Source organism: Methylobacterium gnaphalii (genome assembly GCF_007992215.1).
Lineage (GTDB): Bacteria > Pseudomonadota > Alphaproteobacteria > Rhizobiales > Beijerinckiaceae > Methylobacterium > Methylobacterium gnaphalii.
Genome location: NZ_BJZV01000009.1, coordinates 111,739 through 168,517 on the forward strand (window position 1 = coordinate 111,739; position 56,779 = coordinate 168,517).

52 protein-coding genes and 1 pseudogene (1 of these 53 cut by a window edge) are annotated in these 56,779 nt (G+C 68.6%); 37 read left to right on the forward strand and 16 right to left on the reverse strand.

Annotated features, from left to right (window positions below; translation table 11 throughout):
- Positions 1–79 precede the first annotated feature (79 nt).
- On the reverse strand, positions 80–6,166 hold the full coding sequence (locus MGN01_RS10410) for an apolipoprotein A-IV repeat region-like domain-containing protein (RefSeq protein ID WP_147046538.1): 6,087 nt from the start codon (positions 6,164–6,166) through the stop codon (positions 80–82).
- Positions 6,167–6,452: 286 nt separating this feature from the next.
- Between MGN01_RS10410 and MGN01_RS10415 the strand changes: the two genes are divergently transcribed.
- Together MGN01_RS10415 and MGN01_RS10420 are read left to right on the forward strand one after the other, a co-directional pair.
- Complete coding sequence (locus MGN01_RS10415) at positions 6,453–6,776, forward strand: Hpt domain-containing protein (protein WP_147046539.1); 324 nt, start codon at positions 6,453–6,455, stop codon at positions 6,774–6,776.
- 179 nt (positions 6,777–6,955) lie between these two features.
- Entirely contained in the window at positions 6,956–7,276 is a 321-nt protein-coding gene (locus tag MGN01_RS10420; protein WP_147046540.1) for a 2Fe-2S iron-sulfur cluster-binding protein, read from the forward strand.
- A gap of 129 nt (positions 7,277–7,405) precedes the next feature.
- On the opposite strand, the gene MGN01_RS10425 is transcribed toward MGN01_RS10420, so the two are convergent.
- Complete coding sequence (locus MGN01_RS10425; RefSeq protein WP_147046541.1) at positions 7,406–8,581, reverse strand: vWA domain-containing protein; 1,176 nt, start codon at positions 8,579–8,581, stop codon at positions 7,406–7,408.
- Positions 8,582–8,852: 271 nt separating this feature from the next.
- Here MGN01_RS10425 and MGN01_RS10430 point away from each other — a divergent pair, with 271 nt between their 5' ends.
- On the forward strand, positions 8,853–9,257 hold the full coding sequence (locus tag MGN01_RS10430; RefSeq protein ID WP_238257846.1) for a hypothetical protein: 405 nt from the start codon (positions 8,853–8,855) through the stop codon (positions 9,255–9,257).
- 144 nt (positions 9,258–9,401) lie between these two features.
- Here MGN01_RS10430 and MGN01_RS10435 read toward each other — a convergent pair whose 3' ends face one another.
- Positions 9,402–11,297: a cation:proton antiporter domain-containing protein gene (locus MGN01_RS10435; RefSeq protein WP_147046542.1), complete on the reverse strand. Its 1,896-nt coding sequence runs from the start codon at positions 11,295–11,297 to the stop codon at positions 9,402–9,404.
- Positions 11,298–11,658: 361 nt separating this feature from the next.
- Here MGN01_RS10435 and MGN01_RS10440 point away from each other — a divergent pair, with 361 nt between their 5' ends.
- The 3 genes from MGN01_RS10440 (at position 11,659) to MGN01_RS10450 (ending at position 14,439) form a co-directional block, all read left to right on the forward strand.
- On the forward strand, positions 11,659–12,870 hold the full coding sequence (locus tag MGN01_RS10440; protein ID WP_147046543.1) for an ATPase: 1,212 nt from the start codon (positions 11,659–11,661) through the stop codon (positions 12,868–12,870).
- A complete protein-coding gene (locus MGN01_RS10445; protein ID WP_147046544.1) occupies positions 12,867–13,505 on the forward strand; it encodes a hypothetical protein in 639 nt (212 codons plus the stop codon). Before MGN01_RS10440 ends, MGN01_RS10445 begins: the two co-directional genes overlap by 4 nt.
- An 82-nt stretch (positions 13,506–13,587) precedes the next feature.
- Positions 13,588–14,439, forward strand: coding sequence for an AAA family ATPase (locus MGN01_RS10450; protein ID WP_147046545.1), 852 nt, complete (start codon positions 13,588–13,590; stop codon positions 14,437–14,439).
- Between the two features lie 69 nt (positions 14,440–14,508).
- Here MGN01_RS10450 and MGN01_RS10455 read toward each other — a convergent pair whose 3' ends face one another.
- Positions 14,509–15,072: a DUF308 domain-containing protein gene (locus tag MGN01_RS10455; protein ID WP_147046546.1), complete on the reverse strand. Its 564-nt coding sequence runs from the start codon at positions 15,070–15,072 to the stop codon at positions 14,509–14,511.
- A 166-nt stretch (positions 15,073–15,238) separates the two neighbouring features.
- Here MGN01_RS10455 and MGN01_RS10460 point away from each other — a divergent pair, with 166 nt between their 5' ends.
- The gene (locus MGN01_RS10460; RefSeq protein WP_147046547.1) at positions 15,239–16,144 is read left to right on the forward strand and encodes a helix-turn-helix transcriptional regulator; all 906 of its coding nucleotides are present in this window, start codon (positions 15,239–15,241) and stop codon (positions 16,142–16,144) included.
- 22 nt (positions 16,145–16,166) lie between these two features.
- Here the strand turns inward: MGN01_RS10460 and MGN01_RS10465 are convergent, their stop codons facing one another.
- Positions 16,167–17,096, reverse strand: a complete 930-nt coding sequence (locus MGN01_RS10465) for a class I fructose-bisphosphate aldolase (protein ID WP_147046548.1) — start codon at positions 17,094–17,096, stop codon at positions 16,167–16,169.
- A gap of 135 nt (positions 17,097–17,231) precedes the next feature.
- On the opposite strand from MGN01_RS10465, the gene MGN01_RS10470 reads away from it, so the two are divergent.
- Together MGN01_RS10470 and MGN01_RS10475 are read left to right on the forward strand one after the other, a co-directional pair.
- A complete protein-coding gene (locus MGN01_RS10470; RefSeq protein WP_147046549.1) occupies positions 17,232–18,212 on the forward strand; it encodes an aldo/keto reductase in 981 nt (326 codons plus the stop codon).
- 2 nt (positions 18,213–18,214) lie between these two features.
- Positions 18,215–18,739 carry a SixA phosphatase family protein gene (locus tag MGN01_RS10475; RefSeq protein WP_147046550.1) on the forward strand — a complete coding sequence of 175 codons (525 nt, stop codon included), beginning with the start codon at positions 18,215–18,217 and terminating at the stop codon, positions 18,737–18,739.
- A 259-nt stretch (positions 18,740–18,998) separates the two neighbouring features.
- On the opposite strand, the gene MGN01_RS10480 is transcribed toward MGN01_RS10475, so the two are convergent.
- Positions 18,999–19,307, reverse strand: coding sequence for a hypothetical protein (locus tag MGN01_RS10480; RefSeq protein ID WP_147046551.1), 309 nt, complete (start codon positions 19,305–19,307; stop codon positions 18,999–19,001).
- 165 nt (positions 19,308–19,472) lie between these two features.
- On the opposite strand from MGN01_RS10480, the gene MGN01_RS10485 reads away from it, so the two are divergent.
- The 5 genes from MGN01_RS10485 to MGN01_RS10505 all read left to right on the forward strand — a co-directional run bounded on the left by MGN01_RS10485 (position 19,473) and on the right by MGN01_RS10505 (position 24,684).
- On the forward strand, positions 19,473–20,744 hold the full coding sequence (locus MGN01_RS10485) for a hypothetical protein (RefSeq protein WP_147046552.1): 1,272 nt from the start codon (positions 19,473–19,475) through the stop codon (positions 20,742–20,744).
- A gap of 73 nt (positions 20,745–20,817) precedes the next feature.
- Positions 20,818–22,266, forward strand: coding sequence for a YcjX family GTP-binding protein (locus tag MGN01_RS10490; RefSeq protein ID WP_147046553.1), 1,449 nt, complete (start codon positions 20,818–20,820; stop codon positions 22,264–22,266).
- 97 nt (positions 22,267–22,363) lie between these two features.
- Positions 22,364–23,383, forward strand: coding sequence for a YcjF family protein (locus MGN01_RS10495; RefSeq protein ID WP_147046554.1), 1,020 nt, complete (start codon positions 22,364–22,366; stop codon positions 23,381–23,383).
- A 203-nt stretch (positions 23,384–23,586) separates the two neighbouring features.
- A complete protein-coding gene (locus MGN01_RS10500; RefSeq protein ID WP_147046555.1) occupies positions 23,587–23,790 on the forward strand; it encodes a hypothetical protein in 204 nt (67 codons plus the stop codon).
- A 228-nt stretch (positions 23,791–24,018) separates the two neighbouring features.
- Entirely contained in the window at positions 24,019–24,684 is a 666-nt protein-coding gene (locus MGN01_RS10505; protein WP_147046556.1) for a DUF2147 domain-containing protein, read from the forward strand.
- A gap of 62 nt (positions 24,685–24,746) precedes the next feature.
- On the opposite strand, the gene MGN01_RS10510 is transcribed toward MGN01_RS10505, so the two are convergent.
- On the reverse strand, positions 24,747–25,907 hold the full coding sequence (locus MGN01_RS10510; protein ID WP_147046557.1) for a zinc-binding metallopeptidase family protein: 1,161 nt from the start codon (positions 25,905–25,907) through the stop codon (positions 24,747–24,749).
- 106 nt (positions 25,908–26,013) lie between these two features.
- Positions 26,014–26,253, reverse strand: coding sequence for a hypothetical protein (locus MGN01_RS10515; protein WP_147046558.1), 240 nt, complete (start codon positions 26,251–26,253; stop codon positions 26,014–26,016).
- A 203-nt stretch (positions 26,254–26,456) separates the two neighbouring features.
- Here MGN01_RS10515 and MGN01_RS10520 point away from each other — a divergent pair, with 203 nt between their 5' ends.
- The 5 genes from MGN01_RS10520 (at position 26,457) to MGN01_RS10540 (ending at position 35,130) form a co-directional block, all read left to right on the forward strand.
- Entirely contained in the window at positions 26,457–29,723 is a 3,267-nt protein-coding gene (locus tag MGN01_RS10520; protein WP_147046559.1) for a transglutaminase family protein, read from the forward strand.
- Positions 29,720–32,242 carry a circularly permuted type 2 ATP-grasp protein gene (locus MGN01_RS10525; protein ID WP_147046560.1) on the forward strand — a complete coding sequence of 841 codons (2,523 nt, stop codon included), beginning with the start codon at positions 29,720–29,722 and terminating at the stop codon, positions 32,240–32,242. The genes MGN01_RS10520 and MGN01_RS10525 overlap by 4 nt, the downstream gene beginning before the upstream one ends.
- Entirely contained in the window at positions 32,239–33,150 is a 912-nt protein-coding gene (locus MGN01_RS10530; RefSeq protein ID WP_147046561.1) for a transglutaminase family protein, read from the forward strand. The genes MGN01_RS10525 and MGN01_RS10530 overlap by 4 nt, the downstream gene beginning before the upstream one ends.
- Positions 33,151–33,311: 161 nt before the next feature.
- Positions 33,312–33,575, forward strand: a complete 264-nt coding sequence (locus MGN01_RS10535; RefSeq protein ID WP_238257849.1) for an acyl carrier protein — start codon at positions 33,312–33,314, stop codon at positions 33,573–33,575.
- A 10-nt stretch (positions 33,576–33,585) separates the two neighbouring features.
- Entirely contained in the window at positions 33,586–35,130 is a 1,545-nt protein-coding gene (locus MGN01_RS10540; RefSeq protein WP_147046562.1) for an AMP-binding protein, read from the forward strand.
- Positions 35,131–35,137: 7 nt separating this feature from the next.
- On the opposite strand, the gene MGN01_RS10545 is transcribed toward MGN01_RS10540, so the two are convergent.
- A complete protein-coding gene (locus tag MGN01_RS10545; protein WP_147046563.1) occupies positions 35,138–35,317 on the reverse strand; it encodes a YegP family protein in 180 nt (59 codons plus the stop codon).
- A gap of 346 nt (positions 35,318–35,663) precedes the next feature.
- On the opposite strand from MGN01_RS10545, the gene MGN01_RS10550 reads away from it, so the two are divergent.
- Positions 35,664–35,909, forward strand: coding sequence for a hypothetical protein (locus tag MGN01_RS10550; RefSeq protein ID WP_147046564.1), 246 nt, complete (start codon positions 35,664–35,666; stop codon positions 35,907–35,909).
- On the opposite strand, the pseudogene MGN01_RS24130 reads toward MGN01_RS10550, so the two are convergent.
- A pseudogene (locus MGN01_RS24130) lies at positions 35,896–36,213 on the reverse strand (IS1 family transposase); the annotation flags it as partial. The gene MGN01_RS10550 and the pseudogene MGN01_RS24130 overlap by 14 nt on opposite strands.
- 187 nt (positions 36,214–36,400) lie before the next feature.
- Positions 36,401–37,000 carry an SGNH/GDSL hydrolase family protein gene (locus MGN01_RS10555; protein ID WP_147046565.1) on the reverse strand — a complete coding sequence of 200 codons (600 nt, stop codon included), beginning with the start codon at positions 36,998–37,000 and terminating at the stop codon, positions 36,401–36,403.
- 386 nt (positions 37,001–37,386) lie between these two features.
- On the opposite strand from MGN01_RS10555, the gene MGN01_RS10560 reads away from it, so the two are divergent.
- Both MGN01_RS10560 and MGN01_RS10565 read left to right on the forward strand, forming a co-directional pair.
- On the forward strand, positions 37,387–37,566 hold the full coding sequence (locus MGN01_RS10560) for a hypothetical protein (protein ID WP_147046566.1): 180 nt from the start codon (positions 37,387–37,389) through the stop codon (positions 37,564–37,566).
- Positions 37,567–37,670: 104 nt separating this feature from the next.
- Entirely contained in the window at positions 37,671–38,045 is a 375-nt protein-coding gene (locus tag MGN01_RS10565; RefSeq protein WP_147046567.1) for a DUF4440 domain-containing protein, read from the forward strand.
- Between the two features lie 8 nt (positions 38,046–38,053).
- On the opposite strand, the gene MGN01_RS10570 is transcribed toward MGN01_RS10565, so the two are convergent.
- Positions 38,054–38,362 (reverse strand): hypothetical protein, encoded by a 309-nt coding sequence (locus tag MGN01_RS10570; protein WP_147046568.1) that lies wholly within the window; start codon positions 38,360–38,362, stop codon positions 38,054–38,056.
- A gap of 37 nt (positions 38,363–38,399) precedes the next feature.
- Entirely contained in the window at positions 38,400–38,858 is a 459-nt protein-coding gene (gene mntR / locus MGN01_RS10575; protein ID WP_147046569.1) for a manganese-binding transcriptional regulator MntR, read from the reverse strand.
- A gap of 189 nt (positions 38,859–39,047) precedes the next feature.
- On the opposite strand from mntR, the gene MGN01_RS10580 reads away from it, so the two are divergent.
- The gene (locus tag MGN01_RS10580; protein WP_147046570.1) at positions 39,048–40,403 is read left to right on the forward strand and encodes an Nramp family divalent metal transporter; all 1,356 of its coding nucleotides are present in this window, start codon (positions 39,048–39,050) and stop codon (positions 40,401–40,403) included.
- 107 nt (positions 40,404–40,510) lie between these two features.
- Here the strand turns inward: MGN01_RS10580 and MGN01_RS10585 are convergent, their stop codons facing one another.
- The gene (locus tag MGN01_RS10585) at positions 40,511–41,404 is read right to left on the reverse strand and encodes a LysR family transcriptional regulator (protein WP_147046596.1); all 894 of its coding nucleotides are present in this window, start codon (positions 41,402–41,404) and stop codon (positions 40,511–40,513) included.
- Between the two features lie 190 nt (positions 41,405–41,594).
- Here MGN01_RS10585 and MGN01_RS10590 point away from each other — a divergent pair, with 190 nt between their 5' ends.
- The 6 genes from MGN01_RS10590 (at position 41,595) to MGN01_RS10615 (ending at position 47,413) form a co-directional block, all read left to right on the forward strand.
- Positions 41,595–42,920: an SLC13 family permease gene (locus MGN01_RS10590; protein ID WP_147046571.1), complete on the forward strand. Its 1,326-nt coding sequence runs from the start codon at positions 41,595–41,597 to the stop codon at positions 42,918–42,920.
- Positions 42,921–43,032: 112 nt separating this feature from the next.
- Positions 43,033–43,434, forward strand: a complete 402-nt coding sequence (sdhC, locus tag MGN01_RS10595; RefSeq protein ID WP_147046572.1) for a succinate dehydrogenase, cytochrome b556 subunit — start codon at positions 43,033–43,035, stop codon at positions 43,432–43,434.
- Positions 43,435–43,443: 9 nt separating this feature from the next.
- Positions 43,444–43,863, forward strand: a complete 420-nt coding sequence (gene sdhD / locus MGN01_RS10600) for a succinate dehydrogenase, hydrophobic membrane anchor protein (RefSeq protein WP_147046573.1) — start codon at positions 43,444–43,446, stop codon at positions 43,861–43,863.
- A gap of 25 nt (positions 43,864–43,888) precedes the next feature.
- Positions 43,889–45,709, forward strand: a complete 1,821-nt coding sequence (gene sdhA / locus MGN01_RS10605) for a succinate dehydrogenase flavoprotein subunit (protein ID WP_147046574.1) — start codon at positions 43,889–43,891, stop codon at positions 45,707–45,709.
- 66 nt (positions 45,710–45,775) lie between these two features.
- On the forward strand, positions 45,776–46,600 hold the full coding sequence (locus MGN01_RS10610) for a succinate dehydrogenase iron-sulfur subunit (RefSeq protein WP_147046575.1): 825 nt from the start codon (positions 45,776–45,778) through the stop codon (positions 46,598–46,600).
- 246 nt (positions 46,601–46,846) lie between these two features.
- Entirely contained in the window at positions 46,847–47,413 is a 567-nt protein-coding gene (locus MGN01_RS10615; RefSeq protein ID WP_147046576.1) for an AprI/Inh family metalloprotease inhibitor, read from the forward strand.
- A gap of 103 nt (positions 47,414–47,516) precedes the next feature.
- On the opposite strand, the gene MGN01_RS10620 is transcribed toward MGN01_RS10615, so the two are convergent.
- Positions 47,517–49,244, reverse strand: a complete 1,728-nt coding sequence (locus MGN01_RS10620) for an outer membrane beta-barrel protein (protein ID WP_306437189.1) — start codon at positions 49,242–49,244, stop codon at positions 47,517–47,519.
- Positions 49,245–49,605: 361 nt separating this feature from the next.
- Here MGN01_RS10620 and MGN01_RS10625 point away from each other — a divergent pair, with 361 nt between their 5' ends.
- The 3 genes from MGN01_RS10625 to MGN01_RS10635 all read left to right on the forward strand — a co-directional run bounded on the left by MGN01_RS10625 (position 49,606) and on the right by MGN01_RS10635 (position 52,997).
- Entirely contained in the window at positions 49,606–50,220 is a 615-nt protein-coding gene (locus MGN01_RS10625) for a sigma-70 family RNA polymerase sigma factor (RefSeq protein ID WP_147046597.1), read from the forward strand.
- A 47-nt stretch (positions 50,221–50,267) separates the two neighbouring features.
- Complete coding sequence (mutL, locus tag MGN01_RS10630) at positions 50,268–52,175, forward strand: DNA mismatch repair endonuclease MutL (protein WP_147046578.1); 1,908 nt, start codon at positions 50,268–50,270, stop codon at positions 52,173–52,175.
- Between the two features lie 312 nt (positions 52,176–52,487).
- On the forward strand, positions 52,488–52,997 hold the full coding sequence (locus tag MGN01_RS10635; protein ID WP_238258470.1) for a phasin family protein: 510 nt from the start codon (positions 52,488–52,490) through the stop codon (positions 52,995–52,997).
- A 74-nt stretch (positions 52,998–53,071) separates the two neighbouring features.
- Here MGN01_RS10635 and MGN01_RS23530 read toward each other — a convergent pair whose 3' ends face one another.
- Positions 53,072–53,230 (reverse strand): hypothetical protein, encoded by a 159-nt coding sequence (locus tag MGN01_RS23530; protein WP_170245928.1) that lies wholly within the window; start codon positions 53,228–53,230, stop codon positions 53,072–53,074.
- A gap of 116 nt (positions 53,231–53,346) precedes the next feature.
- Between MGN01_RS23530 and MGN01_RS10640 the strand changes: the two genes are divergently transcribed.
- The 5 genes from MGN01_RS10640 to MGN01_RS10660 form a co-directional block, all read left to right on the forward strand.
- The gene (locus tag MGN01_RS10640; protein ID WP_147046599.1) at positions 53,347–53,601 is read left to right on the forward strand and encodes a hypothetical protein; all 255 of its coding nucleotides are present in this window, start codon (positions 53,347–53,349) and stop codon (positions 53,599–53,601) included.
- Between the two features lie 114 nt (positions 53,602–53,715).
- Positions 53,716–54,159: a hypothetical protein gene (locus MGN01_RS10645; RefSeq protein ID WP_238258468.1), complete on the forward strand. Its 444-nt coding sequence runs from the start codon at positions 53,716–53,718 to the stop codon at positions 54,157–54,159.
- Between the two features lie 158 nt (positions 54,160–54,317).
- Positions 54,318–55,208, forward strand: a complete 891-nt coding sequence (locus tag MGN01_RS10650) for a dienelactone hydrolase family protein (protein ID WP_147046579.1) — start codon at positions 54,318–54,320, stop codon at positions 55,206–55,208.
- Between the two features lie 177 nt (positions 55,209–55,385).
- Entirely contained in the window at positions 55,386–55,793 is a 408-nt protein-coding gene (locus MGN01_RS10655; protein ID WP_147046580.1) for a response regulator, read from the forward strand.
- Positions 55,794–56,320: 527 nt separating this feature from the next.
- Positions 56,321–56,779, forward strand: part of the annotated coding region (locus tag MGN01_RS10660; RefSeq protein ID WP_147046581.1) for an alpha/beta hydrolase (this coding region is incomplete at its 3' end). Its footprint extends 701 nt past the window's final position; 459 of its 1,160 annotated nt are in view.

Here is a 56,779-nt window from a genome sequence, read left to right on the forward strand (position 1 = left end):
GAGATTGCGCCCCCTTCTCTATGTCCATTTGCCCGCGGCGGTCGTCGCCCGGGTCAGGCTTGAGAGAGCCTCAACCCCCTCAAATCTCGTCGAACCGCCCGCTGGCATGGGCCAGGATCGTGTAGACCTTGCCCGTCTCGGAGGTGAGGTAGGCGTCGGCGCGCTTGCTGTCTTTGTCGTTCTTGGTGACCTCGCCGAGGAGCCGCTCGAACTCGCTGACGTAGCGGTCGACCGTGCGGCGGAACTCGCCGTCCTGGGCGTAACGCTGCTTCAGATCCTGGAAGGTTTGGCGGCCCTGCGCCGTGTAGAGGCGGCTGTCGAACAGGTTCGGCTCACCGCGGCGGTAGCGGCTCCACAGGTCCACCGCGGCCTGATGGTCGACCATCTTGGCGATGTCCGTGGAGATGCTGTCCAGCGTGGTGCGGCTGGCGAGAGAGGCCGGGGCAGCGGCAGCCGGTGCCGGAGCCTCGTCCTCGTCGAGCGAGGCGCGGGTCAGCAGGTCGGAGAGCCAGCCGCGGTTGTTGCCGGCGCGAGCGGCCACCTGGGTCGGCCGCGCCTGGCCGGCATTGCCCGGCGAGGCGGCGGGAGAGGTCACGCGGAAGCCGCTCGGGGCCGGGGAGGGCGCGGGGGCAGCAGCCGGAGCGGCCTGGGCGGTCGCCCTCGCCGCGGGCTCGGCCGCCTTGCGTCCCGCCTCGGCCACGCGGCGCTGCTCGACCGATTGCGGCAGGGCGACGTCGGCGCCGCGGGTCGAGCGCGAGACCAGACTCGCCAGGGCGTTGAGCGCCTCGATCTGCTCGGAGACAACGCGGCGCATCTCGCTGGTCTGGTCCTGCGTCTCGCGCGGGATCTCCAGCACGCCGCGCTGGATCTCGGCGCGGGTGGCGTCGAGCTCCCGGCGGATCTCGGCGGCCATGGCGTTCATGGCGGCCACGGATTCGCCGAAGCCCGTCGAGGCCGTGGAGAGTGCCTGGGTCATCTCGGCCGAGGCCGAGGCGATCGTCGCCTTCACGGCGGCGACGGTGCGCTCGCTCTGCTCGTCGGCGCCCGAGCGCAGGCGCTCGAAATCGCCGGCGACGCTGCTGCCGGCGGCCTGGGCGGCCTGCGACAGGCTCTCGCCGATCTCGCGCGCACGGGCCTCGGCGGCCCGCAGGGTCTCCTCGACGGACTTGGAGAACTGGGCCGACTGGGCCTCCAGCGCGGCCGAGCGCTCCTCGATCCGGGCGAGCACACCCTCGACCTCGCTGTGGCGGGCCTTCAGGGTCTCGGCGAGGCGCCCCTCGATCGTCTCGATCGAGCCGGCGGCGCCGGTGAGGCTGGCGACATGAGCCTCGGTCTGCTCGCCAAGGCTGCGGCTGCGGGCATCGAGCGAGGCGGCCAGTGCCGCGGCCTCGGTGAGGACGCCCTGCGAGACCTCGCGCAGCGCCGTGACCTGGCTCGACACGCCGTCCGTGGCGCGGCTCGTCTCGCCGGAGATCTCAGCGAGGGCGGCCTGGATCTGGTCGACCCGGCCGGCCAGGCCCTGCTCGATGGCGCCGAGATTGCCCTCGGTGCCAGTGACCAGCTCGCGCATGGTGCTGTTAGCGTCGTCGATGCGGGAGAGCACGCTGCCGAGGTTGCGTCCCAGCGTCTCGTTGGCCTGGGTGAGCGTGGCGGTGGAGCGTGCCGCGCCCTCCTCGATCGCCTGGCGCAGGGCCTCGGCGGATTCACTGGTGCGGGCGACGAACTCGTCGGCGCGCTCGCGCAGGGCCTCCACCAGCGGCGTGCCGTGCTCGGCGAGCGCCCGCTCGATCGCCTGTCCGCGCTCGGACAGGGCGGCCACCACCGCGGCGGCCGGTCCGTCAATGGTGCTGCGCAGGCGATCGGTATGGGTCGCAATGCCGTCGATCACCGCGCGGCCGCGGCCGTCGATGGTCTCGACCAGCGATGCGGTGCCCCCCTCGAGGGTGCGGGCGACGGTCTCGGCACTGCCGTCGAGACGGCGGGCGAGGCTCTCGACGCTGGACTCGATCAGGCCGGCCGCGGCCTCGGTCCGCTGACGCAGCTGCTCGGCGATCGCGGCGTTGCGGCTCTCGAGCAGGGCGGCGACGGCCTCGTTGCGCTGGTCGAGCACCTGGGCGAGCGCCGTGGCATGCGCCTCGGCCAGCGCCGCCTGCTTGCCGACGCGCTCGTCGATGGCGGCGATGGTCCTGGCGATGCGCTCGTCCACGAGCGACGCGAAGGCCTCGTGACGGTCGTCGAAGGCCTCGGCCAGGGCATCGGCGCGGGAGGCGACGAGCGTGGCGAAGGTCTTCATCCGGTTGTCGATCCGGTTGGTGAAGTCCTGGCTGCGGTTCTCGAACACGCCGGTAATGGCCTCGGCGCGCTGATCGACCTGCTGGGCGAGGGCCGCGGCGCGGCTCTCGAACAGGCCGTCGAGGCGGTTCAGGCGCTCGTCGAACATCGAGGCGAGCGCGTTGGTGCGGCTCTCCATGGCGCCGGTGGTGTGGCCGAGACCGGCCTCGACCACGGAGAGGAATTCGCGGGCCTTGTCGGCCAACCCGTCATGCAGCGGGCGGATGCGGGCATCGAAGCCCTCGCCGAGCACGTTGGCGTGGCTGTCGAGCAGCCCGCGGATCTCGCCGGCATGGCCGTCGAGCACGGTGCGGATGCCGTGGACGCGCTCGTCGATGCTGGCGCGGAACGCGTCCGTACCGGTGTCGAGATGGTTGCGGATCGCGCCGGTCCCTTCCTCGACCATGCGCGCCAGCTCCTGCGCGCGGCCGTCGATCAGGTCGCGGATCTCCTGGGTGCGGGTGGTGACGGCCTCGCCGAGGCGGCCGGCGCCGTCGCCGAGGAGACGGTCGGCTTCGTCGACGATAGCGCGCAGGCTCGACAGGATGGTCTGGCCGCGCTGGTCGAGGACCTGCGCGATCGAGGCGCCGCCGTCATCGAACACGCGCGCGATCTCGCCGAGGCGCCCGCCGAGGGAGCCGACCACCATGTTGCCGCGCTCGTCGATGGTCGAGGCCACCGCGGCGGTGCGCTCCTCGAACAGCCGCTCCAGGCTCTCCGTGCGCTCGTCGAAGGCGCGGCGGATCGCGTCGGCATGGCTGGCCAGCGTCTCGCTGGTGCCGCTGCTGCGCGACTCCACGAAGGAGACGATGTCGCGGGTGCGGTGGGCCAGATCCTCGGTGGCGGTGCGCAGGCGCGCCTCGATCAGGCGGACGGCGTCGACCGCCTGGGCATCGAGGGTCTCGTCAAGGGCGCGGGCACGCTCCTCCAGCGCCGTGCCGACGGCGTCGAGGCGGCTGAGCACGCCGTTGTCGAAGCGCCCGGCGCTCGCGTCGAGGCGGGCGACGAGGTCGGAGGTCTGGCGCTCGAGGCGCGCGCCGATGGTCTCGTCGAAGCCGCGGACGCGCTCTTCCAGGCTGCTGCCGACGGCGTCGAGGCGGCTGATGACGCCGGTATCGATCCGGCCGGCACTCTCGTCGAGGCGGGCGACGAGGTCGGAGGTGCGGCGCTCGATGCGCTCGTCGATCTCGCCGGCACGGGTCGCGAGGGCCTCGTCGAGGGCCTGCGTGCGCTCGGCGATGCGGTCGGCGACCGACTTGCCCTGGACCGAGATGATCCGGTCCATCTCTTCGAGCTGCGCTCCGACCGCGCCGGTGTCGCGCGAGATCTTGTCGGCGAGGATGTCGCCGAGGGCGATGGTCTCCTGCAGGTCGGAGAGGCGGGTGTTGAGCACCTCGTCGATGGCGCGGGCGCGGGTATCGGCGGTCTCCGCGAAGGCGGTGCCCGTCCGGGTCAGCGCGTCGTTGATGCGAGCGGCCTGGCTGGTCATGGCCAGCACGATGTCGCGGCCGGCCGTGGCGAGACGGTTCTGCGCCTCGTCGGCATGGCTGGAGAGCAGGCCGGTCAGGTTGCTGCCGTGGTCGCCGAAGCTCGCCTCCAGCTCGCTGATGCGGGCGCCGAGCGCCTCTTTGGCACCGGCCGAGGCCAGCGCGAAGGCGGCGGTCGCCTCCTGGGCGCGGGCGGTGAGCTCTTCACCGAGCCGGCCGATGGCGCTCTCGACGGCCTGGAGCGAGGTATCGGCCTGGTTGCCGATCTCGCTGGCAACGCCCTGCGAGGCCTGCCGGAAGCGGTCGACGATCTGCACCGTGCGCGCCTCGACATGGCCGGCGGAGTCGTCGGCAGCCTGACGGAGCCCTTGCGAGGCCTCCTCGAAGCGCAGCGTGGCTGCGGCGAGCCGCTCGACGACCGCGGTGCCGGCGCTGTCGGCGGCATCGCGGAAGCGGGCGACGGCCTCGCCGGTCTGTCCCTCGAAGCCGGTGCCGAGCCGGCCGAGCGCCGCCTCGACCTCGGCGGCGGCCTCGCGGCCGCGCTGCGTCATCAGCTCGCTGACGCGGGTTGCCGAGGCATCGAGCCCGTTGCCGAGCTCGGCGCCGTGGACGGTAACCGTCTCGTGCAGGCGCTGGGCCACCGTCTCGATCCGGCCGACCAGCTCCGCGCCGCGCTCGCCGATGCTGCCGGCGATCTCCTCGACGGAGGAGGCCAGCTCGTCGCGCACGCTGCCGGCGCGGGCCGTGAAGGTCTCGACGACGCCGCTGGCGGTGAGGGCGAGTGCCGCCTGGGCATCGCGGCCGCGGGCCTCGATCGTGTCGGAGACGCCGGCACCGGCCGCCTCGATCTCGCTGCGCAGCTGCGCGCCGCGGGCGGAGATGTCATCGGTGAGCGACAGACCGGCGGCGGTGAAATCGCGGCGGAAGGCCTCGCCGGTCTCGGCGAAGCGCGCCGTGATCTCGGAGCCCGTCGCGGCGAAGCGCTCGGACAGCTCGCCGCCGCGCGACAGGAAGGCCGCCTCCAGACCCTGCGCCGAGCGCTCGAAGGTCTGGCGGATCTCGCCGCTCTGGCGGTCGAGGCGGTCGATGACGCTGGTGCCGGTATCCGCCAGGCTCGCGGTGAGATTGCCGCTCGCCGCCTCGAAAGCGTGGGCGACCTCGTTGGCGCGGGTCTCGAAGGACCGGGTCATGGCGTCGCCGGATTCGACGATGCCGGCGCGCACGCTCTCGCTGGTGGCGAGCAGGCGCGCGATCAGCTCGTCGCCGCGGGTCGAGACCAGGCCGACCACCCGGTCGCCGGCCTCGCCGAGCGCGCCGGTGATGGCCTCGCCGCGACTCTCCAGGGCGCCGGTGACACGGTCGCCGGCGCCGGTGACCGCGCTGACGATGCGCTCGGCCGCGCCTTCGAGCTCCTGGCTCAGGTTCTGGTGCGAGCCGGTGATGGCCCCGCGCACGCGCTCGGCGTTGGCGACGATGGACTCACGCTGCGCGACCAGTTCGTCGACCAGCGTACGGATGCGGATCTCGTTGTCGGAATAGGCGCGCTCCAGGGTGGCGATCTCGCCGCGCACCAGGGTCTCCAGCTCGCCCGCGCGGGCCAGCGCCCGCTCGACGCCGTCGCCGACGGCGGCAACCTCGCGGCGCACGGTCTGCGACATGGTCAGCACGGCGTCGGTGGAGAAGGATTCCGGCTCGGCGAGGCGCAGGGCGACCTCGCCGACGGCGCGGGCGACGAGCCGCATTTCCTGGGCGCGCACGGCCAGCATCGCGGTGATCAGGAAGAGCAGGATCGGTCCGGCCAGGGCCGTTGCACCGACGGCCGTCTGCAGGGCGGTGAGGCCGGCCAGGTAGGTCCTGAGGTCGCCGCCGGACTGGTTCCAGGCCAGGGCGATCAGGCCGTTGAGCCACAGGAACGAGAGCACCGCTGCATAGACGTAGGGCTTGCGCGACGGGCGTACGCGGAGGGTCTGCTGGAGGGCACCGATGCTCTGGCGGTCGTCATTGGCGACGAGCGAGCGGTCGGGCGGCAGCAGGCCACCCTCGCGCCGGGAGCGGGCGCGCTCGGGCTGGCCGGCATCCTTGCCGAAATCCAGGGGAGGGGGAGCGACCCGGCCGCTCGGATCGGAGAGCGGATCGTTGTCGCCGACATCGGGCATGCGTGGCTCGAGCCGATCGGAGGCCTGCCGGCCCTCATCGTTGGCCAGCGGCAGGCCCATCGGCGGCTCGAACGAGCCCCGCGCATTGCCCTCGGCGGACAGGTCGAGCTTCGACATGTCCAGGGCCAGAGCCTGCTCGATCGCGGAGAGGGCGGCCTCCGCAGGATCCTTCAGCTTCTTCTCGGTGGCCATGCGATGCCTCATTACGCATCGCCCCCATCGGCCAGGGCCGGCTGAAGGCGAGATTACCCGTATTGCCCGGAAGTTTAGTCACCGTACCGGGTGGCGGATACCCAAGCGCTGCGGGAGCGAGGAAAAACCTTAACGGAATGGTTACCAAGCCGGCCAGGGCATTCGGGTGCAGGACTTATCTCTCGACAAGCCAACGCTTAAACCGAGCGGGCCGGGCCGGACGCCGCTGTGGACAGCTCGGCCGCAAATCATAACGCGATCTGGAAAATCGAGTCGGGAGGCGGACTTGGGCGACGAAACGCTGCTCGATCGGACCCATCTCGCGGCCCAGACCTTCGGCGACGAGGCCCTGGCGGACGAACTTCTCGGCCTGTTCGCGCAGCAGTGCCGGCAGCTCGTGCCGGGCATCATCGACCCCGCCCGACCGGAGGCCGACCGGGCCGATCTCGCCCATACCCTGAAGGGCTCGGCCCTCGGCGTCGGGGCGACGCGGGCGGCCGCACGCGCTGCCGAGACCGAGGACGCGCTACGCACTGGCAGCACCAGCGCGGCGCGCCGGGCCCAGGCCCTCGCCGAGGCGGTGGCAGCGACGCTGGCTGTATTGGACTGAAGCCTCGCAGGGCGTGAAGCCTCGCAGGGCGTCATGCGCGCTCGCCATGCGACCTAGGCGCACGAAGACCCGCCAAAACCCTCTCGGTGCTTGCATTCCAGTCCGTGCCCCTCCAACAAGCGGGCCGAAGGCCCATCGACACGCGCCTGAGGCGCATCGGCACGACCGCGGAGCAAGGCATGCCCAAGATCACCTACGTCGATCACGCAGGCACGGCCCGCACGATCGACGGGCAGGTTGGATCGACCGTTATGGAGGCGGCGATCCGCAACAACGTCCCCGGCATCGATGCCGAGTGCGGCGGAGCCTGTGCCTGCGCCACCTGCCACGTGTATGTCGACACCGAGTGGATGGAGGCGGTCGGTCCCTCGGAGCCGATGGAGCAGGACATGCTCGACTTCGCCAGCGACGTACGCGCGAGTTCCCGGCTGTCCTGCCAGATCCGGATCACTCCCGAGCTGGACGGTCTCAAGGTGACGACGCCGGCCCGCCAAGGCTGAAGGTGCGAGCCGCCGCATATCGGACTGCACCGCGACGGTGACTCGATCGCGTCGGCGACTGGGGCGTCGATCCTCTAGCGGGTCGCCGGCAAGGTGTTCGAGGACTCGCTGCTGTTCCCCTTCGCGCTCTCACTTCAGCAGCGAGCGCGTTGCCGCGTCGATCCCGTCGAGCGTCAGCGGAAACATCCGATCGGAGAAGATCCGCCGGACCATGCCGATGGACTGCGTGTAGGCCCAATGCGCCTCGGGCACCGGGTTGAGCCAGGCCGCTTTCGGAAAATGGTCGAGCACGCGGTTCAGCCAAACCTGGCCGGGCTCCTCGTTCCAATGTTCCACCGAGCCGCCCGCCATGGCGATCTCGTAGGGGCTTATCGAGGCGTCCCCCACGAAGACCACCCGATAATCCGAGCCGTAGGTGCGGATCACGTCGGTGAGCGACGTGCGCTCGTCGTGGCGCCGGCTGTTCTCGGTCCAGACGGATTCGTAGGGGCAGTTGTGGAAGTAGAAATGGGCGAAATGCTTGAACTCGGCCCGTGCGGCGGAGAACAGCTCCTCGGCCAGCCCGACATGCCAGTCCATCGAGCCGCCGACATCGAGGAAGAGCAGCACCTTCACGGCGTTGCGCCGCTCCGGGCGCAGCCGCACATCGATATAGCCCTGGCGCGCACTCTCGCGGATCGTGCTGTCGAGATCGAGTTCCTCGGCGGCGCCCGTGCGGGCGAAGCGGCGTAGCCGCCGCAGCGCGATCCGCATGGTGCGCGTGCCGAGTTCGACGCCGTCGTCGAGATCCTTGAACTCGCGCTTGTCCCAGACCTTCACGGCCCGGAAGTTGCGGTTGCGATCCTGGCCGATCCGGATGCCTTCCGGGTTGTAGCCGTAGGCGCCGAACGGGGAGGTGCCGCCGGTGCCGATCCATCTGGAGCCGCCCTGGTGGCGCTCCTTCTGCTCGGCGAGCCGCTGCTTCAGCGTCTCGAACAGCTTGTCCCAGCCGAGCGCCTTCAACTCGGCCTTTTCTTCGTCGGTCAGATACTTCTCCGCGAGCTTGCGTAGCCATTCCTCGGGAATCGCGGCAGGCTCCACGGCCTCGCCCACCGTTTCCAAGCCCTTGAAGACCTGACCGAAAACCCGGTCGAATCGGTCGAGATGACGTTCGTCCTTCACCAGGGCGGTGCGGGCGAGGACGTAGAAGTCCTCGACGCGCTTGCCCGCAAGATCCCGCCCGAGGGCATCGACCAGGGTCAGGTGCTCGCGGAGGGAGACCGGAACCTTGGCTTCTCGTAACGCGGTGAAGAGGTTGAGCAGCATCGGGGGGCACACCACCCGAGCCGGAGGCAGGGGTCAAGGGCGGCCGCGAACTGTCACGCTTGCGTGAGCGAACCCTGAGCGTTTGTCGTGACTTGGCTAACGAATCCGCAACCCTGACGACAGAGTCGTCACTGGACTGTGGAAAGAATCGAAATTCGGTGGATATGTCACGGCCACGGCTTTTGAGAGTCATCGACTCTGTCATGAAGCTGACAATCAAGTCATCGAACACATGTCCTGCGTACCGGGACTTGTCGACCGGATGGTTGCGATGACTGTCGTCTTGCGTTCCTTGAGCGATTTCAAACGGTTTCTAAGGAAGCCGGGCGCCACGATTCAAATCGTCCATAACACTCTTATCGAGCGTCAGCCGCAGCAGTTCCGTGATGCCTACCGCCGCAAGGGGCTCTACGAGCCGCGAACAGTACGGGCCATGTCGAAAAAGGCTGCCGTGTTCGACGTGAAGGGCCATGACGAGACAGTGTGGCTCTACTGGGACAAGGGCACCCGCAAGTGGCGCTTTCACGGGGATACCGTAGCGGTACCGATCAACGCCGCCATGGGGGCGCCCGACGAGGTGGTTTATCGCTGCAGCCTGCCGGATGAGACACCGGCGGCAGCGCCTCCGGCTCCGTCCTTGCTGGACGACGACGACGAGGCGCAGCGGGACGACTGATCCCTCGTAAGGGCAGGATACGAAGCGGCCGGCCAAAGGTGAGGACGCCGCAGCCTCACGGGATAGACCAGCGCAGCTGTCGGCCCACTCCACCATGCCGCGCATGCTCTCCTCCGCCTGGAGAGCGAGGACCAGCGCTGCAGTTCAGGCGGACTTGCCGAGCGCCACCTTCTCGTCCTTGGACGCATCGCCGGCTTTGCCGTCCGCCGCCCTCGCATCCAGCGTCTTGCCGATGGTGCGCCGTGCCCGGAAGCCTGGGCGGGTCTCGGTCTCCTTGCGCTTGAGCATGACCCGGAACTCGTCGCGGCGCTCATGGATCGAGGCGATGACGAGGCCCATCGGCACGCCGACATCGACGAGCACCGCCTCGGAGAGCTGTAGCGAGGCCTCGATGGTTTCGGGCACCGCGTCGTCGACTCCCATCTTGTAGAGTTCCGTCGCGTGGCGCGCGTCGCGGGCGCGGGCCACGATGGTGAGGTCCGGCCGCTCGGCGCGTGCAGCCTCGACCACGGCCTCGACCCGCTCCGGTGTGTCGAGCGTCACCACGAGGGCGCGTGCCGTGGCGATGTCGCAGCGGCGCAGGAGTTCGGTGCTCGACGAATCCCCGAAATAGACCGGATTGCCGAGGCGGCGCTGTTCGGCGACGCGCACGGGATTGGAATCGAGGGCGATGTACGGGATCTTGTGGCGCTTCAGCATCTCACCGACGAGACGTCCGACGCGGCCGTAGCCCGAGACGATGACCCGGTCCTGCTGTGCATCCGGCGGCGGCTCGGCCCGTGCGCGGCCGAGCACCTCCTTGTTGGAGCGGCGGCCGAGCCGGCGCGCGAGCAGGGCCAGGGGCGGGATCGCGATCATGGTCACGGTGGTGACGATGAGCGCCATTTGACCGAGGGGTTCCGGGACGAGGCCACCGGCGATGCCGCCCCCGAGCAGCACGAAGGCGAACTCGCCACCCGGGCCGAGCAGCAGAGCGGTCTCGAAGGCCACAGGGCGCGGCAGCCGCATCGCCCGCGCGCCGACAAGGATGACGAAGCCCTTCACGAGGAGCAGCGCCAGGGCGAGACCGAGGATCAGCACGGGGGCCGCAACGAGCTGGGCCGGATCAAGGCTCATACCCACAGAGACGAAGAACACGCCGAGCAGCAGGCCCTTGAACGGGTCGATCGTCGCCTCGATCGCCCGGCGATACTCGGTCTCGGCCAGCAGCAGGCCGGCGACGAAGGCTCCGAGCGTCATGGAGAGGCCGCTCGCTGCCGCAGTGAGGGCCGTCGCCGCGATCACGAGCAGGCAGGCCGCCATGAACAGTTCCGGGCTCTTGGTGCGCGCCACGAGCTGGAAGAGCGGGCGCAGGGCCAAGCGGCCGGCGACGACGATGACGACGAGCGCCACCGCCGCCTGGCCCAGTGCCAGCGCCAGCCCGACGCCGACATTGCCGCCGTCGTTGCGCCCGAGCACCGCGATGGCGAACAGCACGGGGGCAACCGCGAGGTCCTGGAAGAGAAGCACCGCGAAACTGGTGCGGCCCGAGGGCGTGTTCAGCCGCTTCTGCTCGGCGAGCACCGGCAGCACCACCGCCGTCGAGGACAGGGCGAGGCCGATGCCGACGATGAGCGAGGCCGCCAGGGGCTGGCCGGCCGCCATGAAGCTGGCCCCGATCAGGCCGGACGAGGCGATCACCTGGATCGAGCCGAGGCCGAAGACCAGGCGGCGCAGGGTGCGCAGGCGCTCCCAGGACAGCTCGATCCCGATCATGAACATCAGGAAGATCACGCCGAACTCGGCGAGATGCGAGATCTCGGCGCGATTGCCGATCGTCATCGGCCCGAGCCAGGGATGGGCCTCTGCCAGGCGCCCGAGGCCGTAGGGCCCAAGCAGGGCGCCGGCGCCGATGAAGCCGAGCACGGGACTGATGCGCAGGCGGTGGAAGAGCGGCACCACAACGCCGGCCGTCACCAGGAAGATGATCGCTTCCTTGTAGGCGCCGAGATGCTCGCCGGCTGCGGCGACTTGAGCACCGGCGGCGGAGGGATCGGTCATCTTTGTGCTTGCTCAGCCTTTGCGAGATTGAGGCGGGAGTCGGGCCGTCCGCAAGCAGGACGGATGCCGGCCATCATGGAGGGGCAAGCCACGATGGGGCAACCGAAATTCGGCTGCGGGCGAGGATCTGTCCCGTATGGCCGAGCTTATGGGCGATCGAGGTGCCACAGCGCACATCGAAACCGCGGCGGAAGGGCATCGGTCGGCGCGGGGTGCCTACCTGATGCAGGAAAACCACCGTCCACCGCCGCGTTCGCCGGCGGGACGAGCGGCACAACTTCGGCACAATAGCCGCATAACCAGCATCTTAACGAAGGCTTAAGGCCGCGCTTGCCGCGTCCTTTCGAGACCGAGTGACCGTATGCTGACCCTGCGGAAAGAGCCGCCGAATCGGGACGTCGCGCGCGAAAAGCGCGAGTGGAATCTCGACCGCCAGCGCTGGAAACAAGCCCGCGATGTCGAGCGGGGCTACCGCATCAAGTGGGGCTATGTCGCGATCGCCTATCTCGTCGAGTTCATGGTGATCGGCGCCTCGCTGATCGGCGCCTGGCTCTTCGCGGACTATTACAGCGACGGCGACAGCCGCGCCTTCTACTTCATGCTGCTGGCGCCGCTGGTCTACGCTGCGGTCGAGCTCTGCCGCGTGCCGCTCGGCATCCTGGCGCGCACGCAGCGCTCCTGGTTCGTGAAGGGCCTCGCCATCATCGGCATCATCTTCGCGGCCGGGGTGACCACGAAGTCGGTCTCGCAGCTCGGCGAGATGATGTTCCACCCGCGCCTGATGGATGCGGCCAAGGCCAAGACCGCCCTGAAGGACGCCCAGTCCGACCGCGCCTCGATCGACACCCGCATCGCGGCAGCCGATGCCCGCGTGACCCAGTACACGACCGAGCTCGAGCAGATCGAGAAGCGCGCCGCCGAGAACTCCTCTCAGCTCGCCGGCCTGCCGGCCCAGCGCTGCGAGCGCATCTCGGGCACCAACAGCAAGGGCAAGACCTACTCGAACCTGAAATGCGTCGCCGATCCGCGCGTCGCCACGCTCAATGCCGCCGTCACCAAGGCCGGGGCCGATCGCGGTGCGGTGACCAAGGATCTCGAAGCGGCACGGCAGGCTCGGTCTCAACTCGACCGGGGCGCGGCCGACCGCAAGGTTGCCGATACCGAGCAGGCCTACCGCAACGCCGTGAACCGCTCGCAGCTGCATTCCTTCACCGCGATGGTCTACGGCGTCGACCCGATCGAGGTGACGGACGCGCAGGTGCACGCCTTCCTGCGCATCTTCGTGTTCGTGCCCGCGCTCTGCGCCGCCTTCGCCTCGACCATCCTGGCGCTGTCGGCCGTCTCGGTGCGCCGCACCTTCATGGACGAGGACGATCTCGGCGCCGACGTTGCCACCGAGGCGACGCCCTACCTGATCGACCACCTCACCGGCGCATTGAAGGAGTATCCCGAGCTGCTGCAGCCGAGACAGCCTGCGCCGCAGCCGGCCGCCGCCGTGATCCCGATCGACCGGCGCCAGCCCCCAGTCACGCAGTCCAACAACCCGGCCTCTGGCGTCGGAGCCACGGCATGAGCATCCATACCCCTGGCACGCACGAGAACATCGTCCTTGCCCAGAACGTGAATGGCCGCCTCAGGGCGGAATCGCGGATCATCTTCGCGAAGGCCTTCCTGTACCGGGCGCTCGGGGCAGGGGCCTTCATCCTGCTCGCAGGAGCCGGCATCGGCGCCGCCTCCTACGGCTACGCCTACATGAACCAGTTCGACTCGGCCGCGCAGAAGATCGCCAACGCGATGCAGACCGCGCTCTCGGACGTGACGCTCAAGACCAAGGGCGAGGTGACGCTGACCGACAACGTGCTGAAGCTCGAGCAGCCCGTCGCCCAGGCCAAGCCCGATATTGCGTCCGTGGTCGCCCGCCAGTCGAAGGGCGAGGACGGCAACGCCGCCGTGCGCACCACCTTCACCGTGTTCAAGACGGTGCCCTATCTCGACGGCAACATCGTCACCGGCTGGACCTTCAAGGGCGAAGAAAAGACGCCCGAGGGCCAGTACTGCTACTTCACGCACCCGCAGAAATTCGGCAGCGACGTGATGGTGCAGGTCAACATCGCGATCAACAAGCAGATCGCGCCGCAGACCAGTTCCGAGATGAACCTGCAGCAGCTCGCCAAGAGCTGCATCTGGTTCGATCCGAGCAAGGTCTGAGCTTTCGCGAGCGATCCCCGAGGCTTGCAGGCTGCCGGCTGGACACGTAGTCCGGGCTGACCGTCCACGACAGCGAGCCTCCATGCGCTTCACCGGCACCGAGACCTACGTTGCGACCTCTGATCTCACCACAGCGGTGAATGCCGCGATCGTGCTGGAGCGGCCGCTCCTGGTGAAGGGCGAGCCCGGCACCGGCAAGACCGTCCTGGCGGAGGAGATCGCCAAGGGTCTCGGCGCGCCGCTGCTGACCTGGCACATCAAGTCGACCACCAAGGCGCAGCAGGGCCTCTACGAGTACGACGCGGTCTCGCGCCTGCGCGACTCGCAGCTCGGCGATCCGCGCGTCTCGGAGATCGCGAACTACATCCGGCGCGGCAAGCTCTGGGACGCCTTCGCCTCGGACACCCGGCCGGTGCTGCTGATCGACGAGATCGACAAGGCCGACATCGAGTTCCCGAACGACCTGCTCACCGAACTCGATCGCATGGAGTTCCACGTCTACGAGACGGGCGAGACCGTGAAGGCCGTCCGGCGCCCGATCGTGATCATCACCTCGAACAACGAGAAGGAGTTGCCCGACGCCTTCCTGCGCCGCTGCTTCTTCCACTACATCCGCTTCCCGGACGCCGAGACGCTGAAGCAGATCGTCGACGTGCACTATCCGGGTATCAAGCACCGCCTCGTCGAGGAGGCCCTGCGGGTCTTCCTGGAAACCCGCGAGGTGCCCGGCCTCAAGAAGAAGCCCTCGACCTCCGAGCTGCTCGACTGGCTCAAGCTCCTCGTCTCCGAGGATGTCCAGCCCGAGACCCTGCGCGAGCGTGACAGCCGCAAGCTGATCCCGCCGCTGCACGGGGCGCTCCTCAAGAACGAACAGGATGTGAGCCTGTTCGAGAAGCTGGCCTTCATGATGCGGCGGGAAGGGCGGGGTGGCTGAGTAGACTGCTCCGGCGAAAGCCGGAGAGGCTTGCTCTCAGCGGCGCTCGTTGGACCAGGCGGGCGACCGTCAGGCCGCCCGCTGAGCAGAGTGCTTGCGCATCTCGACCACCGTCAGCCAAGCCGCCGAAACGAGGAAGTAGAAGGCTCCGAAAGCCGCGTAGGGCGCGACATCGGCGATGCCCGGCATATCCGGGCCGGCGGCACGCATGATGAAGAACGCCCCAGCGAGCGCCGACTGCGCTCCGCTGAGGACCATTGCCCACTGGCCTCCGGCATCCCAACGCCGGATACCCGTCGCAAGCTGCGACAGGCCCGACAGAGCCGCCCAAGCACCGAACACCGCGAGCACGGCATAGGGACTCCAGCCGAGGGCGATAGCGACCGCGATCGTCGTGATGACGCTGACGACCGCGTTGACCGTCTGGCTTGGGCTGGCCCTCAGGCCGCCGCTGCGTCGCGCGTCGATGAGATTGGCGAGCGCGTCCCATGCGGGATACGCGATCAGAAGGGCCGCCGCGATCGTGGGATTGCTCTTGCCCACTGTGAAGGCGGCGAGAACCCAGGCAGCGGCAACGCCGGCTCGGGTGACGTAGTAGGAGCGAAGCCAGTTTGGCGGGGCGACAGTATTCATCGAAGTGTCCTCTGCGCGCACGAGCGCCAGGACTGACGATCGGTCCGGGCGTCGCGCTAGGGGGTTGGTCGAGCGATCGGGTCGTTCAAGAGGAAAGGCGCCTGTTTTCAAGCGACTGGGCGTCTTCTCGGATTGCCAAACTACTTGCGGGAGGCCGGGATCAGCCATGATCGAAAGGCTGGAAAACTTGACCGATCCTCCGGAAGACAGGATCCGCGGTGCGGCCTCCGTCGATCTGCTGTCCCACGTCCTGGCGCAGATCCGGCTCACCGGAGACGGCGTCTCGTCCGAGACCCTCTTCGAGGGCAGCCAGCTGGACCTGGACGCGGAAGCCGCCCATGCCTTCGTGGTCACAGCGGGTGCGTTGCAGGCTGCAGCTTCGAGCGAGGCGAGCCCCGTCATCATCGAGACGGGGGACCTTGTCCTGATCCCGAGCGGAGTCGGCGCGACGTCCTTCGTCGCGTCGCAGGCCACACAGGTCGTCGTCTGCCGGTTCCGCTTCGATCCCTACACCTTGCGCAGCATGCTCGCTGCGCTGCCTCCGCGCATCCATATCCGGCGCGACGAAGGAGCCGGATGGCTCGACGGGATCGTGCACTTCCTGATGATCGAGACCACCGACACCCAACCGGGTGCGGCCCTGATGATCTCGCGGATCATCGACGTGTTGGTCATCCGGACGCTCCGCACCTGGGTGCAGCGTGGGCAGGTATCCGGGTGGCTTGGAGGGCTGTCGGACGCACGCATTGCCCGCGCGCTCAAGGCGATCCACCAGGAACCCATGCAGCCCTGGAGCGTCGAGGCCCTCGCGGACGTGGCCGGCATGTCCCGTTCGAGTTTCGCCGGTCGGTTCACCCAACTCGTCGGGCTCTCGCCGCTGCGCTATCAGAACGAGTGGCGGCTCACCATCGCTCAGGATCTGCTCGCGCGGCGAGGCGCGCGTGTCGGCGAGATCGCGCACCGCGTCGGCTACGAATCCGAGGCTGCCTTCAGCCGCGCCTACAAGGCGCTATTCGGCCATTCGCCCCGCGATGAAGCTGCGCAGCGTCTCGGAACCGACGCCGACGGCTGACCGGTTTGTTCGCGCTGCGATCTCATCGATCGTTGCCGGCATAGATATCCGCCACCTGCCCGAGCAGCCGCAGCGCGTCCGGCTTCGAGCGCTGGAACGCGTTGCGGCCGATGATCGAGCCGAAGCCGCCGCCGGCCTGGATGGCCCTGATCTCTTCGAGGAACGGCGCGTCCTCTACCTGTCCGCCGCCTGAGAAGATCACGATGCGCCGGCCGTTGAAGGCGCATTGCACCACGTGGCGGACGCGCTCGGCGGCGGTGCCGATCGAGTTGCCAGCCTTCTCGTAGACCTTTCGCGCGGCATCCTGCTCGATGTGATCGGTCGGCAGCTTCACCTTGATGATGTGGGCGCCGAGCTGCGCCGCGATCTGCGCACTGTATCCGATCACGTCGATGGCGGTCTCGCCTTCCTTCGAGAGCGCCGCGCCGCGGGCATAGGACCAGATCACCACGGCGAGGCCGGCGGCCTTGGCTTCCTCGGCGATCTCGCGGATCTGCCCGTACATCGCGTTGCGGTGGGCCGAGCCCGGGTAGATCGTGAAGCCGACGGCTGCGCAGCCGAGCCGCAGCGCGTCGGCCACGGAGCCGGTCAGGGCCTGATCTGGATCGTCCTCGTCGGCAAGGACGTCGTGATCGTTGAGCTTGAGGATGAGCGGGATGCGCCCGGCGAACTCCCGCGCGCCCGCCTCCAGGAAGCCGAGCGGCGCAGCGTAGGCGTTGCAGCCGGCCTCGATGGCAAGCTCGAAATGGTAATGCGGATCGTAGGCCGGCGGGTTCGGCGCGAAGCTGCGCGCCGGGCCATGCTCGAAACCCTGGTCGACGGGCAGGATCAGCAGCTTGCCGGTGCCGGCGAGGCGGCCGTGCTCCAGGATCCGGGCAAGGTTGGTCAGGGTGCCGGGGCTGTCCGAGCCGTACCAGGACAGGATCTCGGAGACGCGGGCAGACCGTTCCATCGCAGGGCTCCGTGCGTTCGCCCGAATGTGCAGGTTCGCGAACGCAACAAGGCTCGTCCGGCGAGGTTCCGCGCACTCTCGCTTTCGCGACGGAGACGCCCAGATATGCGCCCGGGGGCCATAGGACGCGTCAGCATGAAAACGAAAAAACTCGGACGGACCGGCCTCGACGTCTCGCCGCTCTGCCTCGGCTGCATGACCTACGGCGTGCCCGAGCGCGGCCCTCATCCCTGGACGATGACCGAGGAGGACAGCCGGCCGCTCTTGAAGAAGGCGCTCGATCTCGGCTTCAACTTCTTCGACACCGCCAACTACTACTCGGACGGCACCTCGGAAGAGATCGTCGGGCGCGCGCTGCGGGATCTCGGCGTGCGCGACGAGATCGTCCTCGCCACCAAGGTCTATTTCCCCCTGAAGGACCGGCCGAATTCCGGCGGACTCTCGCGCAAGGCGATCTTCTCCGCGATCGACGCCAGCCTGAAGCGGCTCGGCACCGACCATGTCGATCTCTACCAGATTCACCGCTGGGATTACGGCACGCCGATCGAGGTGACGCTGGAGGCGCTCCACGACGTCGTGAAGGCCGGCAAGGCCCGCTATATCGGCGCCTCCTCGATGTTTGCCTGGCAATTCGCCAAGGCCCTGTTCACGGCCGACCTCCACGGCTGGACGCGGTTCTCGACGATGCAGGACCACTACAACCTGCTCAGCCGCGAGGAAGAGCGCGAGATGCTGCCCCTCTGCGCCGACCAGGGCATCGCCGTGATGCCCTGGAGCCCGCTCGCCCGCGGTCGCCTGACCCGCGACGCCGATACCAGCTCGGCCCGGCAGGACAGCGATGTGACCGGCGTCGGGCTCTACGACGCCACCGTGGAGGCCGACCGGCGGGTGATCGAGGCCGTGGCGAAGGTAGCGACGGCACGCGGCATTCCGCGGGCGCAGGTAGCACTGGCCTGGGTGCTCTCGAAGCCAGTCGTCACTGCGCCGATCATCGGCGCCTCGAAGCCCCATCACCTCGATGACGCCGTCGCTGCCCTGGACGTTCGATTGACGGCTGAGGAGATCAAGACGCTGGAGGAGGCCTACATCCCGCACGCACCCGTCGGCTTCTCCTGACCATGCGCCGCCTCATTCTGCTGCGTCATGCCAAGTCTGACTGGCAGGACGGCGTGGCCGATATCGACCGTCCGCTGAACGAGCGCGGCCGCACCGCCGCGCCGCGCATGGGCGCCTATCTCAGCGCCGAGAAACTCGTGCCGGACCACGTCTTCGTTTCGCCGGCCCGGCGCACGCAGGAGACCTGGGAGCTGGTCCGCCGCAGCCTACCGGGGATCGAGGCCGAGACCGTGCCGATGATCTACGAGGCCTCGGCCTCGCGCATCCTCGACGCGGTGCACTCCGCCCCGGACGATGCGACATGTCTCCTGGTGATCGGGCACAATCCCGGCTTGCAGGAACTCGCCCTGCAGCTGATCGGGGAGGGCTCTGCACCCCTCCGGAGCAAGCTGCGTGAGAAGTTTCCGACAGCCGGGCTCGCCGTGATCGACGTCCCGGCCGATCGTTGGAGCGGCCTCGGCCGGGCGGGAGGACGGCTGGAACGGTTCGCGACGCCACGGGAACTCGCAGACAACGCGACGCGCTAGCGGCGGATGGAGAGGCTCGAAGCCACCACGAGAAGACGACGCGATCAGGCCTGATCCGTGCCATCAGCCCCGCCTTCAGGACATGGCACGTTCAACTTGACCAATTCATCCCTGGCATCCAGAAAATTTCTTAGGTCGCCTTGGCGTGGCGGCTTGCCAATCCAACTTCAACCCGCCCGGCAAAGCGCCGTGGCGGGTTTTTCCATGGCAGCCTGACACGCCTACGCCCGGTTTCTCGCAGGCAGCCGCGCGCCTCCGGCTAGTTGCCGAGCGAGGGGCCACCGGCGGCACCACCCGTTCCGGGCGGGCCGCTCGTCGGCGTGCCACCGATATTCACGTCCGGCGTCGTGCCGGGAACGGACGAGTTGCTGCGGTTCGCTGCGTTGCCAGCAGTCGCGCTCGGGCTGCGTTCGTCGAGGGCACCACCTGGCACCGTGCCGGACCGGACGCCGCCGGTCACCGCGGGGGCAGGAACGCCCGTATTGGCGGCTCCCCCTGTGACGATCTGGGCCGAGGCTGGCGCGGCCATCGCGATGCCCGAAGCCGCCAGGATCATCCATGCTCTCATCGTGCCGCTCCGGTTGTCCGGACGCCAACGGATGGCCAAGGCTTCGGTTCACGACCGCCGATCGACATTGGGCACGATGCCGACGCCGCAGCCGGCCCGGTGAACCGCAAGCCCTCGCCGCCGTTGTGCTAGAAAGGCCAAGCTCGAACCTGCCGAGACCTGCCCGTGCTGCTCGAAGCGCTCATCGCCCTGGCGACGGTGCTGCCGCGTCTCGACGCCGGCCTCGACGCCACGCGGGCGCGGCTCGCCTCTGCGGAGCTTCCGGCTCTGCACACGAGCCCTGATGTGGACAGCACGCCTCCGGCACTGCCCTATTTCAGTGCAACGGCGCGGGCGGTGTCGAACTGGCGCGACGAGGCCGGAGCCGCGCTGCTGCCGGCCTCCCTCGCCCTCGTCGCGAAATACGCCCCGACGGATCCCGGCTTCGTCGCGCGCTGCGTGAAGCTCAACAACTACTGGTGCATCAAGCAGGCCCGCTGGCGCGGCGAGCTCGGCGGCGACGGCGAGGGCCATACCGGCTTCGCCACCGCGGCCGACGGGGCCGACGCCGCCGCGACGCTGCTGCGGCGCTACTACCGCGAGTTCGGCCGCCGCACGGCACTCGCCATCGTCCGGCGTTGGGCGCCCGCGGAATGCGGCCTCGGTGCCGGCGCAGCCAGGGCGCTTCCGGCGCGTGAGGCCGCGGTGCCGCCGGTTGCCAAGGCGGTGGCGCCGCAGGGGATCGGCAAGACCCTGCGTGCCCGCTTTCTCGCCAGGCATACCCGGGGCGGAGCACCGCGCCGGGTGGCGGCCTATCGTGGGAGCGCCGGCACCTCCCTGCGCGTCCAGCCCTGGTCGGCCCGCGCCAGGCTCGCCGGGCACCCGGCCCGAGGCATCCGCGCCGCCGCCAGCGTGCCGGCGCCAAAGCCGGTGGCCGATATCGCGGCCGGCATCGGTCCAAGCACACGATCGAATGCCGAGAAGCCGCCGGTCCATGGACTCTCGGCTCAGAGCGGGCTCGCACCGCCGCCGAAATTTCCCCTCGACGCACCGGCAGGACGCCCGACCCGGATGGCGGGGAGCGGGGCGGCCAACCCGTCGGCCCTGCTCGCCCCCGACAAGCTCGTGGCGGAATCAGCCGCGCTGCCCTCGATCGTGGCCGGCCTGCCCGGCGGACGCCTGCTCGATCTCAGCGTTCCGGCGCCGCTCTGCAGCACCGACGAGACCCGCATCCGCAACTACGCCAGCCGGATCGCCGCCAGCGTCGGATTGAAACCCGAGGACGACCTCAAGCTGTTCGAGGCCGATGGAATCCCGACCGCTCGGCTCGCCCCAGTGATGCTGGCGATGTCCGCGGTGGAGCTCGGCTCGCTCAGGGCGAGCCCAGCGCTGGTTGCCGCGGCCATCGGCCGGATGGGGCTGCGCCTGTCGAGTCCGGCCGCCGCGGCAGCCGAATGACCTTGCGTGCGGGCGCGCGCCGCGCCACCTCAAGCATCCGCCTCCCTCCCGCGACCCGCGCCCGAGCTCGTCCTTGCCGCCTCTGTCCGACTTCGCCGCGCAAGCCGGCTCCGCGATCAAGGCCTTCGCCGAAGCCTCCAGCGATCTTCTGATCCAGCCGACGCTTCGGCTTGGCGTCACCGGGTTGGCCCGGTCAGGGAAAACGGTGTTCACCACCGCGCTGATCCACCACCTCGTCGAGGGCCACGGGCTCCCGGCCTTCACGCCGGCGCAGGAGGGACGGCTGCGCCGCGCCCGGCTGGTGCCGCAGCCCGACGACAACGTGCCACGTTTTCCCTTCGAAGAGCATTTTTCGGCGCTCACGGAGGAGCGGCGTTGGCCGCGCTCGACCGATCGGATCAGCCAATTCCGGCTGGCCATCGAGTACGAGCGCACCGGCGGCTGGCGCAGCGGCCCCGGCACCCTGAACCTCGACGTGGTGGATTATCCCGGCGAGTGGCTGCTCGATCTGGCCCTGATCGATCAGAGCTATACCGGCTGGTCGCGGGCCACGATCCTCGGCACCCGCAGGGCAGGGCGCGCCGCCATGGCTGCGCCCTGGCTCGAGACCCTGAAGGGCCTCGACCCCGGCGGCCCCCTCGACGAGATCGTGGCCGAGCACGCCGCCGCGTCGTTCAAGACCTATCTCGCGGCCCTTCGCTCCGGCCCCGAGGCCGTAGCGACGACGCCGCCCGGCCGCTTCCTGATGCCGGGCGATCTCGCCGGCTCGCCGATGCTGACCTTCGCGCCGCTCGACAACCTCGGCGAGACCATCAAGCCCGACAGCCTCGCCGGGCTGATGGAGCGCCGGTTCGAGGCCTACAAGGCCAAGGTCGTGGTGCCGTTCTTCCGCGACCACTTCCAGCGGGTCGACCGGCAGATCGTCCTCGTCGACGTGCTTTCGGCCGTCGATGCCGGGCCCGCCGCGCTCGCAGAGCTGGAGGAGGCGCTCGACACAGTGCTGTTGTCCTTCCGGATCGGGCGCAACTCGTTGTTCTCCTATTTCTTCGCGCCGCGCGCGGACAAGATCCTGTTCGCCGCGACCAAGGCGGACCATCTTCACCAGACCAGCCACGACCGGCTCGATGCGCTGCTGCGCCTCCTGGTCGCCCGCGCCATGCGCCGCACGGAGGCCGCGGGCGCCCGGGTCGGCACCGTGGCGCTTGCCTCCGTCCGGGCCACGCGCGAGACGACGGTCCATGACGGCGACACCGTTCTGCGCGCGGTGTCCGGCACGCCCGAGGCCGGTGAGCAGGTCGGCGACGAGGTGTTCGACGGATTGACCGACGCGGCCGTTTTTCCGGGCGAGCTGCCGGCCAAGGCAGAGTCGGTGCTGGAGGGCGCGGTGCCGCCGGGCTCGCTGCGTTTCCCCCGGTTTCGCCCGCCCTTCATCAAGCCCGACCGGCTCGGACGGCCGGGCGATCTGCCGATGATCCGACTGGATCGGGCGATGCAGTTCCTGATCGGGGACAGGTTGGCGTGATGGGTTCGGAAGATCCGATGGGCTCGCCGGTTTCTCCCTCTTCCCGCTGCGGGAAAGAGGAGAGGGATGTGCGTCGCAGCGATCAAGGAGCGTGAGCATGTCGTCCGGCCAGCGTCCGCGCGCCTTCCGCATCCCGAGCGGCGATTCCATCGAGATGGCGGAAGCCGCCCCGCCGACCTCTGAAAATATCCGCCTCGTCGATGAGCCTTTCGAGATCGTCGAGGCGGCCGACGGCGTGGTGGTGCCGGTGGCCAGGAAGCGCCGCGTGCCCTGGCTGACCCTGCTGTTTTCGGCGCTCGGCGGCCTCGTCTCCATCGCCATCGGCCTGTCGATCGAGCGGCTGATCGTCGACCTCTTCTCCGCGGCGCCCTGGCTCGGCTGGGTCGCGCTGGCATTCCTGGCCCTGGCCTTGATCGCGCTCACCGCCATCGTCGCCCGCGAGATCGCCGGGGTCTGGCGCGAGCGCAGGATCGAGGCTCTGCGGGCGAGGGCGGTCGAGGCGCTGGCGACGCGCGATCACACGGCGGCGCAGGCGGTCGTGCAGGAGCTGCGCACCTTCTACGCGGATCGCCCGGCGCTCGCCGAGGGACGCGCCCGGCTCGATGCGCTGGGCGATGCCATCCTCGACGTCGATGACCGCATCGGCATCGCGGAGCGTGAGCTGCTCGCGCCCCTCGACATGCGGGCCAAGAACGCCATCGCCCAGGCCGCTAAGCAGGTCTCGGCGGTCACCGCGCTCTCGCCGCGCGCCATCGTCGACGTGGTGTTCGTGGTGTTCGCGGCCGTGCGGCTGCTGCGCCGGATCGCGGCGATCTATGGCGGGCGGCCAGGCTTCCTCGGCTTCCTGCGGCTGGCGCGCGCCGCCTTCGCCCATCTCACCGTGACCGGTGGCATGGCGGTGGGAGAGGGCGTGATCCAGCAGGTGCTCGGGCTGGGCCTCGCCGCGCGCATCTCGGCCAAGCTCGGGGAGGGCATCCTCAACGGGCTGATGACGGCGCGTTTCGGCTTGGCCGCGCTCGCCGTCTGCCGGCCGCTGCCCTTCACCAGGGAAGCCCCGCCCAGCGTCAACGATGTCGCCGGCGAACTGCTTCGCGCCGCGTCGAAGGACGAAGCCTGAGCCGCCTCCACCGACCGTCTGAGCTGCAGCCGACGACCACAGGGACGGGTGCGTCGCCCCGTCGCAATGTCCCCATGCCGGTTCGACGAAACAGAATCGTTCTAAACTGGTTGATCCTTCTCTGGAGTTATTCTAACTTCAAACTGTGAACGCGACGGAGTCCGCCGGCTCCGGTCGCCGCAACGGATAGAAGGAACCATCCCATGGCCATCAACGCCTCCTGTGAGAGCTGCCGCTTCTTCGACGAGCACAAGACCAATGGCGGCGTTGCTGCCGGTGACGAGGGCCTGTGCCGCTTCAACCCGCCGGTCAGCCAGCCCGAACCGAACGGCCACGGCCTGTGGCCGGTGGTGGCCACGAAGGATTGGTGCGGCCACTACTCCACGGGCGCCCAGCCCGCCGAGTGATCGGCCGGCGAGAGGGACGATGAAGTAGGCCGGCGCCGACGCGCCGGCTTTTTTCGTTTGAACATCTGTCGGTTGGCGGTCTCGGGCATCATCACGCCGCCAGCCGGTCATGATGCGGTCAACTTCCCGGACGACACGGGCCCCAGACGAGAGGCCGGACGGCACCAGAGCCGCGGGCCCGCAGCATCCGACACCCCGCACTCTCTTGCGGGCATAGGGAAGAATCGCATGAACTGGTCTTCGATCACCGGCGCACTCACGGGGCTGGCGCTCGTTGCCCTCCCGAGCCTCGCGCAGGCCGCTCCGCGCGATCCGAGTGGCGTCTGGCTCACCGAGGACGGCAAGGCGCGCATCCGCGTGGAGAAATGCGGCCCACAGAACACCAACATCTGCGGCTATGCCGTGTGGCTGAAGGTGCCGCTGAACGATGAGGGCAAGCCCCGCGTCGACTTCCGCAATCCCGATCCGAAGAAGCAGACCCGTCCCTCGCTCGGCCACCAGATGATCATGGGGCTGAAGCCGAATGCCGACGGCCGCTACGAGGGCAAGATCTACAACGCCGAGAACGGCAAGTTCTACGATGTGACGATCTGGTCCGAGGCCCAGGGCGAGCTCAACGTGAAGGGCTGCATGCTCGGCTTCCTCTGCGGCTCCCAGACCTGGGAGCAGAAGGCGGATGTGGCTCCGGGCCAGCTCACCGGCCCGACCAACGGCGTCAACGGCCCGCGCGCCGACGCTGAATGGGCGCCGAAGGGCAACACCAACGTCGCCAATGCCGCCGGCACGCCCTCGACCACGGGCACGGCCACGAAGGCGCCCAAGCCCGCGGCCGCGAAGCCTGCCGCCACCAAGTCTGCCGCTCCCGCCCCGCAGGCCGAGCAGCCGGAAGACTGAGCCGCACCGCATTTCCCTGCGAAGGCCGCGATCCGGGCACCCGGATCGCGGCCTTCGCTGTTTCAGGTGGTTGGTGCGGCGACGCGCTGGCGCAGGCCCGTGATCACCGCCTTGAGCATGTCGGCACCGGCCTCTTCCGTGGCGGGGGCGTTGCGCGCCGCGTAGATGCGCTCATGCACGAAGGCGAGCTTGGAGATCACGGCGGGCGTCAGCTTGAACGGGTAGAGCGCCGGCTGGCCCATGGAGCGGTTGAGGGAGTTCACCGCGTAGGTCAGCGGCATCCAGGCCGCGATCAGCCGCCCGAAATCGCCGGCCCGGTAAGGATCGAAATCGATGACGACATGGCCGTCATCGTCGTCCGCGGCGCTTCTCAGTTTGGGCCTTACCTGGATCTCGAAAGCGGAGGCCGTCTCCAGCGTGTCGACGATGTGCAGGTAATGCGCGAAGGTCTCTGCGAAATCCTCCCAGGGATGGGCGGTCGCGTAGGAGGAGACATGGGTCTCCTCCCAATGCGGAGGCGGCCCGTTGGCGTAGTGCTGCTGCAGGGCCATGCCGTAATCGTGGCTCTCGTCGCCGAAGATCGCGCGGCAGGTCGCCAGACTCGCGTCGTGGCGTACGAGCACGTCCCAGTAATAGTGCCCGATCTCGTGGCGGAAATGGCCGAGCAGCGTCCGGTAGAACTCGCCGAAGAGCAGCCGGCGCCGCTCGCGCTCGGCATCGTCCGCCTCCGCGATGTTGAGGGTGATCAGCCCGCTATCGTGCCCGGTCAGGACCGGCGACCCGGCCGCGTGGCTCTCGGCCGGGTCGGCCAGGAAATCGAAGGCGAGCCCGTCGGAGAACTGCTCGCGGCTCGCGAGCGGCAGGCCGAGGCGCATCAGCGTGTAGAACAGCCGGTGCTTGGCCGCCTCGATCTGGCGCCAGCGTGTCAGGTTCCACTCGACGGTGAGGTCGGGCACCACGCGGTTGTGGCGGCAGGCGATGCAGTAGGGCTCGGCCGAGTCCACCGGCACCATCCAGTTGCAGGCCGCGAAGGCAGCATTGGCGCAGAAGCGCAGCCGGGTACCTGGATCGGCATAGGCGTGCCAGAGGTTGTCGCCCGAGGGTTCGAGCGCCGACATCTCCTGGACGCCGGCGACGAAGCCGAGACGGCGCTCGCAGCTCTCGCAGGCGATGCTCTCGAACGAGATCGGCTGGTCGCAGGCCTGGCACTGAAAGATCTTCATGAGCCTGTCCGGAAGAGGCCAGCGGCTCGACGAGCGCGCGCTCCGCAGCCGATGCACTATCCTGACCAAGCGGAGCCCGGCGCGGGAGGTTCCCGCCGCCCGCCGATCAGGCGAGGGAACGCCGCTTGGTGCCCTCGGTGAGCACCAGACGCGTGATCTCGGCGACGCGGCGGTCCCGTTCGGCCTCGCAGAACGGACACTTGGTTAGGATCGGACCATCCGCGGTGAACTCGATGACCTGGTCGTCGGGCACCTCGACGCCGAAGGCGAAGAACTCGCCGCAGGCGTCGCAGTAGAGGCCGACATTCGACACGCCGAGCTTGCGCTTCAGAGTCGGCAGGGGCATGCCCGGTGCGGTCGTGAGATGAATGCGGTGTGCTGGCATCGTCGGCGGGCCTCGGTTGTGTTGCAGGCAGGACCGGGTGAAGCTCGCTCGATAGCGCAAAGCGGAAGCACGGTTCTTGCTTTTTCCGCCTCGGTTCGGCGCTCGCGTCGAGTTTCGAACCGTTGCGGCCGAGCCGGGCCAGCCTGAGGGAAGCGGGAGCCTTCGTGTCGATCAAAGCCGCGCTGCACCACGTCACCCATTACCGCTACGATCGGCCGATCACGCTGTCTCCGCACGTGATCCGCCTGCGACCGGCACCGCATACGCGCACCAGGATCCCGTCCTATGCGCTGAAGGTCAGCCCGGCGAACCACTTCATCAACTGGCAGCAGGATCCGGCCGGAAACTGGCTCGCCCGCGTGGTCTTCCCGGAGAAGACCACGGAACTCCAGATCGAGGTCGACCTGACGGCGGATCTCGCGGTGATCAATCCGTTCGACTTCTTCGTCGAGCCCTACGCTTCCACGCAGCCCTTCACCTACGCCGACGATCTCCGCGCCGAGTTGACGCCCTACCTCGCCGTGGATGACGGCCAAGCCCCCGAGGTCGACGCCTTCCTGGCACGGCGGCCGACGCAGACGGACACGGTCTCGTTCCTTGTGGCGCTGAATGCGCAGGTCTGCTCAGAGATCGCCTATTCCACCCGCTACGAAGAGGGCGTGCTGACGCCGGCCGAGACCCTGCGGGCCCGGCTCGGCTCCTGCCGCGACTCGGCTTGGCTCCTGGTGCAGGTGCTGCGCAGGCTCGGCTTCGCCGCGCGCTTCGTCTCCGGCTACCTGATCCAGCTCGTGCCCGACACCACCGCCATCGACGGGCCGGAGGGCACGAAGACCGATTTCACCGACCTGCACGCCTGGGCCGAGGTCTATCTGCCCGGCGCCGGCTGGATCGGCTTCGACGCCACCTCCGGCCTGCTGACCGGAGAGGGCCACATCCCGCTCGCGGCCACGCCGCATTATCGCTCCGCCGCGCCGATCACCGGCACCTCGGAGGCGGCCGGGACCGAGTTCGCCTACGAGATGCGGGTGAGCCGCGTGGCAGAGACGCCGCGCATCACCAAGCCCTTCGCCAACTCGGTCTGGGCGGCGATGGATACGCTCGGAGAGAAGATCGACGCCGATCTCGCGGCGCAGGACGTGCGCCTGACCATGGGCGGCGAGCCGACCTTCGTCTCGATCGACGACTACCAGTCGCCCGAATGGAATGCCTCCGCCGTCGGCCCGACCAAGCGTGGCCTCGCCGACCAGCTCATCCGGCGCCTGCGCGAGCGCTTCGGCAAGGGCGGCCTGCTGCATTACGGGCAGGGCAAGTGGTATCCGGGCGAGAGCCTGCCCCGCTGGGCCTTCGGCCTGTACTGGCGCAAGGACGGCCAGCCGATCTGGCGCGACGCGTCGCTCATTGCCGCTGAGCAGGGCCCGCGCGAGGCGAGCGAGGCCGCGGCCCGCGCCTTCATGACCGCACTGGCCGGCCGGCTCGGCCTCTCCGACTACGTGATCCCGGCCTACGAGGACGAGGTCTACTGGAAGACCAGCGAGAGCCTGCTGCCCCTCAACGTCACCACGGCCGATGCCCGCAGTGGCAGCGCCGAGAACGATGCCCGCATGGCCCGCGTCGCGGCGCAGGGCCTCGCCAACCCGACGGGCTTCGTGCTGCCGGTGGCGAGCCTCGCCGTGGACGAGGGCCGCGCCTGGATCTCGGAAGCCTGGGCCTTCCGGCGCGGCGGGCTTTTCCTTGTGCCCGGCGACTCGGCGGCCGGCTACCGGCTGCCGCTCGCCTCGCTGCCCTGGGTCCCGCCCGGCTCCTACCCCTACTATCACCCGCAGGATCCGCTGGAGGATCGCACCGCCCTGGCGGATTACACGGACGGCCGCGGCGGCCCCAACCGGGCCAACGGCGCCGGGATCGAGGGGGTGGCGGTGCGCACTGCCATCACCATCGAGGCCCGCGAGGGCCGGCTCTGCGTGTTCATGCCGCCGCTCGAACGGGTCGAGGAATACCTCGAACTCGTCGGACATCTGGAGGCCGTGGCGGCCGAGATCGGCCAGCCGCTGCATATCGAGGGCTACGAGCCGTCCTACGACCCGCGCATCGGCCTGATCAAGGTGACCCCCGATCCGGGCGTCATCGAGATCAACGTCCACCCGGCAGCCTCCTGGCGCGAGGCCGTCGACATCACCATGGGCCTCTACGAGGACGCGCGGCAGACCCGGCTCGGCGCAGAAAAATTCATGATCGACGGGCGCCACACCGGCACCGGCGGCGGCAACCACGTCGTGCTCGGCGGCGTGACGCCGGCCGACTCACCCTTCCTGCGGCGCCCGGATCTGCTCAAGAGCCTGACGCTGTACTGGCAGCGCCATCCCTGCCTCTCCTACCTGTTCGCCGGCCTCTATGTCGGTCCGTCGAGCCAGGCACCGCGCATGGACGAGGCCCGGCACGACGGCCTCTACGAGTTGGAGATCGCACTCGCCCACGTGCCGGCGCCCGATCAGCCCAATATCCCGCACTGGCTCGTCGACCGGCTGTTCCGCAACATCCTCGCGGACGTCACCGGCAACACCCACCGGGCCGAGATCTGCATCGACAAGCTCTACAATCCCGACAGCCCGACGGGGCGCCTGGGACTTCTGGAGTTCCGCTCCTTCGAGATGCCGCCGGATGCACGCATGAGTCTTGCGCAGCAGCTCTTGCTCCGCGCGATCATCGCCTGGGCCTGGCGCGAGCCGCAGGAGGGCGCCTGTGTCCGCTGGGGCACGGCGCTGCATGATCGCTTCATGCTGCCGCATTTCCTCTGGGCCGACTTCCTCGACGTACTGGAAGACCTGAAGCGGGCCGGCTACGCTTTCGACCCCAAGGCCTTCGAAGCGCAGGCTCAGTTCCGCTTCCCGGTCTTCGGTCGCGTCGAGCAGGGCAGCGTCGGGCTCGAGCTGCGTCAGGCGCTGGAGCCCTGGCACGTCCTGGGCGAGGAAGGATCGGGCGGCGGCACCGTGCGCTACGTGGATGCATCCGTCGAGCGGCTTCAGGTGAAGGTCGAGGGCTTCAACCCGGCCCGACACGTCATCACCTGCAACGGCCGCCGGCTGCCGATGACCGCGACCGGGCGCTCCGGCGAGGCGGTGGCTGGCCTGCGCTTCAAGGCCTGGCAGCCGGCCTCCTCCCTGCACCCGACGATCCCTGCCCACGGCCCACTGACCTTCGACGTGCTCGACAGCTGGAGCGGCCGCTCGCTCGGCGGCTGCCGCTACCATGTCAGCCACCCGGGCGGCCGCAACTACGAGAGTTTCCCGGTCAATGCCTACGAGGCGGAGGGCCGCCGCCTCGCGCGCTTCGAGTCCGAGGGCCATACGCCCGGCCCCATCGACATGCCGCCCGAGGAGCGCTCGATCGAGTTCCCGCTCACCCTCGACCTGCGCACGCCGGCACCGCGATGACCTCGGGAGGCGCCGTCGCGCTGGATTGGCACGCAAGCCCATCCGGGCCCGATCCCGTGCAGGGCTGGATCGACGGCTACGATCGCCGGCCGGGCGTCGCCGACGAACTGCTCGACTCCGACGGCCGCGTGCGCGGGGCCTGGCCGCGTTTCCTTCAGCGCTTCGGGCAACTCGGCGACCATGAGATCATGGGGCGCTTCCTGTCGGGCGAGCGGCACATCCGCGATGCCGGCATCTCCTACCGGGTCTACGGCGACCAGCGCGAACATGCCTGGCCGCTCGGCCCCCTGCCGCTGATCATCGATTCCCGCGACTGGGCCGAGCTCGCCGCCGGCATCGTCCAGCGCGCCGGCCTGATGGAGCGCATCGTCGCCGACATCTACGGCCCGGGCCGCCTCATCGCCGACGGCCTGCTGCCGGCCGCGGCCGTCGCCGGCAGCCCGGAATTCCTGAGGCCCGCCCACGGCATCGTGCCGCCGGGCGGCCGCCACCTGCAGCTCTACGCGGCCGATGTCGGGCGAAGCCCGGACGGGCGCTGGCGGGTGCTCGCCGACCGCACGCAGGCGCCCTCGGGCCTCGGCTTCGCGCTGGAGAACCGGATGGTGCTGGCCCGCGCCTATCCGGACCTGCTCTCCGACCTCCATGTCGAGCGGCTGCCGGGCTTCTTCCAGAGCCTGCGCGAGGGCATCGCCGCGGCCTGCGAGCGCAGCGATCCGCGCATCTGCCTGCTCACCTCCGGCCCCTACAGCAGCACCTATGTCGAGCAGGCGGCGCTCGCCCGCTATCTCGGCTTCCTGCTCGTCGAGGGCGACGACCTCGTGGTGCAGGACGGGCTCCTGCATGTGCGCACCGTGGCCGGGCTCAAGCGGGCCGACGCCCTCTGGCGCCGGATCGATGCCGACTATCTCGACCCGATGGAGCTGCGCTCCGATTCCCGCCTCGGCGTGCCGGGCCTCCTCGACGTGCTGCGCCGGGGTGGCGTGGTCGTCGGCAACATGCCGGGCTCGGGCGTGCTCGAATCCGGCGCGCTCAGCCCGTACCTGCCGCGCATCGCCGAGCGCCTGCTCGGCGAGTCCCTGCGCCTCGCTGACCCCCCGACCTGGTGGTGCGGCGATCCGGCGAGCCTCGCCCATGTGCGGGCCAATCTCGACCGCCTGACCCTGCGCCCGGCGGCTACGCCCGTGCGCGGCCCGGAGCGCGACGCCATCCTCGGCCCCCACGCCCTCGATGCCGCCCGCGAGCGCGCCATCGCCGCCCTCGACGACCGGCCCTTCGACTGGGTCGGCCAGGAGACCGGGCCGCTCTCGACCATGCCGGCCTGGTCCGAGGGGCGCCTCGTGCCGCGGCCCTTCGTGATGCGGGTCTTCGCCACGGCGACCGGCAATGGCTGGCGCGTGATGCCGACCGCCTTCTGCCGCACCGCGGAGCGGGAAGGCGCCGACCCGACGATCATGCGCGCCGGGATCCGCTCGGCCGACGTCTGGGTGGTCTCGGACACGCCCGTCGAGACGCCGCCGCTCCTCAACACGATCACTCCAAAGATCCGGCGCATCGCCGGCCATCTGCCCTCGCGCGCCGCCGACAATATGTTCTGGCTCGGCCGCTATCTCGAGCGGGCGGAGGCTGTCATCCGCCTCGTCCAGACCCATCTCGGCCGGCTGGCCGGGACGCTCGCCTCCGATACCGGCAGCGATGTCGGCACGCCCACCAGCCTGCGCATCCGCGCGCTGCTCGACGAGTGGGGCTCGATCGACGAGGCCAGCCTGCCGACGGCGGCCCTAGCCCGCGAGGCGCTGAGCGACCGCGAGCAGTACGGCTCGGCCCTGTCGCACGTCCTTTCGGCCCGGCGCTCCGCCTCGACCCTGCGCGAGCGGCTGCCCGTCGAGGCCTGGCGCGCCCTGACCGAGCTGCAGGACCTCCTCGATTTCCACGAATCCTGGGTGCCGAGCGAAGCCCAGCTCTTCGGGCGCGCCGAACGCGCGCTCGGCCATCTCTCGGCGCTGGCGGGGCTCTCCCACGAGAACATGAACCACTCGGGGGGCTGGCGCTTCTTCGATATGGGCCGGCGCATCGAGCGCGGCGTGAACACCTGCTCCTTCGCCCTGCGCTTCGCGGGCGACCAGGCCGGTGCCGAGGATCTCGGCGTGATGCTGGCGCTGTGCGATTCCCAGATCGCCTACGGCGCGCGCTACCTGTCCGGCGTCAGCCTGCCCGCCGTGCGCGACATGGCGCTACTCGATCCGTTCAACCCGCGCTCGGTGGCCTTCCAGGTCGAGGAGATCGTGCGCCATCTCGACACCCTGCCGGCGCTGCGCGCCGACGGGGTCCCGGAGCCGCATCGCCGCGCGGCACTGAAGCTCGCCGGCGCCTTCGCCACGGCGGATGCCACCGATCTCAACGCGGCGCAGCTTGCCCAATTCGAGGGAGAGCTGGAAGAACTCGCCACCCTGATTGCCGGCCGCTACTTCCCCGGCAATGCCGATGCCCTGCGGCCGGAGAAGCTGACAGGCCTCGCGTGATCTACAGCCTGCGCCATCTGACGACCTACCGGTACGCGCGCACCGTCAACTACGCCCGCTGCAACCTGCGGCTCCGCCCGCGCGACGGCGACGGTCAGCAGGTCCTGGCCAGCACGATCACGGTCACGCCGGTGCCGAAGGGACGCGGCACCCGCGACGAGTATTTCGGGCCGCAGGCGCTGACCCTGATCATCGACCAGCCGCACAAGATCTTTTCCGTCGAGGCGACCTCCCGCGTCGTCGTCGAGCGCCCGGCACTGCCGGACCCGGAATCGGGACCGTCCTGGGAAGCGGTACGGGAGGCGGCGCTGGCGTTGCCGGAGCTCAATCCCTCCTCGCCCGCGCATTTCCTGTTTCCGAGCCGCCGCGTCCCCCTCATCGCGGACGTGACGGACTATGCCCGAAAAAGCTTTCCGCCCGGCCGCAGTGCCTATGGCGGCGCCTTCGACCTGATGAAGCGCATCCGAGCCGATTTCCGCTTCGATGCCAGGGCCACCACCGTCACGACGCCGCTGGCCAAGTCCTTCGAACTCAAGGCCGGCGTCTGCCAGGACTTCGCGCATGTGATGATCGCGGGGCTGCGCGGTCTCGGCCTGCCGGCCGCCTATGTCAGCGGCTACCTGCGGACGCTGCCGCCTCCAGGACAGGCCAGGCTGCGCGGCGCCGATGCCAGCCATGCCTGGGTCTCGCTGTGGTGCGGGGAGGGCTGGCACGCAGGGGCCGGGCAGGGCGGCTGGTTCGGCCTTGACCCCACCAATGCCTGCGGCGTGCGCGACGACCATATCGAGCTGACCAGCGGCCGCGACTACGGCGACGTCACGCCCATCGACGGCATCGTCTCCTCGCCCGGCAGCCAGCGGCTCAAGGTCGAGGTCGACGTGGTGCCCGACGACGAGGATACGGGCTGAATCCACCCCGTCATTCCGCCTTCGCCTGCGGCACCCAGCATGACGGGTGAGAGCGACGCCCCCACCCACAGTGGACGATGCCCGGCGAAGGGCTTAGAGCGCTGTCGGACAGAGTTGAGTTCGGTCGGGCGCCCTGCCGGCGTCGTCACGGAGAGCTGAGCGTGGTCCAGTCGATCGCGGATGTGCGGGAGGCGATCTTCGGCTTCATCGCGGCCCGCAATCCGGGCCTGCCCCCCGGCGCGGTGGACGGGCAGACCTCGCTCGTCACCAGCGACGCCCTCGATTCCATCGGCATCCTCGACCTGATGATGCATCTCGGCGAGCATTATGGCTTCGAGATCGACGAGGATGCCTTCGACCTCGCGAATTTCGAGAGCATCGACACCCTGGCCCGCTTCGTCGACGACCGGCGCTCGGGGTCCTAACTCACCCTCCATGTCACCGACCCTGCTGCATCATCTCCTCGACAGCGAGGCCTGCGTGCCCGGCCGCGTGGCGATCGTCGACGGCGAGCACGAGCTCACCTACGGCGCATTGCGCGAGCGCGTCGCGGCGCTCGCCGCCCGCATCGCGGCGCTCGGGGTCGAGGCGGGAGACCGGGTCGCGATCCTGCTGCCGAAATCGATCGCCGAATGCGTCGCGATCTTCGCTGCGAGCGCGGCCGGCGCGGTCTTCGTGCCGATCCACCCCTCGCTGCGCCCTCGCCAGATCCGCCACATCGTCGAGGACTGCGGCGCCCGGCTCATCGTCACCGATGCCGCCCACCATGCGGCGCTCGACGGCGCCCTCGACGACTTGCCCGGATTGAGCCTGCTCAAGGGCGAGGACGGGATCGCAGCCTCGTCCGAGACCGGCCGGCAGCCGGCCCCGGCGGGCCTGGCCGCCATCCTCTACACCTCCGGCTCCACCGGCCTGCCCAAGGGCGTGATGCTGAGCCACGACAATCTCATCGCCGGCACCCGCATCGTCAGGACCTATCTCGGCATCACGGGCGACGAGCGCATCCTCTCGGTGCTGCCCTTCTCCTTCGATTACGGCCTGAACCAGCTGCTCACGAGCGTGGAGCAGGGCGCGCGGATCGTGCTCCTCACGTTCCGCCTCGGCGACGACGTGGTGCGGGCAATCGAGCGGCACCGCATCACCGGGCTCGCCGGCGTGCCGACCCTGTGGACGCTGCTGACCCGCGCCAGCCCGCGCTTCGCCAAGGCCGATCTCTCCAGCCTGCGCTACCTGACGAATTCCGGCGGCAGCCTCGCCCTCGGCACGATCCGGCGCCTGCGCGAGCGCCTGCCCGAGACCAGCCTGTTCCTGATGTACGGGCTGACCGAGGCCTTCCGCTCGACCTACCTGCCGCCGCAGGAGGTCGACCGTCACCCGGACTCGATCGGCCACGCCATCCCCGAGACCGAGATCTTCCTAGTCACCGCCGACGGCCGTCCCGCGCGACCGGGCGAGCCCGGCATCCTGCACCATCGCGGTCCGACGGTTTCCCTCGGCTACTGGAACCGGCCGGAAGATACGGCGCGCGTGCTGGTGCCCGATCCGTTTCCCGCCGGGGAGCGGCCCGGCATCGTCTGCCGCTCCGGCGATATCGCGGTGGCGGACGAGCACGGCTTCCTGCGCTTCCTCGGCCGCGAGGACGCGATGATCAAGACGCAGGGCTTCCGGGTCAGCCCGACCGAGGTCGAGGCCGCCCTGATGGAGACGGGCGCCTTCCGCGCCGTCGCCGTGATCGGCCTGCCGGACCGCGGCGTCGGCCAGCGCATCCACGCCGTCGCGGTGCCGTCCGGAACCGGCACGGGGATGGCCGAGGTCATGGCCCATCTGCGCCGCTCGCTGGCATCGCATCTGGTGCCGCGCGCCATCGAGCCGGTCGCGAGCCTGCCGACGACGCCGAACGGCAAGGTGGATTACAAGCGGCTGGTGGCCGAACGGGTCTCGGCCGAGGTCCAGGCCGAGCCGGAACTGGTGGAGGCCTGATCGGGCTTCAGTGCCCGTGCATCTGTGCGCTGGCCTTGGCAACCATGCGGGCGAAGGCGGTGGCGGCAGCCAAGGCCTGGACCTGGCTCGGATAGCCGACGGGCGAACGGGCGATGGTCTCGCCGCGGATGCCGCGCAGGGTCCAGGACCACTGGCCAGGTCGCTCCTCGCTCACCTCGAACTGCATGACTCGCTCACGGGCGCCTCTCTTATGTCTGGAAGCATACCGTGCCGAAAGCGAAGCCGGGTTAAAGGCTTAGGATCGATCAAGCCTTAGCCGGCGATCGAAGCCACCTCTCCCCGATATCCTCGCTGTTCACAGTGGGCGGCGTGGGAAGTGAGTCAGTTTGAAATTTAGGCGATATTGGTTGCCGCTGTCCCGAAACTGCATGGGCCGCAACCTTTAGCCCTCCCGCTTGTTTAATATATACGACAAAGTAAAAATGACGTACTGACGTCCTTGTCCATCATTTCAGCGCAAACAAATCCTCATATGTGAGTGTTGCGCATCAGGCAATAATGGGAGAGCTTTTATGCCTATCTCTTTGCGATTTGGACGTAAGTTGCCGTTGCCGCCGATCTCCGTCATCAAGCATCAACTTCGAATGATGGTTGCGGCTGACTCGTTATCTGAAACTTTACGCCAGAAAAATGGAAGCCCCATAGAGCTGGCTGCCATTATCAGAGAGCTTGCCGATAAATATAATTTGTCGTCTGATCGGGCTTATATGCTGATGGATAGACTTGGGATTGATCGATCTCTCCTTAGGCTTGCTTGATAGACTTGTGCTTATACGGCCCGCGTCTCCCTGGCCTGGTGTCGTACAGCTCCACAATTCGCACGATGTGATCGACCGTCCAGAGCGTATCAGTGACGCCAGCGGCCATGGCGGGCGTCATCCGCAAGCCCCGCTGCTCCTTGACGAAGTTGTAGTACATCGCGTGGAGCGCGACGGCACGGAAGTGGTTCTCGATCTTTTATGAGAAGCCGTTCGTCAGTCGCGTGAACCGACGCATGTACATCCGCATCGTGAGGTTCTGTCGCTCCACGAACGACGTGGAGATGTGTTCTCGATCAGGATTGGGCAGTGGGTCAGTTTGAACCTGCAGATCAGGTAATGCCTGATCGCGGCTCTTGCGGCGACCTAAGCCGGTAAGTGTTCGGGATCGCATGACTGCGTGATCCTGTAGACAGTTCTGGGGCGAGCGCGGCGGGCCCGGAAGTGAGAGCGCAGGCGCTCCCGCCGAGAACGCGGGGCGGACGGCAGGATCAATGATCCTGCAGTCGTCCATCGGGGCAGAGGCTCGCGCCGATCGCGTTGAAGACCGGCTTGTATCGCTTCAGGTGCTTTCCATCCTGATTGACGTTGGCCAATCCATATCCGGTATCGCCCTCGCGCAGGGAGGCGAACGGATCGATGAAGCGACACCCCAGCCTTTCACAAGCGGCCTGGATGCGCTTCGAGTAGTCGCCGACGGCGAGCGGGTCGATCGACCGTTCGGTGTTGTGGTCGACGGGTGGAACGGCGGTGACGAGGACGGTCTCGGTGATCGACCGCATCCGGACGAGCAGGGCGTCGAGCGCCGTCTCGAAAGCGGCGCCGGATCTCGCGCCTCTCGGGTCTTTCTTCCGGTTGAGGTCGTTCGTCCCGATCGTCAGCACCGCCGCCCGCGGCCTGACGGGAAAGCTCAGCTTTTCGAAGAAGTCGGCGTAGGATTGCGTCGTCGCGCCGCTCGTCGCGACATTGGCGACGGTGCGTCCGCACATCGATCCGGACGTGCTGTGCAGCTCAGCGTTCGAATCCCCGGCAAACAGGATGAAGCCGGGATCGGCCTCATCGAGATACTGCTGGACGATGCTGAATCGCACGTCCCTGTAAATGGCAATATGATCTTGTGACTTCGGAATCAGCCTGCCGATCAGCACGCCGACAGCAAACACACAGATGAGGACGACCAGACCGACACTTCTTTTTCTGTCGTTCAACACTGAGATGGCGTCCAATCTGAATGTCGGCGCTGCATAGGATCTTATGCGTTCCAGGGTCGATGCCGGATTTGCAACACCACGGGCACAGGCTGCGATCGGCCTTCGCTCGTCCGTCCCCGCTCGCGGCTCGAGAGACGGGCTCTCGCCCGGCTTGTGATCGAGAGCGAGACCCCACGCGATCCCTTCGCCACACCCTTCCGCACCGGCCGCCGCCGGGTTAGGCGTGCGCGGCGGGGCAGGGCGGATCGGCCGGAGACAGCGACACCGTGATCAAAGCCATGGGCATCGTTGGAGCGCTGATGTTCCTTGCCGGCTCGATCCTGCTGGCACGGCTGCGCGAGGCCCGGATGCCGTACCGGGCGCTGTTCCTCCTGGCGCTCGGCATCCTCTGCATGACCGTGTCGACGATCTGGTGGTCCGAAGCGTCCCGGGTCGACCTTCGCTAGCCGGAGGCTCGGCGCACCGAGCGCGCGGCTGCGATGCCGCATCCCTGGAACGAACCCCGACCGGCGCGAGTCTCCCGGCATGATACCGCCAGGAGGAGAGCGCCGTGGACGATGATCGGGTTTGGTCTTTCGAGAAGAGCCTCTGGACCGGGGATGCGGATCACTACCGCGAGCTGGTCGACGACGCGTGCCTGATGGTGCTGCCCCATCCGCCCTTCGTCATGAGCGGCGCCCAAGCGATCGAGGCTGTCGCGAACACCCCGCGCTGGACCGAGGCCGAGTTGTCGAAGGGGCAGATCACCCGGCCGCAGGAAGGCCTGATCGTCATCGCCTACCATGCGCGCGCCGCGCGCGAGGGCGAGACCTACGAGGCCTACTGCACCTCGACCTACCGGCGGCTCTCGCACGAGGAATGGCGCGTGGTGCAGCACCAGCAGACATTGCCCCTGGCGCTTCCCGGAACCGTCGAGGAGGGCTGATCGGGCCCTTACTCCTCGTCCTCCTCCGATTGCGGCTGAAGCACCCGCTGCACGGTCTCCAGCACCGTCCCGGCCAGGGCGGCGTCGGGATCGTCGCGGGTAAGGGTGTCGCGCAGCATGGCGAGGTAGCCGCCGAGGCGCTCGTCGTAATGGTCCGAGTCGATAGAGCGCAGGATGTTGGCCAGGAAGCCGATCGCCATCTGATGGGCGACCTGGCGCGCGCTCATCTCGGCGAGCCCCTCGGAGAGCGTGGCAAGTCCCTCTTCGTGGCGGCTACTGACGGCGGCCAAAGCGGCCACTTGCTTGTCGAGATCCATGAGAAGCCTTTCGGAAAAAGCAGCGGTCGCCGCGCCCTCAGGCGTCTGAGTGGCCGTCGGCGAAGCGGCGGAAGGCGTCGAGCGTCTCGGCGCTGACATGGTGCTCGATACCCTCGGCGTCACGCCGCGCCGTCTCGGGGCTCACACCGACGGCACAGAGGAAGCGCTCGACGATGCGGTGGCGCTCGCGCGACTGCGCGGCCAGGGCCTCGCCGGCCGCCGTGAGGAAGACGCCGCGATAGGGCCGCTGCTGCACGAGGCCGTCCTCGGCCAGCCGCTTCAGCATCTTGGCAACCGTGGGCTGGGCCACGCCGAGGCGCGCGGCGATGTCGACCTGCCGGGCCTCGCCGCCATCACCGATCAGGTCGGCGATTAGCTCGACATAGTCCTCGACGAGTTCGAGCCGGCGCGCCTCGCGGGCCTGCCGGAAACTCTCGACATGGACTTCCGGATCGATCAGCGACCCCTCGGGAGCGGAGGAGGGCGGTTCCCGCATGCTGAGGCTTCTCGTCCTTCTCGTTTCCGGGCGTCGTCGGTGGTGTTCTAGACGAAGCGGAGACGAAGCGTGAATCCCGCCGCCGGGTTTTCTCCCGCAGATTGCCAAGATGACGGCGCGGCACCAGATCACTGTTGCAGAGCTTCGGCGCATAAGTATAGCTATTGCTATAACTGCGCCGAGCATCCCATGGACGCCGTCTTGACCCCCACCGAGTCGACCCGAGCCTGGCGCTTCAGCTGCGCGACGCAGGAGCAGCCGAGCCTCGGCACCCTCAACGGCAGCGTGCCGGTGCGGGCGGGCGGCCACTGGCTGCGCCGGCTCTTCGCTTTCGTCGGCCCCGGCTACATGGTCTCGGTCGGCTACATGGACCCGGGCAACTGGGCGACCGACATCGCGGGCGGCGCGCAGTTCGGCTACACGCTGCTCGCCGTCATCCTGCTCTCGAACATCACGGCGATCGTGTTGCAGGCGCTCGCGGCCCGGCTCGGCATCGCCACGGGCCGCGACCTCGCTCAGGCCTGCCGCGACCACTACCCGCGCCCCGTCGGCCTCGCCCTCTGGCTCGCCTGCGAGATCGCGATCATCGCCTGCGACCTCGCTGAGGTGATCGGCACCGCGATCGCGCTGAAGCTTCTGTTCGGCATCCCGCTCGTGATGGGCGCGGTCATCACGGCGCTCGACGTGCTGCTCGTGCTGCTGCTGATGCGCCGAGGCTTCCGCGCCCTCGAAGCCTTCGTCATGGCGCTGCTCGCGGTGATCTTCGTCTGCTTCGGCGTGCAGATCGCGCTGGCCGCGCCTCCGGTCCAGGCGGTGCTCGGGGGCTTCATCCCGTCGTCCGAGATCGTCACGAACCCGGCCGCCCTCTACATCGCCATCGGCATCATCGGCGCTACCGTGATGCCGCACAATCTCTACCTGCACTCCTCCATCGTGCAGACGCGGGCCTATCCGCGGACCGTCCAAGGGCGCCGCGAGGCCGTGCGCTTCGCGGTGACGGATTCCACCCTGGCGCTGATGCTGGCGCTCTTCGTCAATGCCTCGATCCTGATCCTGGCGGCGGCCGTCTTCCACGCTAGCGGCCGTACCGAGGTGCAGGAGATCGAACAGGCCTTCGAGCTGCTCTCACCGCTGCTCGGCGTCGGCATCGCCTCGACCCTGTTCGCGGTGGCGCTGCTCGCCTCAGGCCTCAACTCGACGGTGACGGCGACGCTCGCCGGCCAGATCGTGATGGAGGGCTTCCTGCACCTTCGCATCCCGGATTGGGCGCGCCGCCTGATCACCCGCGCCATCGCCATCGTGCCGGTCGTGATCGTCACCGGGCTCTACGGCGACGACGGCACGGCGCGTCTGCTGGTGCTGAGCCAGGTCGTGCTCTCGATGCAGCTGCCCTTCGCAGTGATCCCGCTGGTGCAGTTCGTGTCGGACCGCGAGAAGATGGGCGCGCTCGTGGTGCCAGGCTGGCTGAAATGGCTGTCCTGGACGATCGCCGCGGTGATCGTTGTGCTCAACGTGAAGCTCCTGACCGACACGGTGCTCGGCTGAACACAGGCCCGGCGCGCTGCCAGGCACGCACCACGTTCGTCATCCTGAGGCGCTGGCGCAGCGGGTCTCAGCATGAGGAGCGGGGAGGGTACCAAAGCATCCGGTGCTCAACCCGCCGCCTCGCCCCGCAGATGCGCGACGAATTCCTGGGCGAACGGCGCCAGCGCGTCGAGGTCTCGCACGCAGAGGGTCAGGTCGCGCGCCGCCCAGGCATCCTCTAGCGGCAGGATGGCGAAGTCCATGCCGCGCTTGGCGCGACGAGCGGTGGTCTCCGGCACGATGCCGAGGCCGACGCCGCATTCGACGAGACGGCAGATCGCGTCGAAGCTCCTGAGTTGCACCCTGAGCCGCATCACCCGGCCGATCCGGGAGGCCTTCGCGGAGAGGAAGCGCGTCAGCGCGCTTGGCCGGTCGAGCCCGACGAGGTCGTGCTCGAGCACCTCGGCGAACCCGATGCTGTTGCGCCCGCTCAGGGCGTGGTTCGCCGCGACCACGACCACGAAGCGGTCGTGGCGGAACGGAAACGTCTGCAGGCCGCCGGTATCGACCGTGCCGGCAACGATGCCGAGATCGGCGGCACCCTCGGCGACAAGTCCGACGATCTCGTCAGAGGTGCGCTCCTCCATGTCGACGCTCACGCCGGGATGCAGCGCGAGATAGGCCGAGAGCGCCTCGGGCAGGAATTCGGTCAGCGCATTGGTGTTCGACATCAGGCGAATCTGGCCGACGGCCCCGCCTGCGAAGACCGACAGGTCGCTCTGCAGGCGATCGATATCCGTGAGCAGGCCTCGCGCATGTGTGAGCAGCGCCTGTCCTGCCGGCGTCGGCACGACGCCCTGCCGTCCACGCACCAACAGCGCTGCGCCGAGCGACACCTCCATCGCCTTGATCCGCGCCGAGGCCGCCGCCAGCGCCAGATGTGCCCGCTCGGCTCCGTGCGTGATCGAGCCTGCCTCCACCACGTGACGGAACAGGCTGAGATCGACGAGGTCGAAACGCATCATCGTCAGCGCACCCTCATTGGACTGACCCCTCGCGCCACGCGCCTCACTTCGCTGATAACGAAACCGTGAGTCGGCCAGTGCGGTGCATCGTATACCAAGAGCAGGAGATGTCCTTCGTCATTTACGAAGGCAGGCGTCAAAATTCCCGAATTGCGAACCGTTCCAGATTGCGGTCCTAAGCGACGCAATGGGTGCTTTGGCAGCAGGCGCAGCGGCTTCGCAGGTCACGGTCGGACTGACCGCTGGCCTCCTGGTGCTGTGCATGGGGCTTTGGGCGACGGGGCTGATCGCCGAGGTTGTCACGGCGCTGCTGTTTTTCGCCTTGGCGATGCTGATGAAGCTTGCGCCGTCACCGACCATCTTCTCAGGATTCGCCTCGCAGGCCTTCTGGCTGGTGACGAGCGGCATGGTTGTCGGGCTCGCCATCAACCGCACCGGGCTCGGCCAAAGGTTGGCCCGCATCCTCGCGGACCGGCTGCCGAACTCCTATCCGGGCTTCGTCGCGGGCCTGATCGCCTTCTCCTTCCTGCTCGCCTTCGTCATGCCGTCGAATCTCGGGCGGATCGCCCTGATGGTGCCGGTGCTGCTCTCCATCTGCGACGCCTACGGCCTCACACCCGGGCGGCCGGGCCGCACCGGAGCGATCCTCGCCTTCGGCATCGCCACGCCGATCCTGTCGGCAGCGCTTCTGCCAGCCAATGTGCCGAACCTTGTCATGGCCGGCACCGCCGAGACGCTCTACAGCCTGCACCTGACCTATCTGCCCTATCTGGGGCTTCACGCACCGGTGCTCGCCGGCGTGAAGGGCGCAATCCTCACCGTCTGCACGGTGCTGCTGTTCCGCGACCGGATCGACAGCGAACGGCCTCCCATGGACCCGCTGCCGCCGATCTCGGCCGCCGAGCGCCGGCTCGCCGTGACCCTCGCGCTGATGCTGGGCCTTTGGATGACTGACGGCATCCACCACATCCCGCCGGCCTGGGTCGGCCTCGCGGCAGCCGTGATCGTAATGCTGCCGAAGGTCGGCGTGCTGTCGGGCGATGCCTTCAGCCAGATCCAGCTCAAGACCTGCTTCTACATTGCCGCGATCTTCGGGCTGACCGCCATCGTCAACGAGAGCGGCCTCGGTCGAGAGATCGGCCAGGCCCTGCTCGCGGTGGCGCCCTTCGAGGCGGGCGCCTCTGCCAAAAACTTCGCGACGCTCGTCTCGATCTCGATCGGCTTCCTGTTCGCGACGACCACCAACGGCGCACCGGCGCTCTACACGGCTCTGGCCCAGGATTTCTCGCAGGCGACCGGTCTCGACCTGTTGAGCATCGTGATGATCCAGGTCGTTGGCTACTCCAACGTCTTCCTGCCCTACCAGGCGCCGCCGATCGTCATGACGATGGATCTGGGCCGGATCAGCCTCGCCGATACCACCAGGCTCACAGCGATGTTCGGGATTGCATCGCTGCTGGTCGCGGTGCCGGTGGCCTTCCTGTGGTGGCGCCTCGTCGGAGGCCTGCCGTGATTGGCCAAAGGTACAGGTTCGGCGGGTCCGGCGGCGCATTGCCGCTTGCCGCAGCGGACACTACGCCCTCTCTTTAGACAGACTCCAGATCCCGGCATCTCGAGGACCCCGCATGGCGCCCATAGCCCGCCCAAACGTCGCTCAGCCGCTCTCGCCCCATCTCCAGATCTACCGCTGGACCTGGACCATGGCGATGTCGGTGTTTCACCGCATCACCGGCACTGCGCTCTATGGCGGGACGGCCCTGGTCGCCATCTGGCTGGTTGCCCTCGCCTCGGGCCCGCGGGCCTACGGCGCGGTGGCCTGGTTCTTCGGCTCCTGGATCGGGCTTCTGATTCTGTTCGCCTACACCTGGGTGCTCCTGCACCACATGCTCGGCGGCCTGCGCCACTTCGTCTGGGACACGGGCTATGGCTACGACAAGCCCAAGCGCCTCGGGCTCGCCCGGGCCACACTGATTGGCTCGGTCACGCTCACGCTCGTGATCTGGCTGCTCGCTGTCGTCTTGCGCTGAGGTGATCCCATGTCGAAAGTCGATCCTCGCCAGGACGCCCGTCTCTCGATCCGCACGCCCCGCTCCCGCGTGAAGGGGCTCGGCGCCTCCGGACATGGCGCCGACCATTTCTGGATGCAGCGCCTCACCGGCGCCTCCAACGCGCTCTTGATGATCGCCTTCGTGGTCATCGTCGCGAAGATGTGGGGCCGCCCCTATCCGGAGGCCGTCGCCCTCGTCGCCCAGCCGATCGTGGCGATCCTGCTGGTGCTCGCCGTGGTCTCGGTGACGATCCACATGCGACTCGGCATGCAGGTGGTGATCGAGGACTACGTCCACGACACCGGGCTGAAATTCGCGGCGCTCACCGCCAACACCTTCTACGCCGTCGTCGTCGCTGCCGCCTGCCTCTACGCGATCGTCCGCGTGGGGCTGGGCGGCCTGGTCTGACGCGCGAGACACCCGAGGAACAGACATGGCCTCCAACGGAACGAACGGCAGCGGCGCGCCCGCCTACCCCATCATCGACCACACCTTCGATGTCGTGATCGTCGGCGCCGGCGGCGCGGGGCTTCGCGCCACGGTCGGCTGCAGCCAAGCGGGGCTGCGCACCGCCTGCATCACCAAGGTGTTTCCGACGCGTTCGCACACGGTGGCAGCACAGGGCGGCATCTCGGCGTCCCTCGGCAATATGGGTCCGGACGACTGGCGCTGGCACATGTACGACACCGTGAAGGGGTCGGACTGGCTCGGCGACCAGGACGCCATCGAGTACCTCGTCCGCAACGCACCGGCCGCGGTCTACGAGTTGGAGCACTGGGGCGTCCCGTTCTCCAGGACCGAGGAAGGAAAAATCTACCAGCGGCCCTTCGGCGGCATGACCACCGATTACGGCAAGGGCACCGCCCAGCGCACCTGCGCTGCGGCCGACCGCACCGGTCACGCCATGCTGCACACCCTCTACGGGCAAGCCGTGAAGAACTCGACGGAGTTCTTCATCGAGTACTTCGCCCTGGACCTGATCATGGATGATGACGGCCGCTGCCGCGGCGTCATCGCGCTGGACCAGGCCACAGGCGAGATCCATCGCTTCCGCGCCCAGACCACGGTGCTCGCCACCGGCGGCTACGGCCGCGCCTATTTCTCCGCCACCTCGGCCCATACCTGCACCGGCGACGGCAACGCCATGGTGCTGCGCGCCGGCCTGCCGCTGCAGGACATGGAGTTCGTGCAGTTCCACCCAACCGGCATCTACGGCGCCGGCTGCCTCATCACCGAGGGCTCACGCGGCGAAGGCGGCTACCTCACCAATTCCGAGGGCGAGCGCTTCATGGAGCGTTACGCGCCGTCAGCGAAAGACCTCGCCTCGCGCGATGTGGTCTCGCGCTCCATGACCATGGAGATTCGCGAGGGCCGTGGCGTCGGCAAGAACAAAGACCACATCTACCTGCACCTCGACCACCTCGACCCGAAAATCCTGCACGAGCGCCTGCCCGGTATCTCGGAGAGCGCGCGGATCTTCGCGGGCGTCGACGTCACCCGGGAGCCGATCCCGGTGATCCCGACGGTGCACTACAACATGGGCGGCATCCCCACGAACTATCACGGCGAGGTGCTCACCCTGAAGAACGGCGATCCGGATACCATCGTCCCCGGCCTGATGGCGCTCGGCGAGGCAGCCTGCGTCTCGGTGCACGGTGCCAACCGTCTCGGCTCCAACTCGTTGATCGACCTCGTGGTGTTCGGCCGCGCCGCCGGCCTGCGCTGCGCCGAGATCGTCGAGAAGGGTGCCCGGCAGCCGGAGCTGCCGAAGGATTCCGCCGACAAGGCGCTGTCCCGCCTCGACCATTTCCGCAACGCCAGTGGGGGCACGCCGACGGCCAGACTGCGGGATGAGATGCAGCGCACGATGCAGAACAACTGTGCCGTCTTCCGCACCGGCGAGGTGCTGGAGGAGGGCAGGGGCCTGATCGGCAAGGTGTTCCAGGGAGCGGCCGACATCGCCGTGCAGGATCGCTCACTGGTCTGGAACACCGACCTGCTCGAGACGCTCGAATTCGACAATCTGATCGGCCAGGCCGTGGTCACCATGGAATCGGCGGCCAACCGCACCGAGTCCCGCGGGGCGCATGCCCGCGAGGACTTCGCCGACCGCAACGACAAGGACTGGATGAAGCACACCCTCGCCTGGCTCGACGGCGGTTCCGGCAAGGTCTCGATCGATTACCGACCGGTGCACACCTACACGATGTCGAACGAGATCCAGTACATCGAGCCGAAGGCGCGCGTTTACTGAGGGCTCGTGCCCTCAACAACGCATCACGACTTCGACCATAGCCATTCCATGGAAGCCAACTGACCAATGGCCCAGTTCACGCTCCCCAAGAACTCGCAGATTCGCGAAGGCAGGACCTGGGCGGCGCCCGCGGGCGCCAAGAACCTCCAGGTCTTCCGGATCTACCGCTGGAACCCGGATGACGGGCAGAACCCGCGCATCGATACCTATCATGTCGACCGCGACGATTGCGGCCCGATGGTCCTCGACGCCCTGCTCTGGATCAAGAACAAGGTCGACCCGACACTGGTCTTCCGCCGCTCCTGCCGCGAGGGCATCTGCGGCTCCTGCGCCATGAACATCGAGGGCCAGAACGCGCTCGCCTGCACCATCGGCATCGACGAGTGCAAGAGCCCCGACAACGCCCTGCCGTTGCTGACCCGCAGGGACAAGGACGGCGCGGTGCGGATCTACCCGCTGCCGCACATGCCGGTGATCAAGGACCTCGTGCCCGACCTCACCAACTTCTACGCCCAGCACGCCGCCATCGAGCCCTGGCTCCAGACCGAGACACCCGCGCCCGAGAAGGAGTGGCGCCAGACGCCTGAGGACCGGACCAAGCTCGACGGCCTCTACGAGTGCATTCTGTGCGCCTGCTGCACCACCTCCTGCCCGAGCTACTGGTGGAACGGTGACAAGTTCCTCGGGCCAGCAGCGCTACTCCAGGCCTATCGCTGGCTGATCGACAGCCGCGACGAGAACACCGGCGAGCGCCTCGACGGGCTGCACGACCCGTTCCGGCTCTATCGCTGCCACACGATCATGAACTGCGCCAATACCTGCCCGAAGAACCTGAACCCGGCCAAGGCGATCGCCGAGATCAAGAAGATGATGGTTGAGCGGGCCGTCTGATCGAGATCGGCCTTCGATGGCATGCATCGGGGGCCGCCCCCCCCGCGCAAGCGGTGATGCGCGTTCGCGCCTGCTAGCGGTCGGGCCGACCAGCAGCGACCGCACTGCGGCTGACCGGCCACACCGGATCGAAAACACGGCAGTTCCCGGCTTTTCACAGGAGGGGTCCGGCCAGTTGCCTTGCGGCAATCGCAATTGACGGCGACGCAACGGTCCAATCTCGGCCGTAATGGGGATCGTGTAACGATGCCGCGTCAGCTCCTGTCGACTGTCGCTCTCCTCGCACTCGCCTGGGGGCTCGGCGCCTGCGGCACGAGCCGCTTCGATGGCCCGTCCCGCCAGGCGCCGCGCGCGCAGCTTCCACCCGAACCCTACGCCGCCGCGCCCTCGGGCGCAGTCACGAGCGCCCCCCTTGCGCCGCCGCCCGGCGCCACCGCCGAAGCGCCTCCCCTGGGAAGCGGCATCGTGGCCTCGGCAGCGCCACCGGTGGTCGCCGAGCCCGTCACCCCGCCGGCACCGCCGCCGGTCGTCGCCACCGGCCGCTCCTCGGTCGTCGGCGGCTGGACCGCCACCGACGCCAGCGGCACCTGCCGCGTCTCGCTGACGAGTTCCCCGACGCTCGACCTCTACCGGGCGACCACCTCGGGCTGCGCCAATAAGGATCTCGCCAAGGTCTCCGCCTGGGACTTTCGCGACGGGGAGGTCTACCTCTACCAGTCCGGCGGCACCGTCGCCGCCCGCCTGAAACAGGCCGGCGGCACGCTGGACGGTGCCCTCTCGAAGTCCGGCGCACCGCTCTCGCTGGCGCGCTGATGTCCTCCGCTTGCCATTCCGGGACCGCGCTGCAGGGCCCGGAATGACCGGTGAGGGTGCATGCAGCGCCACGCGCCGGGTCCGCCGCCGATAGGCGACGCCCTCACGGGTTGATGCGCATGCCGAGCAGGAAGATGTTGTCGCTGAAGCTCGACGTCGGGTCGGTGCTGGTGATCTGCTGGTAGACGTAGCTGCCGCGCAGGGTCAGCCAGCGGTTGAAGCGGTAGTCGACCCTCGCCAATGCCGAGAAGCCACGCTCCTTGATCTGCACGCCCTGGTAGTCGCTGCTGAGATAACCGCCGCCCACCGTGATCGAGAGATTGCGCAGAAGGTCGTGCTGCACTTCGAGGGTTGCGGCATCGGTGAACACACCGCTGGAGCCCGCGACCGAGGTCTCGATCACGCCGGTCTGCTGACTTATGCGCACGGTCGTGAGCGGACTCGCCTGCCAGATCAGGGCGGCGTTGAGGATCGGGGCCGTGATCGCGCGCAGCTTCGGGTCGACGTAGTCGCGGCGCTGCAGGCCTGCCGAGACCTCCGCCGAGACGAAGCGCGTCAGATTGACCGTGGCGCCGGCGGTGAAGCCGATGCCGTCCGAATCCCGGCGGAAACCCTGCTGGTCCACGGGCGTATCGTAGATGCGGGTATCGAGCAGCGTCTCGACGAAGGGCGTGATCACCGGCGAGATCTCATAGCCCGCGCGTAGGCGCACGCTGTACTGGTTGGCGTTGCGGTCGCTCTGAATCAGCGGGGTACCGTCGGCGAGCCGCGCGTCGTCGAAGACCTGGCGGTCGATCGCGCCGCGCAAGGTCACCTGGATGCGGTTGAAGTTCTCGGTGACGCCGGCCGAGGCGCCGTAGGTCGCGAAGATCGGGCGGCTGGTTGCCGCTGCGCCGAGATCCGGGCTGCCGGTGCGCTGCGTGTCGAGCAGGAAGCGGGTCTCGAGGTCGACGCGGGTATCGCGATTCACGTCGATGCGCATGCGCGTGACGCCTGAGGCGTTCGGCCGGTTCGCCATCTGGTTGTCGGGATAGTCGCTGTAGCCGCCGCGCAGCTCGCCCGAGAGTTCGCTCGACGACCAGTCGCTGCGAAATAGGAGCTCGGCGTCGCTGCGCAGGGCCACCGATCCCTTGGCCGCGCGCGTGGTGGTCTGGTCGGGATTGGTGTCGTATCCGACGCTCTGTGTGAAGGCCGGCAGGAAGGTCATGGTGCCGAGCTTGATCCCGAGCGGCGCATAGGCTGGATCGGCCTCGCCCGGCTGACGCAGGCCGGGTGCAGCGAGCAGCAACCGACCGGGATTGCTCAGGCCAAGCAGGGGAATCGCGGTCGGCAGCGGCACGGCGGCCGGCAGAGGCAGGCCGGAAACTGGCGTCTGGATCACCGGAGTTAGGCGCAGGTCGGTGACGAAGTCCTGGGTGCGCGCGCGGGTCAGGACGCGCGTCGGAACGCCGAAGCGGCGCGGCGGCGCAGCCCGCTGGCGCAGCAGGCTGGCGGGTGCGGCGGCACCCCGCGCTCCCGTGATGCCCGAGACTGGTGGAGCGGCGGAGCGGAAGCGCGGCAGCCGCGCGACGCTGTCGCTGGCATCACCCGCATCGCCCGAGGTCGGATTGCCTGCGAGGGCATTGCCGCTGCCGGCAACACCGCGCAGAGTTGGCAGGCCGGTCTGTCCGGTATCGAGGCCGAAACGGTCGGAGGGACGCATTCTGGCGAGCGGGTTGCCCGCCTCGAAGGCCGGCGGCGTCGCGTCCTGGTCGGCGGACTGCGCCCGTGCGGCACCGCCGAGGGCACCGCTCAAGGCGGTCGCGCCGAGAAGCAGGCTGCACAGCCGCACGAATGCGCGCCGTCTCCCCGCTCCTGCGATGGGCCGCTCGCCTGTCACGGGTGGACGTCGCTCCATCGTCCTCGAAAGGGCAGGGCAGCATGCGCCGTTGGGTCGAGCCCCCGGCGCATGCCGCGGCCCGCCCCGGGCGAGCCGTGGTTAACGGAGCTAAACCGAACGTGGTTAATGGGGGGTCAACACCGTGGCGGGGGCAGGCCTTGCGTTCATCACCCGCTCATAATGTTAGGCGCATTCACTTTTGGGAATGGCATGAAAGCAAGGGCCTTTTCCGATCGTGACAGCACCGCTTGACATCGTCGAAACAGCCCCGCCCGAGGCGGCAACCCCGGCCTCGATCCGCGACCATCTCAGAATGCCGCTGCGCGACTATTTCGAGCTGCCCGGGGACCGGATGCCCGGCCGGCTGTCGCGCCTGCTCACGGCCTTCGAGAGTGCACTCAACGCACGCGGCGAGTCGGTCACGGCCGAGTTCCGCGACGGACTGATGCAGGCCCTGCCGGCGCTACGCACCTTCGCCCTGTCGCTGACGGGTGACGCGACCCGAGCCGACGACCTTGTCCAGGAGACGATGCTGCGCGCCTGGACCAACCACCACCGCTTCGAGCCGGGCACTCGGCTGATCGCTTGGCTGTTCACCATCCAGCGCAACCTGTTCTACTCCGAGATCCGCAAGCGCAAGCGCGAGGTCGAGGATGCCGACGGCGTCCACGCAGCTGGACTGACCGCGCTTGCTGGCCAGGACGATGCCGTCGCCCTGCGGAGCCTCTACGAGACGCTGGAGCACTTGCCGGCGACGCAGCGCGACGCCCTGCTCCTCGTTGGCGCCGAGGGCTTCACCTACGAGGAGGCGGCCGAGATCCTCGCCTGCCGGGTCGGCACGGTGAAGAGCCGGGTCAGCCGGGCCCGCACGCAGCTCGCCGCTCTGCTCGGCGAGCGCCGCGACGCCTTGGATGACGCAGCTGCCTGACCTGCGCCACCATTGAGCCGGTTCTGCATCGCGGTTAGCGTCCCCGCATGTCCGCCCCCGTCGACCTGTTGCCTCCGCGCGCCTCGGTGCGCCGCCTCGACTCGATCCTCGTCGACCGCATCGCGGCGGGCGAGGTGGTCGAGCGGCCGGCCTCCGTGGTCAAGGAACTCGTCGAGAACGCCATCGATGCCGGCGCGACGAGCATCGAGGTGGCCATCCAGGCCGGCGGCCGCCGCCTGATCCGGGTGATCGACGACGGCCACGGCATGGGGCCGGAGGATCTGGAACTCGCGGTGGAGCGCCACGCCACCTCGAAGCTGCCCGACGGCGATCTCGGCCGCATCGTCTCCCTCGGCTTTCGCGGCGAGGCCCTGCCCTCGATCGGCGCGGTAGCCCGGCTCGCCATCACCTCGCGCCGGGCAGGTGACGGCGAGGGCACCAGCCTTGTGGTCGAGGCCGGGATCAAGGGACGTTTACGCCCCGCGCCCGGCCCGCGCGGCACTCGGATCGAGGTCACCGACCTGTTCGCCGCCACGCCCGCCCGGCTCAAATTCCTGAAATCTGACCGGGCCGAGACCGCGGCGATCTCCGAGATCCTGCGCCGCCTCGCGGTGGCGCAGCCCTCTATCCGCTTCACGCTGCGCACCGAGAGCGGCAGCCCCACGGTGTTCCCCGCCGAGAGCGAGCCGGGACCGGCCGCACATCTGCGCCGGCTCGGCGCTGTGCTGGGGCCGGACTTTCCGCCCAACGCCGTGCCGCTGTCGCTGGCCCGCGAGGGATTTGCGCTCGAAGGCCATATCGGCCTGCCGACCTTCCACCGCGGCGCGGCGAGCCACGTGCATTTCTCCGTCAACGGACGCCCGGTGCGCGACCGGCTCCTGCTCGGCGCGGTGCGTGGGGCCTATGCGGACACGATGAGCGCCGACCGCCACCCGGTGCTGGCCCTGGCCCTGACCTGCGCGCCCGACCTCGTCGACGTCAATGTGCACCCCGCCAAGACCGAGGTGCGCTTCCGCGAGCCAGGGCTGGTACGCGCCCTCGTCGTCAGTGCGATCCACGGGAGTCTGCGCCGGGCCGGCGCACGCTCGGCCACTACCGGTGCGGCCCAGGCGCTCAATGCCCTGCGGCCAGGCGGGGGAGGGCCGTTCACGCTGCATTCGGGCGACTCGGCCTTCGCGCGGCCGATCGGGACGGGCGACCGCCCGGCTTCGACACCCTCCTTCGCCGCGCCACCGGGCTTCCGAACGCCGGAACGGTCCGGCTTCGGCGAGGCGCCGCAGGCGCTGTTCGCACCCGACCTCGCGCCGCCCGGTGCCGACCTGCGAGAGCAGGCCGCCGAGCCCGTCTCCGGCCATCCGCTCGGCGCTGCCCGCGCCCAGCTCCACGAGACCTACATCGTCGCTCAGACCGAGGACGGCATCGTCATCGTCGACCAGCACGCGGCGCACGAGCGCCTGGTCTACGAGCGGCTGAAGCGCGAGCGCGCGGAGGGCGGCATCGCGCGCCAGGGCCTGCTGATTCCGGACGTCGTCGAGATGGCTCCGGCCGAGGCCGACCGGCTGATCGCGGCAGCCGACGATCTCGACAGGCTCGGCCTCTCGCTCGAGGCCTTCGGACCGGGCGCCGTCCTGGTGCGGGCGATCCCGTCCGCGCTCAGCGGCGGCTCGGTGCGGAACCTCGTTCTGGACGTGCTCGACGCGCTTGAGGCGAGCGGCGTGGAGGAGGGCGCCCCGGGCGGGTCCGGCGATCCTCTCTCACGCCGCCTCGACGCCATTCTCTCGCGCATGAGTTGCCACGGCTCGATCCGCGCCGGGCGCCGGCTGCGGCCCGAGGAAATGAACGCGCTGCTCCGCGAGATGGAGAACACGGAGAATTCCGGCCAGTGCAACCACGGCCGCCCGACCTTCGTGACGCTGAAGCTCTCCGACATAGAGCGCTTGTTCGGCCGCCGGTGACCGTCGGTTCGGCCACGGCCCCGCGGCCCGGTCTCGTTTCGCCCAGTCCGCGCCGCACCGACGGCTATTGCGCAACGCTCGCAACGGCTTCCGCTGTGTGAATGAACCCTAATCGGGTGACGCGGAGCAATTGATGAAATGAATACAACGCCGGAGACTTGAAAATATTTCGTCCAATCCGAACTCAGTCGGCGACAGCGCGATCGGGATATACGCTGTCTAAGTTCGTATTCGGCAACTTATCCAGGATGATATTCTTCCAGATGAGCCTCGCATCGTTGGGAACTCATTCTGAATTTAGGAAGGACGATCATGATGGCTGCCACCCAGACAGAAGTACGGCTCAAGAACACTGCCGGCAGCGCCGCGGCTGAGAGTCAGGACGTCCTGCGCATGGCACAGGACAATGTCCAGAACGTCTCCCGCCAGGTGCTCGACGCGACGGAGCGCTTCACCCGCAGCTTCAATCTGTCGAAGGAGGATGCCGAGCGCTTCGCCGAGCAGTCGCGACGCAATCTCGACGCCGTCACCCGCTGCGGCACAGTTCTGGGGCAGGGCTTCCAGGACGCATCGCGCCACTGGTTCGAACTCGGGCAGCGGCAGTTTCAGCGCAATCTGATCGCCTTCAATCGGCTCGCCCAGGCCAGGACGCTGCAGGAATTTGCTGCGATCCAGAGCGAGGTGGTGCGTGAGGGCCTCGAAGACCTCGTCAAGGACGGCAAAGGCATCGCCGAGACCTCGCTGAAGCACGCGGAAGAGGCCGGCCAAATCTTCTCCAGCGAGAACAAGCCGGTTGCTCAGGCCGGCACGCGCCCGAACTGAGGCGGACGCGGCGCCGGCAATGCGAAGGGGATGGTCGGGGAGGCCGCCCTTTCGGTGCAGCGTCCCGTTGCGGCTCACCGGGTCCTGATATCGAGCCCAGCAGGATGGACCTGCTCGGTGGCATCCTGCTCCTCCAGGCCTCGGCCGACAAAACGCGCCCACAGCACCGCCGCTGCTCCAGTGGCGAGCGTGGTCGCGACGGTGAGGGAGAGGAATCCGAGAACCAGGTTCAAGGCTGCGTTCCATCGACGCTGGTGGATCGAGGCGACAGGCTGGCTGGGAAGCCTTAGCAGGAGCTTACCGAGCGGCCGGAATGCAGCGGCATGGGGACAAGCGGGACGAGACGGCGATGGCCATGAAGACGACGTTCCTGGTTCAGACCTTCGTGCTGAAGCGCAAGCGGCTGCAGCCGGGCGACCGTGAGGTGACTCCGACCGAAAGCGGGGCCCTGAAGAAGGCCGAGGCCATGGCCGCGCGCCTGCCCGGCACCGCAGCCCTCAAGGTGGTCGCCGACGACGAGACCGGCGAACTTGAGAGTGCAACCATCCTGGCGCAGTTCGGGGAGATCCCGGACGACTTCGCGGAGAGCCTCAGTGGCGGTTGAGGCGCCCGGAACGCAGCGTGAACGAAGGGCTTGACCTGCCAAGTCATCCGATAGAATGTTCCTTCTATGTTCCGCAGGCGCCGATTTGCAGGGCGCCATCAGGAGGGCCGCCGGATGACCGACCTCTGCATGGACGCCCATGGCGGCGTCCTGTTCGCGAACGACGATTGGCAGTTGCTGCCCGAGGGGCTTGAGCACCGCGCCACCGGCTATTTCATCGAGCGCGAAGCGTTGGCCGCCCGGCGCAGCGACGGACTCTGGGCTTGGCCGCTGCAGCTCGCCGAGAAGAGCTGGTGCACGCCGCACCTCTTTCGTGAGGTCTTCCTCGCCGCGCTCGACCGGTTCGGCCTCGCGGCCGACGAGGCCTTGTCGCGCTCCTTCGCGGTCGGCTTCGGGCTGAGGCCCGCGCTCGGCGGCCGCGACGGCTTCGTGGCTCTGGGCGAAGTGCTGCGACCGAAATCCGCGGCGCGCAAGCGCCCGGCCGAGGCCAAGCCTGCACCGCGTCAGCCCGTCCGCGACCGCGCTGGCGAGCGCGTGCCGGTCGGGGCGAGCGCCTAACGGGCTCGCTGGAAGGAAACGCCGCCCGAGTCCTACTTCCCCTTGGCCTGAGGCCAGAGGGTGGGGCAAGCGGCGCGGTGCCGGTTTCGTGACGCCGCATCGGCTTGACCTGCGCCCCCGCCACCGTGTTGGCCTGTCCAGGCAGATACGGAGGCACCATGAGCATCCCGGACGACGCGCGCGGCACCACTCTCGGTGGACCTGAAGGGCTCGATCCCAGGCCGCTCTCGCGGCGGGGTTTCGTGATGACGAGCCTGATCACCGGCCTGACTCTGGCGACGGCGCGGGTCGAGGCGCAGGCAATCACCACTGATGCCGAGGGCATCGAGGCCGGCGAGGTCAAGATCCCGGCGGCCGACGGCCCGATGCCGGGCTATCGCGCCGTGCCGCGAGGCGAGGGGCCGTTCCCGATCGTGCTGGTGATCGAGGAGATCTTCGGCGTCCACGACTACATCAAGGACATCTGCCGGCGGCTCGCCAAGGCCGGCTACTGCGCGGTGGCGCCCGAGCTCTACGCCCGGCAGGGCGACCTTTCGACCATGACCGACGTGAAGACGATCATCAGCGAGGTGATCTCGAAGACGCCGGACGGGGAGTGGATCGCCGATCTCGATGCCGCCGCGGCCTGGGCGGCCTCGGCCGCGAAAGGCGACCTCGCGCGCCTCGGCGTGATGGGCTGGTGCCGGGGCGGCCGCGCCGTCTGGCTCTACGATGCCCACCGCACCGACCTGAAGGCAGCCATCGCCTGGTACGGCCCGCTCGGCGGCGAGCGCAGCGCGATCCAGCCCCGAACCGCCGGGGATATGGCGGGGGAGATCCACGCGCCGCTGCTGGCACTCTATGGCGGCGCCGATTCCAGCATCCCCATCGCGAGCGTGGAGGAAGCCCGGGACAAGGCGCGGGCCGCCGGCAAAAGTGTCGAGCTCATCGTCTATCCGGAGGCGCCGCACGGTTTCCACGCGGATTACCGGCCGAGCTACCGCAAGGACGCGGCTGAAGACGGATGGCGGCGCGCGCTGGCGTTTCTCAAACAGCACGGAGTTGCCTGAAGGCGCGACATCTCAGTCATTTGCTGGCGACCATCTGAATAATTCCAGCGTTGTTGCCCGCGCGGTACAGACGTGAGGCAGCAGGCAACTATCGTTGCAGCGCGTCGAATGTCATCGCGATGCGGCGATTGACTGTGTACTCGGCGCGAGTGGGTGATTACGGCCGTGAGTCAGGTGATGAGTGACGTGCGACCGGCGGGCAAGAAGCCCGTCATCCTCGTCGTTGAGGACGAGCCCGACGAACGCTTCCTCGCATCCGAGATGCTCGAGGAGACCGGTTTCGAGGTGATCGAGGCCGAGACCGCCGAACGCGCGCTCGCGATCCTCAACGATCGCGGCGAGGACGTTGCCGTGGTGTTCTCCGACGTCCGTACCCCGGGCACGATCGGCGGATTCGAGCTGGCCCGTATCATCGGCGTGACTTGGCCGCGCATCCGCATCCTGCTGACCTCGGGCGATGCCAGCGATCAGCCGAGCGACCTGCGCATCTCGGCAACCTTCATTCCCAAGCCATGGCGAGCCCCCGAGATCCTGGAATGGCTCGAGGAGGCCGCGCGGCATCACGGCGGCGCTGCCGAGGAGTAGGAGCCCCGCGCCCGTCCTCGGTGCAACCGGGCTGCGAGGCGTGACCGGGTCGGCTGCCCGTGCATGAGGCGGACCTTCGATCCCGCGAAGGACCGCAATCATTATGAAATTCAGAAAAAAACTTGGGCCCGCTCCGGGAAACATCCAGCAATAGAGCCGTTGGACTGCTTGCACATTCTCGCCTTTCCCCAGGAGATCGAGCAGCCGGTGCCCAATGAAATCAGCCTCGGACAACTATGCAGCACAATTCTCAGTCGATCCTGGCTCGTTAACCGAGCCGTCAGATGGATCTCTACTGGGCAGGATCGGAGATGACCTTCGCTGTTTCTACGATGACGTACTCGACTCCGACATGCCGCGCCACCTCTCCGATCTCGCGGCGATGATCGATGCGAACCAGCTGGACGGAGGCAGGTGCGACTAGCGGAAGTTGCGTAGAATCCCGGCGATCGGGCGTCGCCTGAAGGCCCAAATCTGATATGCAGGGCGCGCCGAACTTGGCCGAGACCTGCAAACACCGATTCCTGATGCGACCGACCTTCCGCCTCCGCCCCGCAGCCGCGAGCCTTCTCGTCGCTCTCGGCCTGTGCGCACCCGTCCTGGCCGCGGCGCCCCCGACGCAGCCGCAAGACGGCCCCGGCGGGATCGGCGACCGGGCCGCGACGATCGTCAAGCGCGGCATCGGTACGGCGAATGCCTCGACCTATGCCTTCTACAAATCCGGCGCGGCTCCCGCTGACGGCCGTCCCGTAGCTGTGCTGCTCCACGCCTGGGGCGCCACCAACCCGCGTGCCTATGGCGGTTGGATCGACCACCTCGCCCGCAATGGCTGGCTGGTGCTGTATCCCCGGTTCCAGGAACTCAACAAAAGCCGGCCGGCCGACGCCACCGAGAAGGCCGGCAGCTTGTTGAAGGCAGCCCTCGACGCGCTCGCCGCCGACCCGGATGCCCGGCCCGATACCAAGCGTCTGGCGCTGATCGGTCAC

Coding starts and splice junctions, on each gene's coding strand:
- MGN01_RS10410 (WP_147046538.1), bottom strand. CDS start 6,166: ATGGCCACCGAGAAGAAGCTGAAGGATCCTGCGGAGGCCGCCCTCTCC.
- MGN01_RS10420 (WP_147046540.1), top strand. CDS start 6,956: ATGCCCAAGATCACCTACGTCGATCACGCAGGCACGGCCCGCACGATC.
- MGN01_RS10425 (WP_147046541.1), bottom strand. CDS start 8,581: ATGCTGCTCAACCTCTTCACCGCGTTACGAGAAGCCAAGGTTCCGGTC.
- MGN01_RS10430 (WP_238257846.1), top strand. CDS start 8,853: ATGACTGTCGTCTTGCGTTCCTTGAGCGATTTCAAACGGTTTCTAAGG.
- MGN01_RS10435 (WP_147046542.1), bottom strand. CDS start 11,297: ATGACCGATCCCTCCGCCGCCGGTGCTCAAGTCGCCGCAGCCGGCGAG.
- MGN01_RS10440 (WP_147046543.1), top strand. CDS start 11,659: ATGCTGACCCTGCGGAAAGAGCCGCCGAATCGGGACGTCGCGCGCGAA.
- MGN01_RS10445 (WP_147046544.1), top strand. CDS start 12,867: ATGAGCATCCATACCCCTGGCACGCACGAGAACATCGTCCTTGCCCAG.
- MGN01_RS10450 (WP_147046545.1), top strand. CDS start 13,588: ATGCGCTTCACCGGCACCGAGACCTACGTTGCGACCTCTGATCTCACC.
- MGN01_RS10455 (WP_147046546.1), bottom strand. CDS start 15,072: ATGAATACTGTCGCCCCGCCAAACTGGCTTCGCTCCTACTACGTCACC.
- MGN01_RS10460 (WP_147046547.1), top strand. CDS start 15,239: ATGATCGAAAGGCTGGAAAACTTGACCGATCCTCCGGAAGACAGGATC.
- MGN01_RS10465 (WP_147046548.1), bottom strand. CDS start 17,096: ATGGAACGGTCTGCCCGCGTCTCCGAGATCCTGTCCTGGTACGGCTCG.
- MGN01_RS10470 (WP_147046549.1), top strand. CDS start 17,232: ATGAAAACGAAAAAACTCGGACGGACCGGCCTCGACGTCTCGCCGCTC.
- MGN01_RS10475 (WP_147046550.1), top strand. CDS start 18,215: ATGCGCCGCCTCATTCTGCTGCGTCATGCCAAGTCTGACTGGCAGGAC.
- MGN01_RS10480 (WP_147046551.1), bottom strand. CDS start 19,307: ATGAGAGCATGGATGATCCTGGCGGCTTCGGGCATCGCGATGGCCGCG.
- MGN01_RS10495 (WP_147046554.1), top strand. CDS start 22,364: ATGTCGTCCGGCCAGCGTCCGCGCGCCTTCCGCATCCCGAGCGGCGAT.
- MGN01_RS10500 (WP_147046555.1), top strand. CDS start 23,587: ATGGCCATCAACGCCTCCTGTGAGAGCTGCCGCTTCTTCGACGAGCAC.
- MGN01_RS10505 (WP_147046556.1), top strand. CDS start 24,019: ATGAACTGGTCTTCGATCACCGGCGCACTCACGGGGCTGGCGCTCGTT.
- MGN01_RS10510 (WP_147046557.1), bottom strand. CDS start 25,907: ATGAAGATCTTTCAGTGCCAGGCCTGCGACCAGCCGATCTCGTTCGAG.
- MGN01_RS10515 (WP_147046558.1), bottom strand. CDS start 26,253: ATGCCCCTGCCGACTCTGAAGCGCAAGCTCGGCGTGTCGAATGTCGGC.
- MGN01_RS10525 (WP_147046560.1), top strand. CDS start 29,720: ATGACCTCGGGAGGCGCCGTCGCGCTGGATTGGCACGCAAGCCCATCC.
- MGN01_RS10540 (WP_147046562.1), top strand. CDS start 33,586: ATGTCACCGACCCTGCTGCATCATCTCCTCGACAGCGAGGCCTGCGTG.
- MGN01_RS10545 (WP_147046563.1), bottom strand. CDS start 35,317: ATGCAGTTCGAGGTGAGCGAGGAGCGACCTGGCCAGTGGTCCTGGACC.
- MGN01_RS10550 (WP_147046564.1), top strand. CDS start 35,664: ATGCCTATCTCTTTGCGATTTGGACGTAAGTTGCCGTTGCCGCCGATC.
- MGN01_RS10570 (WP_147046568.1), bottom strand. CDS start 38,362: ATGGATCTCGACAAGCAAGTGGCCGCTTTGGCCGCCGTCAGTAGCCGC.
- mntR (WP_147046569.1), bottom strand. CDS start 38,858: ATGCGGGAACCGCCCTCCTCCGCTCCCGAGGGGTCGCTGATCGATCCG.
- MGN01_RS10580 (WP_147046570.1), top strand. CDS start 39,048: ATGGACGCCGTCTTGACCCCCACCGAGTCGACCCGAGCCTGGCGCTTC.
- MGN01_RS10585 (WP_147046596.1), bottom strand. CDS start 41,404: ATGCGTTTCGACCTCGTCGATCTCAGCCTGTTCCGTCACGTGGTGGAG.
- MGN01_RS10590 (WP_147046571.1), top strand. CDS start 41,595: ATGGGTGCTTTGGCAGCAGGCGCAGCGGCTTCGCAGGTCACGGTCGGA.
- sdhC (WP_147046572.1), top strand. CDS start 43,033: ATGGCGCCCATAGCCCGCCCAAACGTCGCTCAGCCGCTCTCGCCCCAT.
- sdhD (WP_147046573.1), top strand. CDS start 43,444: ATGTCGAAAGTCGATCCTCGCCAGGACGCCCGTCTCTCGATCCGCACG.
- sdhA (WP_147046574.1), top strand. CDS start 43,889: ATGGCCTCCAACGGAACGAACGGCAGCGGCGCGCCCGCCTACCCCATC.
- MGN01_RS10610 (WP_147046575.1), top strand. CDS start 45,776: ATGGCCCAGTTCACGCTCCCCAAGAACTCGCAGATTCGCGAAGGCAGG.
- MGN01_RS10615 (WP_147046576.1), top strand. CDS start 46,847: ATGCCGCGTCAGCTCCTGTCGACTGTCGCTCTCCTCGCACTCGCCTGG.
- MGN01_RS10625 (WP_147046597.1), top strand. CDS start 49,606: ATGCCGCTGCGCGACTATTTCGAGCTGCCCGGGGACCGGATGCCCGGC.
- mutL (WP_147046578.1), top strand. CDS start 50,268: ATGTCCGCCCCCGTCGACCTGTTGCCTCCGCGCGCCTCGGTGCGCCGC.
- MGN01_RS10635 (WP_238258470.1), top strand. CDS start 52,488: ATGATGGCTGCCACCCAGACAGAAGTACGGCTCAAGAACACTGCCGGC.
- MGN01_RS10640 (WP_147046599.1), top strand. CDS start 53,347: ATGGCCATGAAGACGACGTTCCTGGTTCAGACCTTCGTGCTGAAGCGC.
- MGN01_RS10645 (WP_238258468.1), top strand. CDS start 53,716: ATGACCGACCTCTGCATGGACGCCCATGGCGGCGTCCTGTTCGCGAAC.
- MGN01_RS10650 (WP_147046579.1), top strand. CDS start 54,318: ATGAGCATCCCGGACGACGCGCGCGGCACCACTCTCGGTGGACCTGAA.
- MGN01_RS10655 (WP_147046580.1), top strand. CDS start 55,386: ATGAGTGACGTGCGACCGGCGGGCAAGAAGCCCGTCATCCTCGTCGTT.